This is a genomic window from Paenibacillus wenxiniae, assembly GCF_039822605.1.
GTDB classification, from domain to species: Bacteria; Bacillota; Bacilli; order Paenibacillales; family Paenibacillaceae; genus Saccharibacillus; species Saccharibacillus wenxiniae.
This window is the reverse complement of record NZ_JBCGUH010000007.1, coordinates 1-57,671: the sequence shown is the minus strand read 5'-3', so window position 1 is coordinate 57,671 and position 57,671 is coordinate 1. Positions and strand designations below refer to the sequence as shown.

42 protein-coding genes, 1 tRNA gene and 1 other annotated feature (1 of these 44 running past the window's edge) are annotated in these 57,671 nt (G+C 46.3%); of the genes, 37 read left to right on the top strand and 6 right to left on the bottom strand.

Translation table 11 applies throughout. The annotated features are described in order from the left end of the window. From AAHF22_RS14030 to ltrA, 26 genes are all read left to right on the top strand, one after another. A protein-coding gene (locus AAHF22_RS14030) for a penicillin-binding transpeptidase domain-containing protein (RefSeq protein WP_371834067.1) crosses the window boundary here: on the top strand, positions 1 to 647 show its 3' end. 1,801 nt of this gene lie to the left of the window's left edge; 647 of the gene's 2,448 nt are visible here — the last part of the coding sequence; its start codon lies beyond the left edge, outside the window; its stop codon occupies positions 645 to 647. 137 nt (positions 648 to 784) lie between these two features. Beyond that, positions 785 to 2,269 carry a UDP-N-acetylmuramoyl-L-alanyl-D-glutamate--2,6-diaminopimelate ligase gene (locus AAHF22_RS14025; RefSeq protein WP_347325649.1) on the top strand — a complete coding sequence of 495 codons (1,485 nt, stop codon included), beginning with the start codon at positions 785 to 787 and terminating at the stop codon, positions 2,267 to 2,269. Further along, positions 2,269 to 3,678, top strand: coding sequence for a UDP-N-acetylmuramoyl-tripeptide--D-alanyl-D-alanine ligase (locus AAHF22_RS14020; RefSeq protein ID WP_347325857.1), 1,410 nt, complete (start codon positions 2,269 to 2,271; stop codon positions 3,676 to 3,678). Before AAHF22_RS14025 ends, AAHF22_RS14020 begins: the two co-directional genes overlap by 1 nt. A gap of 4 nt (positions 3,679 to 3,682) precedes the next feature. Next, the gene (gene mraY / locus AAHF22_RS14015) at positions 3,683 to 4,654 is read left to right on the top strand and encodes a phospho-N-acetylmuramoyl-pentapeptide-transferase (RefSeq protein ID WP_347325648.1); all 972 of its coding nucleotides are present in this window, start codon (positions 3,683 to 3,685) and stop codon (positions 4,652 to 4,654) included. Next, complete coding sequence (murD, locus tag AAHF22_RS14010) at positions 4,654 to 6,126, top strand: UDP-N-acetylmuramoyl-L-alanine--D-glutamate ligase (RefSeq protein WP_347325647.1); 1,473 nt, start codon at positions 4,654 to 4,656, stop codon at positions 6,124 to 6,126. Before mraY ends, murD begins: the two co-directional genes overlap by 1 nt. 160 nt (positions 6,127 to 6,286) lie before the next feature. Continuing rightward, the gene (gene murG, locus AAHF22_RS14005) at positions 6,287 to 7,414 is read left to right on the top strand and encodes an undecaprenyldiphospho-muramoylpentapeptide beta-N-acetylglucosaminyltransferase (RefSeq protein ID WP_347325646.1); all 1,128 of its coding nucleotides are present in this window, start codon (positions 6,287 to 6,289) and stop codon (positions 7,412 to 7,414) included. A 100-nt stretch (positions 7,415 to 7,514) separates the two neighbouring features. Beyond that, positions 7,515 to 8,315: a cell division protein FtsQ/DivIB gene (locus AAHF22_RS14000; protein ID WP_347325645.1), complete on the top strand. Its 801-nt coding sequence runs from the start codon at positions 7,515 to 7,517 to the stop codon at positions 8,313 to 8,315. A 406-nt stretch (positions 8,316 to 8,721) separates the two neighbouring features. After that, positions 8,722 to 9,978 carry a cell division protein FtsA gene (gene ftsA, locus AAHF22_RS13995; protein WP_347325644.1) on the top strand — a complete coding sequence of 419 codons (1,257 nt, stop codon included), beginning with the start codon at positions 8,722 to 8,724 and terminating at the stop codon, positions 9,976 to 9,978. Positions 9,979 to 10,037: 59 nt separating this feature from the next. Continuing rightward, positions 10,038 to 11,177: a cell division protein FtsZ gene (gene ftsZ / locus AAHF22_RS13990; protein ID WP_347325643.1), complete on the top strand. Its 1,140-nt coding sequence runs from the start codon at positions 10,038 to 10,040 to the stop codon at positions 11,175 to 11,177. A 452-nt stretch (positions 11,178 to 11,629) separates the two neighbouring features. Further along, on the top strand, positions 11,630 to 12,487 hold the full coding sequence (pgeF, locus tag AAHF22_RS13985) for a peptidoglycan editing factor PgeF (protein ID WP_347325856.1): 858 nt from the start codon (positions 11,630 to 11,632) through the stop codon (positions 12,485 to 12,487). A 7-nt stretch (positions 12,488 to 12,494) separates the two neighbouring features. Further along, entirely contained in the window at positions 12,495 to 13,184 is a 690-nt protein-coding gene (locus AAHF22_RS13980; RefSeq protein WP_347325642.1) for a YggS family pyridoxal phosphate-dependent enzyme, read from the top strand. Between the two features lie 2 nt (positions 13,185 to 13,186). Then, positions 13,187 to 13,636: a cell division protein SepF gene (locus AAHF22_RS13975; RefSeq protein ID WP_347325641.1), complete on the top strand. Its 450-nt coding sequence runs from the start codon at positions 13,187 to 13,189 to the stop codon at positions 13,634 to 13,636. 7 nt (positions 13,637 to 13,643) lie between these two features. Next, positions 13,644 to 13,913, top strand: a complete 270-nt coding sequence (locus tag AAHF22_RS13970; protein WP_347325640.1) for a YggT family protein — start codon at positions 13,644 to 13,646, stop codon at positions 13,911 to 13,913. Between the two features lie 174 nt (positions 13,914 to 14,087). Next, positions 14,088 to 14,870, top strand: a complete 783-nt coding sequence (locus AAHF22_RS13965; protein WP_347325639.1) for a YlmH family RNA-binding protein — start codon at positions 14,088 to 14,090, stop codon at positions 14,868 to 14,870. Between the two features lie 318 nt (positions 14,871 to 15,188). Next, complete coding sequence (locus tag AAHF22_RS13960) at positions 15,189 to 15,782, top strand: DivIVA domain-containing protein (RefSeq protein WP_347325638.1); 594 nt, start codon at positions 15,189 to 15,191, stop codon at positions 15,780 to 15,782. 231 nt (positions 15,783 to 16,013) lie between these two features. Continuing rightward, positions 16,014 to 16,298 (top strand) — a binding site (T-box leader). A gap of 145 nt (positions 16,299 to 16,443) precedes the next feature. Continuing rightward, positions 16,444 to 19,539, top strand: a complete 3,096-nt coding sequence (ileS, locus tag AAHF22_RS13955; protein WP_347325637.1) for an isoleucine--tRNA ligase — start codon at positions 16,444 to 16,446, stop codon at positions 19,537 to 19,539. Between the two features lie 419 nt (positions 19,540 to 19,958). Beyond that, positions 19,959 to 20,420: a signal peptidase II gene (gene lspA / locus AAHF22_RS13950; protein WP_347325636.1), complete on the top strand. Its 462-nt coding sequence runs from the start codon at positions 19,959 to 19,961 to the stop codon at positions 20,418 to 20,420. A gap of 113 nt (positions 20,421 to 20,533) precedes the next feature. Next, positions 20,534 to 21,478 (top strand): RluA family pseudouridine synthase, encoded by a 945-nt coding sequence (locus tag AAHF22_RS13945; RefSeq protein WP_371834073.1) that lies wholly within the window; start codon positions 20,534 to 20,536, stop codon positions 21,476 to 21,478. A gap of 815 nt (positions 21,479 to 22,293) precedes the next feature. Next, entirely contained in the window at positions 22,294 to 22,857 is a 564-nt protein-coding gene (gene pyrR, locus AAHF22_RS13940) for a bifunctional pyr operon transcriptional regulator/uracil phosphoribosyltransferase PyrR (RefSeq protein WP_371834072.1), read from the top strand. Further along, complete coding sequence (locus AAHF22_RS13935) at positions 22,854 to 23,765, top strand: aspartate carbamoyltransferase catalytic subunit (RefSeq protein ID WP_347325634.1); 912 nt, start codon at positions 22,854 to 22,856, stop codon at positions 23,763 to 23,765. Before pyrR ends, AAHF22_RS13935 begins: the two co-directional genes overlap by 4 nt. A 125-nt stretch (positions 23,766 to 23,890) precedes the next feature. Continuing rightward, entirely contained in the window at positions 23,891 to 25,216 is a 1,326-nt protein-coding gene (gene pyrC, locus AAHF22_RS13930; protein ID WP_347325633.1) for a dihydroorotase, read from the top strand. A 105-nt stretch (positions 25,217 to 25,321) separates the two neighbouring features. Continuing rightward, positions 25,322 to 26,452: a glutamine-hydrolyzing carbamoyl-phosphate synthase small subunit gene (gene carA / locus AAHF22_RS13925; protein ID WP_347325632.1), complete on the top strand. Its 1,131-nt coding sequence runs from the start codon at positions 25,322 to 25,324 to the stop codon at positions 26,450 to 26,452. A gap of 2 nt (positions 26,453 to 26,454) precedes the next feature. Beyond that, positions 26,455 to 29,751, top strand: coding sequence for a carbamoyl-phosphate synthase large subunit (gene carB / locus AAHF22_RS13920; RefSeq protein WP_347325631.1), 3,297 nt, complete (start codon positions 26,455 to 26,457; stop codon positions 29,749 to 29,751). Positions 29,752 to 30,064: 313 nt separating this feature from the next. Continuing rightward, positions 30,065 to 30,814 (top strand): orotidine-5'-phosphate decarboxylase, encoded by a 750-nt coding sequence (pyrF, locus tag AAHF22_RS13915; protein ID WP_347325630.1) that lies wholly within the window; start codon positions 30,065 to 30,067, stop codon positions 30,812 to 30,814. Further along, complete coding sequence (pyrE, locus tag AAHF22_RS13910; RefSeq protein WP_347325629.1) at positions 30,801 to 31,442, top strand: orotate phosphoribosyltransferase; 642 nt, start codon at positions 30,801 to 30,803, stop codon at positions 31,440 to 31,442. Before pyrF ends, pyrE begins: the two co-directional genes overlap by 14 nt. Positions 31,443 to 32,814: 1,372 nt before the next feature. Continuing rightward, positions 32,815 to 34,860, top strand: a complete 2,046-nt coding sequence (gene ltrA / locus AAHF22_RS13905) for a group II intron reverse transcriptase/maturase (protein WP_347325628.1) — start codon at positions 32,815 to 32,817, stop codon at positions 34,858 to 34,860. 320 nt (positions 34,861 to 35,180) lie between these two features. Here the strand turns inward: ltrA and AAHF22_RS13900 are convergent, their stop codons facing one another. Next, positions 35,181 to 35,396 (bottom strand): hypothetical protein, encoded by a 216-nt coding sequence (locus AAHF22_RS13900; RefSeq protein WP_347325627.1) that lies wholly within the window; start codon positions 35,394 to 35,396, stop codon positions 35,181 to 35,183. A gap of 253 nt (positions 35,397 to 35,649) precedes the next feature. Further along, positions 35,650 to 36,408: a deoxyribose-phosphate aldolase gene (gene deoC / locus AAHF22_RS13895; RefSeq protein ID WP_347325626.1), complete on the bottom strand. Its 759-nt coding sequence runs from the start codon at positions 36,406 to 36,408 to the stop codon at positions 35,650 to 35,652. Between the two features lie 434 nt (positions 36,409 to 36,842). On the opposite strand from deoC, the gene AAHF22_RS13890 reads away from it, so the two are divergent. Together AAHF22_RS13890 and AAHF22_RS13885 are read left to right on the top strand one after the other, a co-directional pair. Continuing rightward, positions 36,843 to 38,453, top strand: coding sequence for a xylulokinase (locus tag AAHF22_RS13890; RefSeq protein ID WP_371834071.1), 1,611 nt, complete (start codon positions 36,843 to 36,845; stop codon positions 38,451 to 38,453). A gap of 2 nt (positions 38,454 to 38,455) precedes the next feature. Then, positions 38,456 to 39,220: a GolD/DthD family dehydrogenase gene (locus tag AAHF22_RS13885; RefSeq protein WP_347325625.1), complete on the top strand. Its 765-nt coding sequence runs from the start codon at positions 38,456 to 38,458 to the stop codon at positions 39,218 to 39,220. Between the two features lie 559 nt (positions 39,221 to 39,779). Here AAHF22_RS13885 and AAHF22_RS13880 read toward each other — a convergent pair. Together AAHF22_RS13880 and AAHF22_RS13875 are read right to left on the bottom strand one after the other, a co-directional pair. Next, the gene (locus AAHF22_RS13880; RefSeq protein ID WP_347325624.1) at positions 39,780 to 40,496 is read right to left on the bottom strand and encodes a GntR family transcriptional regulator; all 717 of its coding nucleotides are present in this window, start codon (positions 40,494 to 40,496) and stop codon (positions 39,780 to 39,782) included. A 908-nt stretch (positions 40,497 to 41,404) separates the two neighbouring features. Further along, on the bottom strand, positions 41,405 to 42,901 hold the full coding sequence (locus tag AAHF22_RS13875; protein ID WP_347325623.1) for a glycoside hydrolase family 30 protein: 1,497 nt from the start codon (positions 42,899 to 42,901) through the stop codon (positions 41,405 to 41,407). A 593-nt stretch (positions 42,902 to 43,494) separates the two neighbouring features. On the opposite strand from AAHF22_RS13875, the gene AAHF22_RS13870 reads away from it, so the two are divergent. The 7 genes from AAHF22_RS13870 to AAHF22_RS13840 all read left to right on the top strand — a co-directional run bounded on the left by AAHF22_RS13870 (position 43,495) and on the right by AAHF22_RS13840 (position 53,355). Beyond that, entirely contained in the window at positions 43,495 to 44,487 is a 993-nt protein-coding gene (locus tag AAHF22_RS13870; protein WP_347325622.1) for a LacI family DNA-binding transcriptional regulator, read from the top strand. A gap of 1,083 nt (positions 44,488 to 45,570) precedes the next feature. Further along, positions 45,571 to 46,875, top strand: a complete 1,305-nt coding sequence (locus AAHF22_RS13865; protein WP_347325621.1) for an ABC transporter substrate-binding protein — start codon at positions 45,571 to 45,573, stop codon at positions 46,873 to 46,875. A gap of 615 nt (positions 46,876 to 47,490) precedes the next feature. Beyond that, complete coding sequence (locus AAHF22_RS13860) at positions 47,491 to 48,375, top strand: carbohydrate ABC transporter permease (protein WP_347325620.1); 885 nt, start codon at positions 47,491 to 47,493, stop codon at positions 48,373 to 48,375. 2 nt (positions 48,376 to 48,377) lie between these two features. After that, the gene (locus AAHF22_RS13855; protein ID WP_371834070.1) at positions 48,378 to 49,211 is read left to right on the top strand and encodes a carbohydrate ABC transporter permease; all 834 of its coding nucleotides are present in this window, start codon (positions 48,378 to 48,380) and stop codon (positions 49,209 to 49,211) included. A gap of 237 nt (positions 49,212 to 49,448) precedes the next feature. Further along, positions 49,449 to 51,206 (top strand): glycoside hydrolase family 13 protein, encoded by a 1,758-nt coding sequence (locus AAHF22_RS13850; RefSeq protein WP_347325618.1) that lies wholly within the window; start codon positions 49,449 to 49,451, stop codon positions 51,204 to 51,206. Between the two features lie 61 nt (positions 51,207 to 51,267). Then, positions 51,268 to 52,710, top strand: a complete 1,443-nt coding sequence (gene gtfA / locus AAHF22_RS13845) for a sucrose phosphorylase (protein WP_347325853.1) — start codon at positions 51,268 to 51,270, stop codon at positions 52,708 to 52,710. 559 nt (positions 52,711 to 53,269) lie between these two features. Then, positions 53,270 to 53,355 (top strand) — tRNA-Leu (locus AAHF22_RS13840). Between the two features lie 107 nt (positions 53,356 to 53,462). On the opposite strand, the gene AAHF22_RS13835 is transcribed toward AAHF22_RS13840, so the two are convergent. Beyond that, positions 53,463 to 53,675 carry a KTSC domain-containing protein gene (locus tag AAHF22_RS13835; protein ID WP_347325617.1) on the bottom strand — a complete coding sequence of 71 codons (213 nt, stop codon included), beginning with the start codon at positions 53,673 to 53,675 and terminating at the stop codon, positions 53,463 to 53,465. 277 nt (positions 53,676 to 53,952) lie between these two features. Between AAHF22_RS13835 and AAHF22_RS13830 the strand changes: the two genes are divergently transcribed. Continuing rightward, a complete protein-coding gene (locus AAHF22_RS13830; RefSeq protein WP_347325616.1) occupies positions 53,953 to 56,376 on the top strand; it encodes an alpha-glucuronidase in 2,424 nt (807 codons plus the stop codon). Between the two features lie 220 nt (positions 56,377 to 56,596). Beyond that, the gene (locus AAHF22_RS13825) at positions 56,597 to 57,463 is read left to right on the top strand and encodes a Nif3-like dinuclear metal center hexameric protein (protein WP_347325615.1); all 867 of its coding nucleotides are present in this window, start codon (positions 56,597 to 56,599) and stop codon (positions 57,461 to 57,463) included. Between the two features lie 10 nt (positions 57,464 to 57,473). Here the strand turns inward: AAHF22_RS13825 and AAHF22_RS13820 are convergent. Next, positions 57,474 to 57,671, bottom strand: a 198-nt coding sequence (locus AAHF22_RS13820; protein ID WP_347325614.1) for a hypothetical protein, incomplete at its 5' end; no start/stop codon positions are given.

The window sequence follows — 57,671 nt, the reverse complement described above, 5'->3', positions numbered from 1 at the left end:
AGACGGCGGTACAGCAAACGCCTACGACGTACACAGCACCTGTGCTGACAGGCAAGCCGCTCGATCAAGCGAAGAAAAAATTGCTGGCAAGTGGAATTGCGTACAAAGTCGTTGGTTCTGGCAACAAGGTCGTGAAGCAATATCCGGCAGCCGGATCAACGATGGGTAGTGGACAGAGCATTTATCTGATGACGGAAGAGCCGACAAAAATGGCAATTCCAGATCTTAAAGGTGAATCGCTACGCGATGCGCTGGAAATCTTAAACCTGATGAAAGTCGAAGTGACGACTACAGGTGAAGGGTATGTATCTGCTCAGGTGGAATCCGAATCAGGAGGACGCCGTTCTGTCACATTGACGTTGAAGTCTGCAAAAGCTACGATTACAGGTGTAGACGATACGGATGAAAGCCAGGCGGCAGACGACAAAAAGACAGATACAACGAAGGATGCGGACACTAAGGATGCAGAAAAGAACCCTTCTGATTCCAAATCAACCGATCCGAAAACCGATGGAGATTCATCAAGCACCGGTGAGAAGCAATCTGAAGGGGATGCGGAATCCACATCAGATCGTTCATCCGGTACAGACGCTGGCTCTAATTCCAGCTTGAATATTCCAGAGCCAGAAGGCGCACCAACGAATTAATGGATAGTCAGACAGAGTCAGACGATATGTACATTTGATGGATGATAACCCGGCAGAATCAGTCATAAGGAGAATATCTCCTGCATGGCTTGAGTTTTGCCGGGTATCGTTATTAATTTTGGAAAAGAGGAATGAATATGTTGTTATCGGAGGCGTCCAAGCTATTGATAACGTCGCGGGTGCAAGGGGACCCGGCAACACCAATTTCCGGCATGGAGGTGGATTCGCGAGAGGTTCAGCAGGGCGATTTGTTTATTTGTTTGCCAGGGTTGACGGTGGATGGACATGATTTTGCAGAGCAAGCGATCAGTAAAGGGGCTTGTGCACTCGTTGTCGAACGAGAGTTGCCTGTAGAGGTGCCGCAATTGATTGTGTCCAGTTGTCGTCATGCGATGGCGGTGCTGGGCGATGCGTTTTATAATCACCCTAGTCGTCGACTACGAATGATTGGAATTACGGGAACCAACGGCAAAACCACAACTTCTTATCTGATTGAGCGTATTATGAATGATAGTGGCGTCAATACCGGACTGATCGGTACGATTGAAATGCGTTATAACGGTGAAGCTGTACCGATGCCACGTACAACGCCAGAAGCACTGCTGTTACAGCGTATGCTAGGACAGATGGCTGATTCAGGTGTAGAAGCCTGTGTGATGGAAGTATCGTCACATGCGCTGGAGCAAGGCCGTGTAAAAGGGACGGATTATCGTACCGCTATCTTTACAAATATTAGTCAGGACCATCTGGATTATCACCATACGATGGCTGATTACATTGCCGCCAAAGGGTTGTTTTTTAGCCGACTGGGCAACAACTATGCAGAACCAGAGCAGCGCAAATATGCTGTTCTCAACATAGATGATCCTGCTTCTGATTATTATCGCCGCATTACAGCTGCTGATGTGATTACATATGGAGTCGAACAGCCTGCTGACGTACGTGCAACGAATATTCGCATTACGTCGACCGGAACCAGTTTTCATTTAACGACTTTCCGTGGTGAAACGGATGTGACGCTAAAAATGGTAGGCACATTTAATGTATACAATGCACTGGCAGCGATCACAGCAGCATTGATTGAAAAAGTACCGCTGGAGCGTATTCGTCACAGTTTGGAACAGCTTCCAGGTGTGGACGGGCGGGTAGAATTGGTCGATGCCGGCCAGCCTTTTGCCGTCATTGTAGACTATGCGCACACACCGGACGGTCTGGACAATGTGTTATCAACGATTAAAGAATTTGCAGAGCAACGCATTATTACCGTATTTGGTTGTGGTGGCGATCGGGATCGTAGAAAGCGTCCATTGATGGGTAAAGTGGCAGCGAAGTACAGCGATTATACATTTGTCACGTCGGATAATCCACGCACGGAAGATCCTGATTTTATCCTCACTGAAATTGAAGCAGGCCTCCAGGAAGATCATATTAGTGCAGACCGCTATGAGCTGATTGTAGATCGCCGGACCGCAATTCAAAAAGCGGTTGAAATGGCGCAGCCAGGCGATGTACTATTGATTGCGGGCAAAGGCCATGAAACGTATCAGGTCATCGGTAAAGAAACGATTGATTTTGATGACAGGCTGGTAGCCAAAGAAGCGATAAGGGGTCTTTCCAAGTGATAAAAATGACGATTGGGCGCATTGCAGAGATGTGTGGCGGACAGCTCAGCGGAGCAGCTGAAGCGGTTTGCCACGGCGTAGTGATTGATTCGCGCCAGGTGTACGAGAACTGTTTATTTATACCAATCATTGGCGAACGCGTGGATGGTCATGATTTTGTAGCTGATGTGCTGTCTAAAGGCGCCGCAGCTGCGCTGTGGCAGCGTGATCGCGGTGACGCACCAGCAGGTAATATCATTATCGTAGACGATACGTTAGTTGCGTTACAGCAGTTAGCGAGCGCCTATTTGCAGCAATGTCATCCACAGGTCGTCGGTATTACAGGTTCCAATGGTAAAACAACGACCAAAGACATGGTAGCAGCATTACTGGGGCAAGCCTACCGGGTACACCGAACGGCTGGTAATTACAACAGCCATATCGGTTTGCCCTTAACGATATTATCTATGCCTGCTGATACGGAAATGTTAATTTTGGAAATGGGAATGAGAGCCAGAGGTGAAATCGAATTTCTGTCTCAACTTGCCGAGCCGGATACGGTCGTAATTACGAATATCGGTGAATCTCATCTGGAACAGCTGGGCAGCCGTGAGGAAATTGCGAGAGCCAAGTTGGAAATCGTAACGGGTCTGAAACGAAATGGATTGTTCATTTATCCGGGAGATGAGCCTTTACTGAAGCACATACTAGTAGAACCTGAATTTTTGAATCTGTCGGATGTGCGTTTCTGTACATTTGGTCTGGAGCAAAGCAATGATTTGCATCCAATCGGCATTATGAATCAAGGACAACATATGGTATTTACTACGCCACGTTATCCTGACATCGTATGGACACTGCCATTACTCGGACTTCATAATGTTAGTAATGCGATGGCAGCAATGCTAGTAGCAGAACATTATAACGTCACACCAGCCCAGATTCAAAATGGATTTTCAACGCTTCGTCTCACAGGTATGCGGATTGAGATGACGACCGGACGCGATGGAATTATGCTACTGAACGATGCCTATAATGCCAGTCCATCTTCCATGAAAGCAGCCATCGATGTGCTGCATCAGCTAAAAGGTTATTCACGTAAGCTGGCCGTATTGGGCGATATGCTGGAGCTTGGACAGGATGAAGATCGTTATCATCAGCAAATCGGTGAAGATGTCGCTGGTAAAGTAGACTGGTTATTCACTTATGGACAGCGTAGTCTAGCGATTGCTAGAGGGGCACGAATGAACATGCCACAGGAACAAATTCGTTCTTACCAGTCCAAACAGGAACTTATCCATGATCTGCTGGAGTTAGCAACAAGTGGAGACGTGATTTTATTCAAAGCATCCAGAGGAATGAGACTGGAAGAAGTTTTACAGGCGCTGATGCCTGATTCAATAAGCAACGCAGAAGCGCTGGAGGAATAACAAGATGGATTTTCAATTATTACTATTAGCGGCAGCCGCCTCATTTATTTTATCGATCATTGCGATGCCGATTCTGATTCCGGTGCTACGCCGCATCAAATTCGGACAGCAGGTTCGTAATGACGGGCCGCAAAGCCATTTAAAAAAAGCAGGTACGCCAACGATGGGCGGAATCGTTATTATTTTGGCGGCAACGGTCGTATTTATTAAATTTTCAGTTATTGATACGAATTTCTGGGTGTTGCTCACCGCAACGGTCGGGTTCGGATTGATTGGATTTTTGGATGATTATATCAAAATTGGACTTAAGCGCTCGCTCGGTCTGACCGCAAGACAAAAGCTAGTCGGGCAACTGCTCTTCTCGGCGATTATCTGCTTTTTGCTTATTCACAAAGGACATAGCACGGCGCTCAGCATTCCAGGCATGGATGCTTCGTTTGACTGGGGTCCGTGGTTTTACTATCCATTCATCGTTGTGATGTTGCTGGCGATCAGTAATGCGGTGAACTTTACCGATGGTGTGGATGGTCTGCTATCCGGTGTGAGTGCCATTGCATTTGCAGCGTATGCCGTGATCGCGATTCAGATGTCTTCACCAGCAGCTGCGGTATGTGCGGCTGCTATGATCGGTGCTGTACTGGGCTTCCTGGTCTTTAATGCGCATCCGGCTAAAGTATTTATGGGCGATATGGGATCACTCGGTATTGGCGGTGCGATTGGCGGGATTGCGATCGTAACGAAAAATGAGCTGTTATTTTTGATCATCGGTTTGGTATTTGTGATCGAATTACTGTCCGTTGTCATTCAGGTCGTATCGTACAAAACACGCAATGGGAAACGGGTATTCAAAATGGCACCGATTCATCATCACTTTGAACTGTCCGGCTGGTCGGAATGGCGTGTTGTCACGACATTCTGGGCAGTAAGCTTAATTTTGGCTGTGATCGGAATTTATATTAGCAAGGGGTTGTCGTAATGAATGCTCCTGAATCATATCAAGGCCTTCCGGTCGTTGTGATTGGTCTGGCACGTAGTGGGGTGGAAGCTGCCAAAGCGCTGCATCGTCTTGGCGCTATCGTAACGGTCAATGATCTCAAGCCAAGAGAACAGTCGCCAGAAGCGGCTGAGCTGGAAGAGCTGGACATTGAAGTCATTTGCGGTGAGCATCCAGAAGGGTTAATTCATCCTGATGTGGCATTAGTTGTGAAAAATCCAGGTATTCCGTATACAGCGCCTCCGATCAAGCAGGCATTGGAACTTGGGCTTGAAATCATTACCGAGGTCGAGCTTGCGTATCAATTGACCGATATACCGATGATCGGAATTACCGGTTCCAATGGTAAAACAACAACGACGACATGGGTGGGCAACATGCTGGAAGCCTGTCAGTTGCATCCGATTGTAGGCGGTAATATCGGTATTCCACTCTGCCAGGCTGTTGCTGAAGCGGATCCGGCAGTAAAGCCAACGATTGTTGCCGAACTGAGCAGCTTTCAACTTAAAGGCACGAAAGACTTCAGACCGCGCATTGCCTGTCTGCTCAATATCGCAGAAACCCATCTGGATTATCATGGTTCGATGGATGATTATGTTAGCTCCAAACGCCAAATTTTTGCAAATCAAGGGGCAGGCGATACAGCGGTATTGAACTGGGACGACAGCTATTGCCGCAGTATTATTCCGTATATGGAGGCGGAACATACGATACTGTTCTCCATTTATGAAGAGCTAGGCGCAACGTTGACAGCAGCAGCACAGCACGGAAAAGCTCCTGCGGCTGCGTTATATGTGTCCCCTTCCTTTATTGAAGGTAGCGAGGACGAGCTGGAACGCATGATTATGTATACAAATGGTGGGACAGAAATTGCTATCATTCCCGTACATGAGCTAGGTATTCCCGGACGCTACAATGTAGCGAACGCGCTGGCAGCCTGTGCGATGGCGATCGCCGCAGGCTGTAAGCCGGAACAGCTAGCTGAGCCACTGCGTACATTCCGCGGTGTGGAGCATCGACTGGAGTATGTGCGTCAGCATGATGGAGTCGATTATTACAACAATTCCAAAGCGACCAATGCGAGAGCGACGATTATGGCGCTGTCGGCATTTCAGGATCAAGATATCGTACTTATTGCCGGTGGATTGGATCGCGGTTCTGACTATATGGAGTTAATGCCTGCTTTACAGAGCAGTGTCAAAGCGGTCGTACTGCTTGGACAAACACGTCACAAGCTGGCACAGGTTGCCGAGCTTGCAGGCATTACGCATATTGCAGTGATCGACGAAGCTGAAAATACAATAGCTGCCATCGAAGCAGCAGTCGTGGCGGCAAGCAAGATGGCAAGTAAGGGTGAGATTGTGTTATTATCTCCAGCATGTGCAAGCTGGGATATGTTTACGTCGTATGAAGTACGCGGCGACCAGTTTAAAGCAGCTGTACACAAGCTGTAATCGTTTTTGCAGACACGGATGGATCAAGCAGTTCGCTTTGTGTTATACCAGTACAGGACAGCATCAAAGGCGATCTGCTTGTGCCAGCTTACTCTTATATACAATAGCTTTACACGTATCATTGAAATGGTTAGATTCCATGTAGAAAGGGGGTTCGATTATGCGAATTATTTTGACCGGAGGCGGTACAGGCGGACATATTTATCCTGCACTGGCCATCGCTGAGCAATGTAGAGAACAGGGAATCAAGGCTGAATTTTTGTATATTGGCGGTAAACGAGGCCTGGAAACGAAAATTGTACCCGAAGCCAAAATACGGTTTGAATCGATTGATATTACCGGATTCCGAAGGAGCCTGTTTTCGCTAGAAAATATTCGGACGATTAATCGCTTCATTCAGGGTGTGAAAATTTCGAAAAAGCTCATCCGTGAATTTCGTCCCGATATTGTTATTGGCACCGGCGGTTATGTATGCGGCCCTGTCGTTTATGCGGCAGCTAAGCTAGGCATTCCAACGCTTGTCCATGAGCAAAATGCGATCCCTGGCTTAACGAATTTATTTTTAAGCGGATATGCGAGCACGGTAGCGGTCAGCTTTGAAGATGCATTATCTCGCTTCAAGCGTGCCAAGCGTGTGTTGTTTACCGGTAATCCGCGTGCAACGATGGTTCAGCATGCAGACCGTGAACGCGGGCTTGCCTCGCTGGGACTACCTGCTGATTCACAGATCGTACTGATGGTCGGCGGAAGCCGTGGCGCCAGAGCACTCGTAGAGGCGATGGTACAGGCTGCACCGCTGCTGCAACAAAAGCCAGATGTGCACTATGTGTTTGTCACCGGTGAAATTTATTATGATGAGATCTATGAACGTATTGGAGAAGCGGTCGATACGATTCCAACGAATCTGCATATACTACCGTATATTCCGAATATGCCTGAAGTGCTGGCAGCAACATCGTTGTTGATCGGTCGTGCAGGTGCGTCTTCGCTGGCGGAGATCACATCGCTCGGCACACCATCGGTTTTGATTCCATCGCCCAATGTGACGAACAACCATCAAGAAGCGAATGCATTAGCGTTGAAAAAAGCCGGTGCAGCCGAAATGCTGTTGGAGCGTGACCTGAGCGGAGCATCGCTCGTTGCGATTGTGGATCGCATTATGAATGATGAGCAGGAGCGAAAGCGAATGTCGGAAGCATCTTCGATGCTCGGAACGCCGCAAGCCGCATTCCTGCTGCTAGAGGAAATGCAGCGTCTGATCGCTGAGCAAAAAGCAGACAGGCACTAAGCAAAGCTTCTACGGAGTATGAGTGTGCTTGCTGATGAACGGCAGCAAGGGGCTGCACATCTGTCGATTGAACCGAAATACGAATTACTGGAGAACTGCCATGCCTAAGCAAAAATTGATTGTATTACCGAAAAATGAACCTTCTGCCCAGAGCGGATCGTCCTCCAAGCGCAGACGAGGCTTTAGCCCACGCACCAGGTGGATTGTCATCCTGAGCATTTTGTTTGTTGCTGTGCTGGGTATCGTATTCTGGTTTTCGCCAATCGGCAAAATATCGCAGATTACGTTTACCGGCAATGCGTTTACCTCCAAGGAAGATTTATTATCAGCGACACGACTGGCCAAAGGAGACGCCTTTTACGGTACTTCTGTGGGAACGATCAAATCCAGATTGAAGACGATTCCGGCTGTTGAGGATGCGACGATCACAAAGCAATTTCCAGGCAAAATCGATATTCATATTACCGAATATCCGGTAGTTGCGTATGAACTGGCTACTTCAGGCGAGCTGACGGCTATTTTACAAAATGGCACATCTGTACGTGCGGATGATCGCGGCGTAGCTGTAGAGAAGCCTGTGCTCACCCAGTGGGCGGATTACCAGCAGGAGAAGGTTGCGTTATGCAAGGTGCTGGGGACGATCCCGAATGAGCTGACTTCGGATATTTCAGAAATTATACCATCGCCCACTCCATCGTTTCCTGATCGCATCATGATCTATACTCGTTCTCAATTTGAAGTGATCACAAGCATTTCGCTGTTGGCAGATAAAGTGGAGTATTTGAATCAAGTGATCGAGACACAGCCACCAGGAATCATTACGATGCTGGAGGCGGATTCCTATACACCGTTTGTACCGCAGGAGGAAGAAGGCGAGCAAGATGGTACCGGAACACAGTAAAAGCACGCTGCAATTTCGCTCAATTGATCGTTGTACGCATCATTTTGTCCGAAATAGTGCCAGATATGATCTCAGTACTTTCTGTGTAGCCGGAAAAATGCTAGAATAAGTTTGGAAGATATTAAAATTTTGTAAACTTTGAATTCCATAGCGTTCAGCCGTGAACGTAGATCGGTACAATCGTTCTTTTTTCTTTAAACTTTTATAGCTTCATAAGGAATTTAAAGATCATAACAGATATTAAAAAGTTTGCAGAAAAAAGAGGGAAAGTATAGGTCATGTGGAATACTACTGTAGAGAGCAATTGTAAAAAATGTTTTTCGGAAATTGAATTTCCATTTCGATTAAATCTATCGAAAATTAGGGGATTCGCTATTTTATGGAATTTGCAGGAGGTGCCAGGGGCTTGAGCAACAATGACATCATTGTTAGTTTGGACATCGGTACATCCAAAGTTCGTGCTATTATCGGGGAAATTAACAATGGAACCTTTAATATTATTGGAGTTGGATCTGCCGACTCGGAAGGGATTCGCAAAGGCGCAATCGTTGATATTGACCAGACTGTGCAATCCATCCGAAATGCAGTTGATCATGCTGAGCGTATGGTCGGCATTCAAATATCTGAAGTAATCGTAGGTATTTCTGGAAATCATATTGGACTTCAAACGAGCCATGGAGTTGTAGCCGTATCCAACGAAGATCGCGAAATTGGCGAAGAGGATATCGAGCGGGTGCTGAAGGCGGCGGAAGTCATTGCCCTTCCTCCTGAACGTGAAATTATCGATGTGGTCGCCAAGCAATACGTCGTGGATGGACTGGAAGGTATTCAGGACCCACGCGGTATGATCGGCGTACGACTGGAAGTAGAAGCTACCATTATTACCGGGGCTAAAACCTCTATTCATAATTTACTTCGCTGTGTGGAAAAAGCGGATCTGCATATTAAGGATCTGGTGTTAATCTCGCTTGGTGCAGGCCAGCTGGCTTTGTCCAAAGACGAAAAAACAATGGGTGCTGTGCTGGTAGATATCGGCGCTGGCTCATCCACCATCGCTATCTTTGAGGAAGGAGCACTCAAAGCAACTTCTACATTGCCGATTGGCGGTGAGTTCGTTACGAATGATATTGCCTATGGTCTGCGTACTTTGACTGAAAATGCCGAAAAGGTAAAGCTGAAATACGGCTGCGCCCTTGTGGAAGAAGCGGCAGCAGATGTCGTGTTCAAAGTTCAGCGTATCGGTAGCAATGTTGATAAGGAGTTCACACAGCAGGATCTGGCTGCGATTATTGAACCACGTATACAAGAAATTTTTGAACTGATTCGTCAGGAAGTTGTACGGCTCGGTTACCATGAGCTTCCTGGTGGTTATATACTCACAGGAGGGACAGTTTCTATGCCGGGCGTGCTTGAGATCGCTCGCGAGGAGCTGGCAGCTTCTGTACGGGTGGCGGTTCCTGATTATATCGGTGTACGCGATCCTGCCTATACAAGCGGAGTAGGCATTTTGTATAATGTAATCCGTAATATTCGCGGTGGCGGCAGTACGTCAGGTGCAGGCAAAAAAGCACCTGTACGCAACAAAGCCGCATCGACCCCGGAGAGCAGCGCAAAACCGGGCTTGATTGAACGGCTCAAAAACATGTTCAGTGAATTTATCTAATGAAGTTCATTCTAGCGGGAAAAGAGCCATTCATGGACATTGAGGGGGAGATGGGATAGATGTTGGAATTCGATTTTGAAATGGAAAGCCTGGCCCAAATTAAGGTCATTGGTGTAGGTGGCGGCGGAAGCAATGCCGTAAACCGAATGATCGAAAATGGTGTGCAAGGCGTAGAATTTATAACGGTAAATACAGATGCACAGGCACTGCATCTGGCCAAATCCGAACATAAGCTGCAAATTGGTGATAAACTGACTCGCGGACTTGGCGCTGGTGCTAATCCAGAAGTAGGTAAAAAAGCAGCTGAAGAATCTCGCGATCTGATCAGCAATACATTAAAAGGTGCAGATATGGTATTTGTTACTGCTGGTATGGGCGGCGGTACAGGTACTGGTGCTGCTCCGGTGATTGCTGAGATTGCTAGAGAATGCGGCGCACTGACAGTAGGCGTAGTCACACGTCCATTCACTTTTGAAGGACGTAAACGCTTCTCTCATGCTGAACAAGGGATCGAAGCATTGAAGGAAAAAGTAGACACACTGATCGTTATTCCAAACGATCGTTTGCTCGAAATCGTCGACAAAAAGACGCCAATGCTGGAAGCATTCCGCGAAGCGGATAATGTACTGCGTCAAGCGGTGCAAGGTATTTCCGATCTGATCGCTGTACCGGGATTGATCAACCTTGACTTTGCCGATGTAAAAACAATCATGACCGAGCGTGGTTCGGCATTGATGGGTATCGGTGAAGCAACAGGGGAGAACCGTGCAGCGGAAGCAGCACGCAAAGCGATCATGAGTCCACTGCTGGAAACTTCAATCGAAGGTGCACGCGGTGTAATTATGAACATCACAGGTGGCGCTAATCTGTCCCTGTATGAAGTGAACGAAGCGGCTGAGATCGTAACAAGCGCTTCCGATCCGGAAGTGAATATGATCTTCGGTGCGATTATTGACGAGAATTTGAAGGAAGAGATCAAGGTAACCGTCATCGCAACTGGATTCGAGCATAAGCCCGCACAACCGTTGCAGCCTGTACGCCGTCCAGCAGCAACTCAGCAACCACAAAGCTCTAGCGAGCCTGTTGAAGAAAAAGCGCCGAACCCGCGCCAATTCAACAACCAGCAGCAACAGCCAAGTGGCGACCAATTGGACATTCCGACCTTCCTGCGTAATCGTTCCCGTCATAAAAACGACTAGAACCTTGCCTGCGCAGGCATTACAGGTTACGATAAAAGGACTTGTTTTCTGCGGAAAACAAGTCCTTTTTGTTTTTCAATATATCTGCACAGTGGCGGAATGTGCTACATTAATAGATACAGATACCGATACCGAATGATAGAGACAGTGTCATAAACATGGTGTTACTCCGCAGTCGAATGATTACTGAGGCATGTACGCAAACTGTTTTTACTGGAGCAGAAACGACTTTGGTATGGAATAAGGGATGGACTCTAATATCGCGCAGCAATCTATGCAGTAAGAGTATAGTGTAAATTCCTGTGCTCAAAGGTCGTCTTTCCCCTTATTTCCTTCGTTCGCTGCTGGCTACTTCATACGTATATGAGTTTGCTTGCACACTCTGAGGAACAAAGCGTGAACATTTATGTTAAGTACAATAACAATAGATCGTCAGGATCGCGAGGTGTATGATGGAACCGTTTCAAAGTAATTGGAAAGCTGGGACAACGGAGCAGCATCCAGAGTTGTTTTTGCTAAGTGGTGAAGGCTGGGGCGATGGAATACGTGCAGGCTTTACCGGAAGGCGCGGAGGGCTGAGTCAGGCGCCATACGATTCATTTAATCTTGCTTATCATGTGGACGATCAACCGGAAGATGTGCTGGCGAATCGTCGTTTGCTCTGTCAGCAGCTTCGCTTTGACCCTAGCGGCTGGGTATGCGGTGAACAGGTACATAGCAACCGTATCGCCTGTGTAACAGCAGCTGATGCGGGCAAAGGATGGGCTGATCGGGAGAGTGCTTTTCAGGATACGGATGGATTAATTACCGATGTACCCGGTATCCTATTGACTTCCTTTTACGCAGATTGTGTGCCATTATACTTTATAGACCCTGTCAAACGTGTAGTCGGTCTTGCTCATGCAGGCTGGAAAGGCACTGTTGCCAACATTGCGGGGGAGATGGTTCGCGCGATGGAGCGTCAGTATGGAAGTCAGGCTGCTGATCTGCGTGCGGCGATTGGACCATCGATCGGAATGGGGCAGTATGAAGTGGATCAACGGGTAATGGAGCATGTGGATGTTTGGACAGGCAAGCTTGAGGGTAATGGACAAGTGCCTATATACGCCAAATCGGGCGCTCCGGGCAAAACTTGGCTTGATTTAAAACAACTAAACCGTGAATTGATGATTTTTGCAGGAATACAGCCTCAGTATATCGAAGTTAGTGGGTGGTGTACGCACGAACGCCATGATTTATTTTTTTCCTATCGTGCAGATGGCGGCCGTACAGGTCGTATGGCAAGCTGGGCTGGTATAGAAACGGAGTGACTACAGATTGGGATTGCAAGAACGAATCGCTCAGGTCGAGCAGCGCATTCAAGCCGCTTGTGAGCGCAGTGGACGCCAGGCTAGTGACGTACAGATGGTAGCTGTAACCAAATATGTATCGACTGAAAAAACCGGTCAGGTGCTGGATGCAGGACTCCTTCATCTGGGCGAAAATCGCTGGCAAAATGCGAAAGATAAATGGGAAACGTTGCATGAACGTGGGATATGGCATTTTATCGGTCATTTGCAAAGTAATAAGGTCAAAGATGTTATGGGCAAGTTTGAATATATTCATTCGCTTGATCGACTATCGCTAGCTACAGAGCTGGAAAAAAAGGCAGCCGAGCTAGAGCTGATGGTAAAGGTGTTTGTCCAGTTTAATGTATCTGGTGAACAATCAAAGTATGGCCTTGCGCCGGAAGCGGCAGAGGACTTTTTTAAAGCGATACAGCAGATGCCTCATCTGAAAGTGGTCGGTCTGATGACGATGGCTCCAGAAGTCGATGAGCCAGAGCAGACGCGCCCGGTATTTCGAGGATTACGCGAACTAAGAGATCGGTTGAATACACTTGGATTAACGGCAGAGCCAATCGAACATCTGTCGATGGGCATGTCGGGCGATTTTGAGATTGCTGTTGAAGAAGGGGCGACATTTGTACGTCTCGGCTCGATCCTGGTTGGCAAAGAGGAGGATTAACGATGAGTGTAATGAATCGGTTTATGAATTTTCTCGGGCTTCAGGAGGAACAGGAAGTTGTGGAACGTGAGCAGATTATCGAAGAAGAAGTCGATTCTCGTGAAACTTCTCCTGCGGATGCACGTAGAAACAGTAGAGCCAATAATGTCGTCAGTATTCATTCACAAAAAAATGTCAAAGTCATTTTGAACGAGCCACGCAGTTATGATGAAGCTCAGGATATTGCAGATCATTTGCGTTCGCACCGCTCCGTTATTGTTAATTTGCAGCGTGTGCGTACCGATCAGGCGCTGCGTATTATCGATTTTATGAGCGGTACAGTCTATGCACTGGGTGGCAGTATTTCCAAAATCGGCGGTAACATTTTCCTGTGTACACCGGATACAGTCGAAATCGAAGGCACAATCGCTGAAATTATGGGCGACGATTTTGATTATAATAAGATGAGGTGATCGGAAGTTGAGCGTACTTTTTGAAGTGCTTGGTATCGCATACCGAATTTATATGTACATGATTATTATTTATATCCTGCTGTCCTGGTTGCCTAGTGCTCGTGAGAGTTCTTTTGGTCAATTGCTTGGACGTCTGGTTGAACCTTATCTTGCGCCGTTCCGCCGCTTTATTCCGCCAATCGGTGGCGTGCTGGATATTTCGCCGATCGTAGCTCTGTTTGTATTGCAGCTGGCGTTTAGCGGACTGATCTATCTGTTGCAAACGATTTTGTACTGATCTAGTACACATCGTTTGAACATCACGTGAGTAATGGAAGCTAAAACATGGAGCAGACAATAGCAGCACTGTTGATCTGCTCCATGTTTTGGCTTTTTGTTTTGAACAAAAAATATGATTTTAAATAAAGAGTACATTTTTGAAAATAAGTGTGGAGAAAGGTAGTACGGGAGCATGAACAAAAATATTGTTAGTCATTTTCATCCAGATGAACGCGAGTTTGTAGAACGGGCAACCGAATGGATTGAAAATGCAGCGCGTTACCATGAACACAAATTGACCGATTTTCTTGATCCGCGTCAGGCGTATATTTTATCTACACTCGCCGCTCGCGAACCGGATGTGCATATTCGGCTGGATGGGGGTTCAGAGCATGCAGAGCGTAAACGCGCGCTCATTGCGCCGGATTATGCAGATTTGTCGCAGGCGGATATGCAGCTGAACGTGCTGGAAATTACACCGGAAGGACAGCGATTTACCGAGCTGGAACATGGCGATTATATGGGTTCATTGCTCGGACTTGGCATGAAGCGAGATAAGATCGGTGATATTCATGTACTGGACGATGGCTGCCATACCGTTGTTGCAACCGAGATTGCCTCGTATCTTAATCTAAATATGAATCAAGTGCATCGGTTGCATGTGATGACTAGCCTTTTACCGATTGAACAATTGCGTGCTGCCAAGCAGGAGCTGCAAACGATGGAATTATCCGTAGCATCGATGCGACTCGACGGAATCGCCAGCGATGTGTACCGACTGAGTCGCAGCAAAATACTTGTTCCGATCAAAGCTGGCCGTTGTAAGGTAAACTGGAAGCCAGAGGAAGACCCTTCTCATATGCTCAAAGAAGGGGATGTCGTATCGGTGCAAGGAATGGGACGCTTCAAAGTGCTGGAGCTGGAAGGTATAACAAAAAAAGGCCGTTACCGTGTGAAAATCGGTAAATTCGTATAAAGTGTCAGCAGGAATTTAACTGTGCTGTGCTGAATATATATTTAAGAGCCTATGTTGTTTCAATGGAACGACTTCTCGGTGTATATACAAAAGGATCACGGCATGCGTTCGGTTGATTTCGGATCATCGTTATCGTGTCTTTCAGATACGTTAGAGAGCCTCTACAATCGTGCGAACTCAACAATGAACGACGTGTTGCCGATATCTTATCATGTTGTTCGTTTCGGTAGTAAGATGGTGTTCAACGATACTGAAATACAGTATGATAACAATACAAAAGGCAATTCAACGGCCTAATATTATAGGAGGTGTCTATCCATGCCATTAACCCCGCTGGATATACATAATAAAGAATTTTCGCGTCGACTGCGTGGTTATGACGAAGATGAAGTGAATGAGTTTCTGGATCAAGTTATTAAGGATTATGAAGGACTCATCCGCGAAAACAAAGATTTGCAAAACCAGTTGCTTGCTGTGCAGGAGCGTCTGGATCATTTTGCTAATCTGGAGGAGACGCTGAGCAAAACGATCATCGTTGCCCAGGAAGCAGCAGATGAGGTGAAAAACAACGCCAAGAAAGAAGCTCAACTTATTATTAAAGAATCCGAGAAAAATGCGGATCGTATTATTAATGAGTCGCTGTCGAAGGCGCGCAAAGTGTCGATGGAAGTGGAGGAACTTAAGAAACAGGCTTCCATCTACCGTACTCGTTTCCGTACACTGGTTGAAGCACAGCTTGAGCTGCTTGGTCAGGATGGATGGGATGCCTTGGAAAATCAAACACGTGAGCTGGAGCGTACAAGCAGTGAGCGGCAGGAGCGCAATGAGCGCGACCGTGAGCAGTGGAACCGCGAGCGGCAGGATGAACGCGAACCAGAAGATAATCGTTCGGCAAGTGGCGACCTGTACTAAGCTGAACGGTTTTTCGTGAGCAGCCTTGTGCAAAGGTTCCATACACAGTTTGGTTATCGTTAAGATCAGCAGTGAATGACAGTGGACCGATGGATACAGGTCGCTTGCAAATGGTTGACATTTTGCGGTCAAAGCGATATAAATATTTTATGACTATGACGTTTTCTTAGAAGGCGTCACTTATGAACGACTCGGTGACAGGAGCATGCTTTTGTCCCGAAGTATAGTTGCATACATTCTATGATGGGGCCAGTACAGGCTATGATCGTTTTTAGAGAGTTGGCGGCTGGTGCAAGCCAATAAACGATGAGCTATGGAAGATCTCCCCGGAGAAGCGCGGCTGAACCCCTTTAGTAAGCCAAGCCGGATTGCCTGCCGTTATCAGGGCGCCGCATACATTGTGCGGGCATAAGTGTCATTTTGATATCAGGATGCGTCTGTTTGATGTAACAGAGCTTCATTCCTTACGGATCAAGATGAAACAAGGGTGGTAACGCGAGCAACCTCGTCCCTTTCCAGGGACGGGGTTTTTTTGATGTTTTGGCGAGTAATACGGCGTTTGACACATTGGGGTAATCGGATGGCGAACAGTCATCATGCTGCACGGACAGATTCATCATGGTCCAAAATAAAGATCCGAAATCAAGAAAGGATGGGAAACATGCAAAGAGTAGATGTCAAAGAGAAAGCACGTGCACGCGATTTGCGCATGCTGAACAAATGGAAAGAGGAGCGTACATTTCAGCGCTCGATCGAGAACCGCGAAGGGAAGCCGAACTTCGTTTTTTATGAAGGGCCGCCAACGGCGAACGGTAAGCCGCATATCGGTCATGTACTCGGTCGCGTAATCAAAGACTTTATCGGTCGTTATAACACGATGAAGGGCTATCGTGTCGTGCGTAAAGCAGGCTGGGATACACACGGTCTGCCGGTCGAACTGGGCGTACAGAAAAAGCTCGGTATCTCACACAAATGGGAGATCGAAGATTACGGCGTTGAGAAATTCATCAACGAATGTAAAGCGAGCGTGTTTGAATATGAGCAACAATGGCGCGATCTGACGGAAGCCATCGGCTACTGGACCGATATGGATCATCCGTATATCACGCTGAATAACGGGTATATCGAAAGTGTATGGAATATCCTCGCCACAATCCATGATAAAGGACTGATGTATCGTGGACACCGTGTAAGTCCATACTGTCCTTCCTGTCAGACGACACTCAGCTCGCATGAAGTCGCACAGGGCTACAAAGATGTAAAAGACCTGAGTGCGACAGCAAAGTTCAAGCTGCACAGCAGCGGTGAATTTGTACTGGCATGGACGACCACACCGTGGACATTACCATCCCACGTTGCACTGGCAGTGAATCCAGACATGGAATATGCACGTGTTCGTCAAAATGACGAAGTGTACATCGTTGCCAAAAATCTCGTCGAAAAAGTAATGGAGCCAATCAAAGCCGAATACGAAGTATTGAGCACATTGCCAGGTTCTGAACTGGTCGGTCAAACCTATGATGCACCATTTAACTATATTCAGGCGGAAAAAACGAATATCGTGCTGGGCGCAAGCTTTGTTACCGATGCAAGTGGTACAGGTATCGTGCATATGGCACCTGCACATGGTGAAGATGACTATCGTGTATGCCGTGAAAATGGGATCAGCTTCGTTAATTTAGTCGATCTGGAAGGTAAATTCGTACCACAGGTAACTGACTTTGCCGGACGTTTTGTAAAAGATTGCGATGTCGACATCATCAAATATTTGTCTGAGCATGGCACACTGTTCAGCAAAGAGCGTTATGAGCACAGTTATCCGTTTTGCTGGCGTTGTGATACACCACTGCTCTATTATGCAATGGACAGCTGGTTTATCCAGACAACAGCAATCAAAGAACAACTGATCGCCAACAACAATGATGTAACCTGGTATCCAGGACATGTGCGTGAAGGGCGTTTTGGTAAGTTCCTTGAGGATCTGGTGGACTGGAATATCAGCCGTGATCGTTACTGGGGTACACCGCTGAACGTGTGGGTATGCGAAGAGACAGGCGAGCAATTCGCACCGCATAGCATCGCTGAACTGCGTGAACGTGCTATCGGTGACGTGCCGGAAGATCTGGAGCTGCACAAGCCTTATGTAGATGAAGTGAAAGTACGCAGTTCTTGCGGACAATATGAAATGAAGCGTACACCGGAAGTGATCGATGTCTGGTTCGATAGTGGCTCGATGCCGTTCGCTCAGCAACATTATCCATTTGAAAACCAGGATGTGTTCGAGCAACAATACCCTGCCGACATGATCTGTGAAGGGATTGACCAGACGCGTGGCTGGTTCTACAGTTTGCTGGCTGTATCGACACTGCTGACAGGTCAAGCCCCATACAAAGCCGTTATGGCGACTGGGCACGTGCTGGATGAGAGCGGACAGAAAATGTCCAAATCGAAAGGTAATGTTATCGATCCGTGGGAAGTGATCGAAGAATATGGCACCGATGCATTCCGCTGGGCGCTGCTGTCGGATAGTGCACCGTGGAACAGCAAACGTTTCTCCAAAGGCATCGTCGGTGAAGCGAAGTCCAAGCTCGTCGATACACTAGTGAACACCCATGCGTTCCTGACGCTGTATGCAACGATCGATGGGTTTGATCCGGCGGAGCATCCATTCCAGCCGTCTGCACACAAGCTGGATCGCTGGATCGTATCCCGTTTGAACAGCTTGATCATCGTAGTGGACAAAGCGCTCGCTGTAAATGATTATCTGAACTCGTCCAAAGCGATTGAAGCTTTTGTCGATGAGTTGAGTAACTGGTACATCCGTCGTTCCCGTGACCGCTTCTGGGGCGCTGGACTGACGGAAGACAAGCTGGATGCGTATCGCACACTGACTGAAGTGTTGTTGACGACAGCGAAGCTGCTGGCACCGTTCACACCGATGCTGGCGGAAGAAATCTATCTGAATCTGAGCAATGGCGAGAGCGTGCATATGGATGAATATCCGGTAGCCAACGAAGCGTTAATCGATGCTGAACTGGAGCGCGATATGGAAACCGCTCGCCGCATCGTTGAACTGGCACGTAATGTGCGTAACGAAACAGGCATCAAAAACCGCCAGCCGCTGTCTGAGCTGATCGTATCGCTCGACAAAGACTTCGATCTGGCAAGCTATGAAGAGATTATCAAAGACGAGATCAACGTGAAAGGCATCCGTACTGAGCATGATGACGCTGGTTTTGTTGATTTTAGCTTCAAGTTGAATTTGAAAGTAGCGGGTAAGAAATATGGTAAAAATGTCGGCTTCCTGCAAAACTTTTTCAAAGAGATGACGGCGGAAGAAACACGCCATGTTGTACAAGCAGGCGTGCTGAATATTACGTCGCCAGAAGGTGAAGAACTGCACATCACGAGTGAAGAACTGCTAGTAGAGAAAAAAGCGAAGTCTGGCTTTGCATCCGCATCCGGTTACGGTCTGACGGTTGCACTCAATACCGATATCACACCAGAGCTGGAGCAAGAAGGCTGGGTACGTGAGGTGGTACGTACGGTACAGGATTACCGTAAAAAGCTGGATCTGCCAATCGAGAAATACGTGCATCTGACGCTGAATGTAAGCGACGAGCTGCGCGCAGCGATCGAAGCATTTGATAGCGTACTGCGTGAAAATGTACTGGTGACCGATGTGACCTTCGGTGAAGTGGAAGGTATGGAGCAGGTAGAGCTGGTCGGACAAAAAGCAGCGATTCACGTTTCTTGATGAAATGACGGCAATAAAAAAGGATGTAAGTGATGAAGTGAAAGAAGTAATCATTTATTTCAAATGATCCAGTGAAATAAACGATCATCCTAGGTCATCTGTTTGAATTGATCATATTCTGTTTGAATCGATCGTATTGTAATAGCCCACTGTTTGATGCATAGCCTGTCGTTATCCGCCATCCATCGAAGTTGATGAATGGCGGATGGTGGCAGGTTTTTATTTTATGCGCTAGAAATGTTGTTAATTTGCAAATGTATGTACAGGATAAGTTGGCTTTTAACACGGTTCGTTCAATAGACGCACTCTGCCCCCTATGCTACAATAAGAAAAGCTGTGTTTACGATGCAATCGGACAAAATGTAGGGTGCTCCGCTGCCGCCGGCACAGGGATTGAACAAACAGGGTGGAGGATGAACGTGATCTATTATGTAATTGCGCTCGTGGCTATTATTATCGACCAGATCAGTAAATATTTCGTGGCAACACGAATGGAGCTGAGAGAGCAAATTCCGGTGATTGGCGACTTTTTTCTGATTACATCGCACCGGAATCAGGGAGCAGCCTTTGGGATTTTGCAAAATCAGCGCTGGTTTTTCATTGTTATTACTATCGCAGTCGTTATTGCACTTGTATGGTACATTCAAAAGGTCAAATCTCGGCCGGATAAGCTGCTGCCTGTTGCATTATCGCTTGTGCTCGGCGGAGCGATCGGCAACTTTATAGATCGTCTACGCATGGGAGAGGTCGTCGATTTCTTCCAGTTTAATTTTGGCAGCTACACGTTCCCGATTTTCAACGTTGCGGATTCATGTATCGTGGTCGGGGTGGCGTTAATCATTTTGGACGCAATTATCGATATGCGCCGCGAGAAGAAGTAGTGTGCCCGCAGGAAAGAGGAGAAGAAGAAGTGAGTAATCATGAAAAAGAACAACACGCATCACATGTAGAAGAGCAGGAAAGCCAGTTGCTGGATTCCGCGTTGGTAGATGAACTGTCGGATGAGGAAGAAACAGAGCTAGCGACGCTCGATTGGACGGTTGATGCAGCGGATGCAAAGGCACGTATCGATAAATATATTACGGATCGCATGCCTGAAGGCATTTCCCGTTCACAGATTCAAGGCTGGATCGTCGATCAGCATGTCACTGTGAATGGACAGCCGGTGAAGGCGAATCGTAAGCTAGCTGAAGGTGAGACAGTAAGCGTCAATGTGCCTGGTCCTTCCGCAACAGAGCTGCAACCGGAAAACATCCCACTCGATATCGTCTACGAGGATGCCGATCTGATCGTAATCAACAAGCCGAGCGGTATGGTGGTACATCCAGCTGCCGGTCATTATTCCGGTACGATGGTCAATGCATTGATGTATCATTGTACCGATCTGTCAGGCATTAACGGCGAACTGCGCCCAGGTATCGTGCATCGTATTGATAAAGATACGAGCGGTCTGCTGATGGCAGCCAAAAACGATAAAGCGCATGCGTCGTTATCTGCTCAGCTTAAGGATCACTCGGTCACACGTAAATATATCGCGCTCGTGCACGGTAATGTTGAGCATGATCATGGTACGATTGATGCGCCGATCGGACGGGCATCGCAAAACCGTAAAATGTTTACCGTAACGGAGAAAAACGGCAAGCACGCGGTGACGCATTTTGCTGTAAACGAACGCTTTGGTGATTTTACAGTAGTCGAATTGAGACTGGAAACAGGACGTACTCACCAGATTCGCGTGCATATGAAGTTTATCGATCATCCGCTTGTAGGCGATCCGATGTATGGACGTGTACGGGCGAAAGCTTCATTTGTCAAAGGACAGGCGTTACATGCGGCAGTGCTTGGATTCGTCCATCCGACGACAGGTGAGTATTTGGAATTCCATGCTCCGCTTCCGGAAGATATGGAGCAGGAACTGTTTGCACTGCGTAATCGTTGATTGGTTATGACAGTTGCTTGAATGGTAGCAAAGCTAAAGGCTAGAACGTCAATATCGGCGCATGCGCTTCGTTGTTATTGTGGATATGATTAGGGTATAGCGCATAGCTTGTTATAGCTTATCGCTACTATTGCATCAATTTAATATGACCAGCAATAATGGAAAGACCGACTATCTCAACTTAGAGAAAGCGGTCTTTTTTTTGTTTATATAGTATACATGTGTGAGCAACTAGAGCGTATAAGCAAACCCGTATACATGTAAGATACGCGTAATAAAGGGAAGAAATAAGGGAAGAACGACTTTTGAACATAGGAATCTACATTCCCTTATTCGTAGATCCCTGGGTGAGATGGGAATCCGTCCTTATATTTTTCTGGAGTGATGGATGTTTTAAAAGTGAGGTATGCTTGAAAATCGAAGCTGGCGTACTCGTCCTCATATACAGGCAATCTCAGATTCTCTTTATTTATAAGGTTGACAACCCCACTCGCTTCTGTCATAATTCAGTTCAGATGAATAAGCACCTTTAATTCAGTCCCGTGAGACTGGCAAGGTAACGTGAATGATGTTCACTGCAAGTACGCCCTCCGCTGGAGTGGTGATGTTGCAGTGCGTCGAAGTATGACAGTCATAACCGCTGATAGATGACTGCACACTCCTTGCCGTTCGGGGCAGGGAGTTTTTTTATGCCCTGTTTTCGAATGGCACCGTATAGTACAGGAGCATGCAGCATCATATACGATGGTATGCCTGTTAACCATGGGACCTTAGGTGTAAGCAACATAAACCTGAGGAGGCTATAAATCATGACGATGGATATGCATGTGAACATTATCATGGATGAGACGGCAATTCGCCGGGCACTGACCCGTATTGCACATGAGATTTTGGAAAAGAATAAAGGGATCGAAGATTGCATTATCGTTGGCATTCGTACACGCGGTGTATATTTGGCACGACGCATCGCCGCACGAATTCAGGAAATTGAAGGCACTACCGTTCCTTATGGCGAGCTGGACATTACCGGCTATCGTGATGATCGCAGTGACGAGCCGAAAGCAGCACTGGGCGAACAGGTTCGACTCACACCGGCTAATCTGAGCATCCGCGATAAGAAGATTATTCTGTGCGATGATGTACTCTACACAGGCCGCACAATCCGTGCTGCGATGGATGCCCTAATGGACTGCGGACGCCCGAATCAGATTCAACTGGCGGTGCTGGCAGATCGTGGACATCGTGAGCTGCCTATCCGACCGGATTATATCGGTAAAAATGTCCCCACCTCCAAGCTGGAAGAAATCGAAGTTCGGTTGAGCGAAGTAGATGGCAATGATCAGGTTAATATCCTGCAACGTCGGGAGGTCACAGTATGATCATGACAACAACTAATTTGAAACAACGCAGCTTACTTGGACTGAAGGGCATGGCCGCGACAGAATTGACTTCGATTCTGGATCGCGCCGCTTACTGGGATGCACATACGGAGAAGCAAGTTTCCGTACTGCAAGGTAAATTTGTAGCAAATATGTTTTTCGAAAATAGCACGCGCACTCGTTTCTCATTCGAAATGGCTGAAAAGCGCCTCGGTGCAGAGGTACTGAACTTTACCGCAGCTGCATCGAGCGTAGAGAAGGGCGAGTCGATCTATGATACGGTACGTACACTGGAAAGCATGGGGATTGATGCGGGAATTATTCGCCTCAAACCTGCGGGTATACTACAAGAGCTGGCACAGAAAGTAAATGTACCGCTCATCAACGCCGGAGACGGTAACAACGAGCATCCGACACAGGCGCTGCTTGATCTGTACACGATGCGCCGCCACTTTGGCGATGTACGTGGATTACATGTAACGATTGTTGGCGACATTATGCATAGCCGTGTGGCACGTTCGAACTTCTGGGCGCTGCAAGCGATGGGTGCAAATGTAAGCTTCTGCGCACCGGAAAATATGCGAGCAAGCGACATTCCGGAAATGCGTTATGTCTCGATGGAAGAAGCGCTACAAGCGGATGTAGTGATGATGCTACGTGTGCAGCTTGAGCGTCATGCCAGCGGCATGATCCAATCCGCAGAGGACTATCGATTGCACTACGGATTGACTGAAGAACGTGCTGCTCGGATGAAAGAACATGCAATCATTATGCATCCAGCACCGGTAAATCGTAACGTCGAAATTGACGATGCACTGGTCGAAAGTTCAAAATCAAAAATTTTTACACAAATGCAAAATGGCGTACCGATCCGCATGTCGGTCATCGAACGCGCACTGCGTAATTAAGCATATCGATACGAAATGATGAATAACCATTCAGGTATCCGTGTCCATATGCAGCAATATGCAGGTAGCGGATACCGAAAATTCATAACTGCGAACAGAGCAGTTAACACTTTCGGAGGTTAATGATGACACTTTTCATAAAGAACGCGAACGTACTGAACGGACAAGGCGAGCTGCAAAAGAGCCATGTATGGGTTGAGAATGGCATCATCACAGGAATCTATGCAGTAGACACAACAACAGATGAAATGATGCGTCAACATGGAAAGGGTCAGGATGTGACCGAGATTGACGGCGAAGGTAAATTGCTGGCGCCAGGCTTGATCGATATGCATGTGCATTTGCGCGAGCCGGGCTTTGAACATAAAGAAACGATCGTAACAGGCACCGCAGCAGCAGCAAAGGGCGGTTACACAACGATCGCCTGCATGCCGAACACGAAGCCTGTGACGGATAAAGCAGACGTCGTGAAGCTCATTCTGGACAAAGCAGCAGAGGCTAATGGTGTTAAAGTACTGCCTTATGCAGCAATTACTTACAATGAGCTAGGCCGCGAACTGACGGACTTTGCAGCATTAAAAGAAGCAGGTGCAATCGGGTTTACCGACGATGGCGTAGGTGTGCAGAACGCACAGATGATGAAGGACGCGATGAAGCTTGCCGCTTCGCTGGATATGCCGGTGATCGCCCACTGTGAAGACGATTCACTCGTTGTAGGCGCTGCGGTAACCGATGGCGAGTTCGCTCGCAAGCACGGTTTAAAAGGCATTCCGAACGAGTCGGAAGCGATCCATGTCGGACGTGATATTTTACTCGCCGAAGCGACAGGTGTGCATTATCATGTATGCCATGTGAGCACAGAACAGTCGATTCGCCTGATTCGGATGGCTAAATCGATCGGTATTAACGTGACCGCTGAGGTATGTCCGCATCATCTGATCCTGTCGGATGAAGATATCCCGGGCATGGATGCGAACTGGAAAATGAACCCGCCACTGCGCTCGCCGCGCGATGTAGAAGCATGTATCGCTGCACTGGAAGACGGCACATTGGATATGATCGTAACGGACCATGCACCGCATAGCGCTGAAGAGAAAGCAAAGGGTATGGAGCTGGCACCATTTGGTATTACAGGCTTTGAAACAGCATTCCCACTACTATATACGAAGTTCGTTAAGACCGGACGCTGGTCGCTCGAACTGCTCGTACAGCGTATGACCGCTGATCCGGCAAGAGTATTTCGTCTGAATACAGGCAAATTGGAACAGGGTGCTGTTGCTGATCTCACACTGATCGATCTGAATGAAGAACGTATAGTAGATCCGGATACATTTTTATCCAAAGGTAAAAATACACCATTTACAGGATGGAAGCTACAAGGGTGGCCTGTACTGACAATTGTCGACGGTCAAATCGTGTGGTCGGAAAAATCTATAACTACTAGTGCATAAATATACCAACTTGTGCTATAATTATTCAGACCTTAATTACGAAGGACGCAGGAGTACCTTCGTCCATAATTATAACTTTCAGGAAAGACAGAGGAGTGAAACGGAATGCAGGCAAAATTGTTATTGGAAGACGGAACATTATTCACAGGTCGCAGCTTCGGCGCGGAAGGTGAAACTACGGGAGAGGTTGTATTCAACACGGGAATTACCGGTTACCAGGAGGTACTGTCTGATCCATCGTATTGCGGACAGATCGTAACGATGACCTATCCGCTGATCGGCAACTACGGTATCAACCGTGATGACTTTGAATCGGTTCGTCCGTATATCAATGGATTCGTCGTTCGACGACATGAGCCAGCTCCAAGTAACTGGCGCGCACAATATTCCATCGATGAACTGCTGCGCGAACATGGCATCATCGGCATTAGCGATATCGATACTCGGATGCTGACACGCCGCATCCGCCACCAGGGTACAATGCGCGGTATTTTGACAACAGCAGCACTGGCGCCGGAGGAATTGATGGAGCGTCTGCAAGCAACAACACCTACGGTCGATCAAGTGAGCCGTACATCGACACAGCATATGTACAGCAGCCCGGGTGAGAAAGAACGTATCGTGCTGATCGATTACGGTGCAAAGAGTGGTATTGTGCGCGAACTGACACAGCGTGGCTGTGATGTGGTCGTCGTACCACAGGATACAACGGCTGATGAGATTCGCCGTCTGCATCCAGATGGCATTCAGCTGTCCAACGGCCCTGGGGACCCGAAAGATGTACCAGCCGCAACAAAAGTTATTGAGGAGCTGCTCGGCGAATATCCAATCTTCGGCATTTGTCTCGGACACCAGCTGTTCGCACTGGCATGTGGAGCAGACACCGAGAAGCTGAAGTTCGGTCATCGCGGTGGTAACCATCCGGTTAAAGACCTGAGCACAGGCCGCTGCTATATCACTTCCCAGAACCACGGCTACACAGTAAAAGAACAATCCATCCAGGGCACAGAACTGGAAGTTACGCATATTAATAACAACGATAAAACGATCGAAGGCTTGAAGCACAGCAAATATCCGGCGTTTTCGGTACAGTATCACCCGGAAGCAGCACCAGGACCATTTGACAACAGCTATCTGTTCGATCAATTCCTCGCGATGATTCGTGAGCACAAGCAAAATCAGCCTCAAACAACACGTCAGGCCGAAATGTTCGCCGCTTTGAAAGGAGCACGTTAATTATGCCTATCAATAAAGATCTCAAAAAAATCCTCGTTATCGGCTCAGGCCCGATCGTTATCGGTCAAGCGGCTGAGTTTGACTACGCTGGCACCCAGGCGTGTCAGGCGCTGAAAGAAGAAGGCGTTGAGGTCGTGCTGATCAACAGCAACCCGGCAACGATTATGACGGATACGAACATGGCAGATAAAGTATACATCGAGCCAATCACACTGGAATTCGTCACTCAAATTATCCGTCAGGAACGTCCGGATGGACTGTTGCCAACACTCGGCGGACAAACAGGTTTGAATATGGCGGTTGAGCTGGCGCGTGCTGGCGTACTGGAAGCCGAAAATGTAAAGCTGCTCGGTACACAGCTGCATTCGATCGAAAAAGCGGAAGATCGTGACCTGTTCCGTGACCTGATGAGAGAACTGGAGCAACCGGTACCGGATAGCGTTATCGTAACGACACTGGAAGAATCGCTGGAATTTGCAAACGAAATCGGATATCCGATCATCGTCCGTCCGGCTTACACACTCGGCGGTACAGGCGGCGGTATTTGCGCCAACGAAGAAGAACTGCGCGAGACAGTAGCAGCCGGTTTGCGTTACAGCCCGATCGGACAATGTCTAGTTGAGAAAAGTATCGCAGGTATGAAAGAAGTCGAGTATGAAGTTATGCGTGATGCGAACGACAACTGTATCGTTGTATGTAATATGGAAAACTTCGATCCGGTTGGCGTACACACAGGCGACAGTATCGTTGTCGCTCCGAGCCAGACGCTGTCTGACCGTGAGTATCAGATGCTGCGCTCAGCATCTTTGAAAATCATTCGTGCCCTGAACATCGAAGGGGGCTGTAACGTACAGTTCGCCCTTGATCCACAGAGCTATCAATACTATGTAATCGAAGTGAATCCGCGGGTAAGCCGCTCCTCGGCACTCGCTTCCAAAGCAACCGGTTATCCGATTGCCAAAATGGCAGCGAAGATCGCACTGGGCTATACGCTGGACGAGATCGTCAATCCGGTTACTGGACAGACGTATGCTTGCTTTGAGCCAACACTGGACTATATCGTAGCGAAAATTCCACGCTGGCCGTTTGATAAATTCACAAGCGCTAACCGTAAGCTCGGTACGCAGATGAAAGCAACCGGCGAGGTTATGGCCATCGGACGTACATTTGAAGAAGCGATTCACAAAGCGGTTCGCTCGCTGGAAATCGGTGTACACCGTCTGTACTTGAAAGAAGCGGTCGAACTGACCGATGAGAAGCTGACCGAGCGTCTGATCAAGGCAGATGATGAGCGTCTGTTCCTCGTCGCTGAAGCTTTCCGCCGCGGTTATACGCTGGAGCATATCCATGAGTTGAGTAATATCGACTGGTGGTTCCTGGATAAAATCGAGCGTATCGTCGCATACGAATCGGTGATCGCGTTTGAAGAGAAATTGTCCGACGAAACGCTATACACAGCGAAGCGTCTTGGCTTCACGGATCGTGCTATCGCCGAACTGCGTCAGCCAAACGATCCAGACGGCACATTCAGCAATGAGCATTCCATCCGCACGTACCGTAAAGAACTTGGACTCGTACCGGTATATAAAATGGTAGATACATGTGCAGCAGAGTTTGAGGCGACAACGCCTTACTACTACTCCACCTATGAAACCGAAAACGAAGTAACGAAAGCAGACAAACAAAAAATCGTCGTGCTTGGCTCCGGTCCAATCCGTATCGGTCAGGGGATCGAGTTTGACTACTCCACCGTACACGCGGTATGGGCGATTCAAGAAGCAGGCTACGAAGCGGTCATTATTAATAACAACCCGGAGACGGTATCGACTGACTTTAACACATCAGATCGACTGTACTTTGAGCCACTGTTCTTCGAAGATGTGATGAACGTGATCGAGCAGGAGCAACCGATCGGTGTTATCGTACAGTTCGGCGGACAAACAGCGATCAACCTCGCGGCTCCACTGGAAAAAGCAGGCGTGAACATTATCGGTACAAGCCTCGAAAGCATTGACGAAGCGGAAAACCGTAAGAAATTCGAAGCGCTGCTGTCCCGTCTGAACATTGCTCAGCCACAGGGCAGCACGGTTCAATCGGTAGACGAAGCGGTAGAAACGGCACAAAAGCTCGGTTATCCGGTGCTTGTACGTCCATCCTACGTACTCGGCGGACGTGCAATGGAGATCGTATACTCGGACGAGGAACTGCTGCGCTATATGGCTGAAGCGGTAAAAATCAATCCAGAGCATCCGGTTCTGATCGACCGTTACATGCTTGGTAAAGAAGTGGAAGTCGATGCGATCTGTGACGGCGACACCGTTGTCGTACCGGGCATTATGGAGCATATCGAGCGTGCAGGCGTTCACTCCGGTGACTCGATCGCGGTCTATCCGCCACAACATCTGTCGCCAGAGCTGAAAGAAAAGATCGTGAACATCACGATCAAAATTGCGAAGGAACTGAAAACGATCGGTCTGGTCAACATCCAGTTCGTTATTTTCCAAAACGAAGTGTACGTGATCGAAGTGAACCCGCGTTCGTCCCGTACCGTACCGTTCCTAAGCAAAGTCACGAATATCCCGATGGCGAACATCGCGACACAGGCAATTCTCGGACGCAAGCTGGCTGATCTCGGCTACACCGAAGGTCTGTGGCCGGAAAGCGATTATGTATCGGTTAAAGTTCCAGTGTTCTCCTTTGCCAAGTTGCGCCGCGTTGAACCGACACTCGGCCCAGAAATGAAATCGACCGGTGAAGTGATGGGTCGCGACCTACTGTATGCAAAGGCACTGTTCAAAGGTCTGATCGGTGCAGGTATGAAAATTCCATCCACCGGTGCACTGATTGCAACCGTAGCGGATAAAGACAAAGAAGAAGCAGTACGTCTGCTCAAAGGCTTCTACCGTCTCGGTTACAAAATTATCGCAACCGGCGGTACGGCTGAAGCGCTGAAAGCAGCAAACATTCCGGTAACGGTTGTGAACAAGCTGTCTGAAGGCACACCGAATATCCTTGATCTGATCCGTAGCGGACAGGCAAACTTCGTCGTCAACACACTGACAAAGGGCAAAACACCAGAGCGTGACGGTTTCCGTATCCGTCGTGAAGCGGTAGAGAACGGTGTCGTATGTATGACATCGCTCGATACGGTGGAAGCACTGCTGACTATGCTGGATACGATCAACTTCTCTTCCTATGCGATGCCTGCGCTGAGCAAAGAAAAGCAAGCAGAGCAAGAGAGCAACGTCATTCAAGCAGCTGTAGGTCAACTGCAAGATCAAGAAACGATCCTCAGCTAAATTCGATACCAATCACATATGCGGCGGACCATTGACGTGTCCGCCGTCATTTGTGTGCGCATTTACGATTGGGTTCCGAAGCTATGCAAACAAGACGAACGATAACGGTATACCGATCATCTTATTCCCGCCGTGATTCTAACGTATGCTTTAGGACAAATAGAGATCGTTGATAACTGTAACAGTTCTTATCGCTAGAGATGCATTATGTGGAGATGTGGCATTATGCTGTACTGTATCTATGTATAATGAACACGGTGCATAGTAGTCTGAGGTGACCAAAATTTAGAAAGAGACAAGGAGATGGCAGACGATGACCGAATATGTACATACTGCGGCTGCACAGCGACTGATCGTAGCACTGGATTATCCGAATGTAGAGCAGGCACGTCATTTGATCGATACGCTACAGGGGATTCCTTGTTATATCAAAGTCGGTATGCAGCTGTTTTATGCGGCTGGACCGGAATTTGTACGGGAACTGAAGGAAAAAGGCTACTCCGTCTTTCTTGATCTTAAAATGCACGATATTCCGAATACCGTCAAAGGTGGCGCCCATAGCATTACACGTTTGGGGGTGGATATGTTTAATGTCCATGCCGCAGGCGGTCGTGAGATGATGAAAGCAGCGGTAGCCGGTATGGAGCAAGCGTTAAGTGAAGATAAGGCGCTCACACGCCCATTGCTAATCGCGGTTACGCAACTGACAAGCACATCCCAGCAGACGATGAATGAAGATATCGGCATTCCAGGTAGTGTGGAAGATACGGTTGTACGTTATGCCCGTCTGGCGTATGAATGCGGATTGGATGGCGTCGTATCATCGCCACTGGAAGGGCCAGCGATTAAGGCTGCATGTGGAAGTTCCTTTGTGACCGTAACGCCAGGCGTCCGTCCGGCGGGTGCAGAGGTAGCCGACCAGACACGCATTATGACACCGGGGCGTGCGATTGCAGCCGGAAACGATTATCTCGTTGTCGGACGGCCAATTACAGCCGCTATCGATCCAAGAAAAGCAGCCGAGCAGATTATAGAGGAGATGAACCAATATGTTAACGATTGAAGAGATTCCAGCACATATCGCAGCAGCCCTGTTAAAAATTGAAGCCGTTGCACTTCGTCCACAGGAGCCATTCACATGGACGTCCGGTATTAAATCACCGATTTATTGCGATAACCGTCTCACCATGTCGTATCCATTTATCCGCGACCAGATCGCTGACGGATTCGCCACGATTATTCGCAATCAATATCCAGACGCTGATGTGATTGCAGGTACAGCAACCGCAGGTATTCCACATGCGGCATGGGTAGCGGAGAAGCTCGATCTGCCGATGGCTTACGTACGCGACAAAGCGAAAGGACATGGCAAGCAAAATCAGATCGAAGGACTGATCAAGCCCGGTCAACGTGTCGTTGTGATCGAAGATCTGATTTCTACAGGCGGAAGCTCGATCAAAGCCGCAGAAGCGATTCGCGAAGTGGGCGCTGAGCCACTCGTTGTGCTGGCGATTTTTAGTTACCAGCTCGATAAAGCGGTACAAGCATTTGAAGATGCCAACCTACCGCTGCAAACCCTATCCAACTATACTGCACTGATCGAAAAGGCGGTTGAACTAGGTACAGTAAAAGAAGAAGATCTGGAGTTGCTGCATTCCTGGCGCGAAAACCCAGAGGCATTTGGCAAATAAGTGGTTGGAGCACGGAAAGTAGTTTCTCGCTGTGAACAGTATCAACGATGTCGATACCGTCATGTGTAAATGACATGGTAAGTTAGTTGCTTACACAGGCGGATCGATATTCAGTCAGTAAGCGAGACCGGATGGACAAAAGGTAAAATAATCAAAGCTGTATGTTGCCTAATTGCGGCATACAGCTTTTAATTTATAACTATGGTGGATAACATTTGTTAGGTGTTAGGTGTTAGGTGTTAGGTGTTAGGTGTTAGGTGTTAGGTGTTAGGTGTTAGGTGTTAGGTGTTAGGTGTTAGGTGTTAGGTGTTAGGTGTTAGGTAGCATATGTTATTTATTATTTTATACTATATCTATATGTCCTTTATATAAATCACCGAAGGTTATTAAAGCAAAAAAATCTACATCGACGACTGATATAGCGTAATATAGAGCATTTGCCATTGCCATATACGATAACCCCCATATACAAGCAATCCACTGTAAAAATGATTGACAAATACCAGGAAATTGCGGTATATTAATTGAGTCGCTGTTTACTTGATACACTAAAAGAAAACGTTCTTTTAGTCATGCGGGCCTATAGCTCAGTTGGTTAGAGCTACCGGCTCATAGTGCGTCACGTTCTACGCCCAATCTCCTGTGGAAACACGGAATAAAAGCGTAGGGCTGCAAGGATAACAAACCTTGACAGCTAACTCTTGTGTCCTCTTATAGAGGATGAACTCTAAAGGATATGAATATATCCCACCTTACTCAATAACAAGGTGCAAATACCCTGAGACTCCGACTTGCGTAGAAGCGATGTACCGCCAAGCGTAAGAAGCTCGGTAAAGATTTGTCGAAAGGAAAACTCCTAATAGGGAAGAAGTACGAGTAGGCTGGGGGCTATAAACTGCATAAGGTGAGAAGGTATTAACCAGACGAACCATCGATTGAAAGCGAACGGATGACTTGACGGCAACATCAAGGAATGATGGATTGCGGTCACTACATTATGGGAGTAGGCGAACTGCGGATAACGAATAGACGTTATCACAGGGGAACACATTATTGATACCCTTAAATCCACTTTCGCATAGATGGCACCTAAGTGCAGATATGTACAGCTAGAGACAAGGGAACGTGAGAAGTCCTTCCGTATCATTCAACCCGTACGTGGGGATACGAATGCGCAGGATAATGGCGTATGAAGAAGGATGGCGGATACCCCGTAGTAGTGCAGAAGCAGGGTAATGCCTGTGGAGCGAAGGGGGTAAGTCGAGCTAACAAACAGTGTGCAACACCGATTTGAAGTTCAAAACGCTAAGATAACGGCATGTAAGCCACAAATATCCAAACCTAATCATATAAAATGGGGGTGACGATCTCCATGCTATATGAAAAGGAACTTAGCGAGGCAGAATTGAAAGAGGTTAAAGACCAACTGTATGAACGATCTGTAAACGGAGAAAGAAATTTTCACAATCTAATGGAACTAATTCTAATGCGCGAGAATCTAATTCACGCCATCCGCAAAGTGAAAAGCAACAGTGGATTCAAATCCGCTGGCGTGGACAACATGAAAGGACAAGAATTTCTTCAATTGGAAGCAGAAATCACTTTCGACCGATTAAGAGAAGCCATACAAGACTACTCCCCTGAGAAGGTTAAAAGGGTATATATTCCGAAAAGCAATGGAAAATTACGCCCACTAGGAATACCGACGATTACCGACAGAATAATTCAAACTGCCGTTGCAAACATCATCGAGCCGATTGTAGAGGGTATTATGTATAAACACTCCTACGGGTTCAGACCGATGCGAGGGATCAGTGAAGCCGTTGCTTATCTATCTACACTGACCATTAACAACAACAGGCATTTTGTCCTTGAGGGAGACATCAAAGGATACTTTGATCATATCAACCACAACATACTGATTAACAAGTTGTATAAGTATGGAATCAGGGACAAAAGAGTATTGGAAGTTATCAAACTAATGCTCAAAAGCGGTATAGAAGGCGAAAAAGAAGTAAATGATATTGGAACACCACAAGGTGGAACAATAAGTACATTACTTTCCAACGTATACCTGACAGACTTCGACCATTGGGTAAGCAAACAATGGCTTGAGTTTGAAACCAAGAACAAGTACCAACGTCAACAACATAAAGTCAGAGCGCAGAAAAGTACCCGCATGAAAATGGGATATCTGATCAGATACGCAGATGACTGGATTGTTATGACAGACTCAGAGGAAGCAGCGGTCAAATGGAAACACGCCTGTACCAAATTCTTACGAGAAAAATTGAAGATCGAGTTAAGCGAAGAAAAGACATTGATTACTGATCTTAGAAAAGACAAAATGAATTTTCTGGGCATAACCTTTTTCAAACGGAAAGGAAAGAACGGAAACTACACTCTAAGGAGTGAAGCGAACCGGGACAGACTTCGAGAAAAAGAAAAAGTAATCTATGAAGCTCTGAGGAAAATCAGGAGAACTTCAAATGATGTTGAACTCTTTAAAGCGATCTACGAATACAATAGTATCGTAAGAGGAATAAATAACTTCTACAGAATAACAACACTCTACAATCCCGTTCTAAGTCATTTAGAATGGAAAATGCGCGCAGCGTTGAACAGGACAAAGCGAAAACGCAATGGTTTCTTTACCAAAGCAGCGAATTGTCCCAACATCGCACCAGAATATAAGGAATCTGAACTCAATTTAAGGGTACTTGCCTTTAAAATTGAAGGACAGAACATAGGGCTGACAAGACCTGGACACGGAAAATACGTGAAACCAAAAATCAAAGCTCAATGGATTAACCCTTATAGCGCAAAAGGTAGAGCCAAATATGAAGAAGTTACAGGGAAACCGTGGACTACAGTAAACAGAAACCCTTTCATATCGTTGGGCAACATATCGCATTTGATAGCTAGGAATGCGGACGTTGGAGGCATATACAACCTCGAATATCAGATTAATCGACCGATGGCTTTTAACAGAGACAAAGGAAAATGCAGAACCTGCGAAATTAAACTCACAGGGTATGGAGATACAGAAATACACCATATCGATACATCGCTTGATCTCACAACAATCAACAAGCTAACGAATCTCGTAACGCTATGTAAATCGTGTCATGTTGAAGAACATAGAGAGCGGTGGCGAGCAAAGCAGCAAGAAAAGGAAAAAGCGAAAGCAAGGAAGTCCAAAACAGCGACAAGTAACAAAAGGACAACCAACGCACAGCCCAAACCTAGAGCCAGCAGCAAACCACCGAGAGAAGAACTGTACAGGGACATTACAACGATGTCATATGTACAGATCGGCTTGAAATATGGAGTGAGTGGAAACGCAGTAAAGAAATGGGCAATCTCATACGACCTGCACGATCTTAGACTCTACAAAATTAAGAAGAAAGCCCGGTAAGATGAAAAGATATGACCCAATTATACTCTGAACGATCAAAACACTGATTTGTTAGTCGATGGGTCGCTGTATGCGGTGAAAGTCGCACGTACAGTGATAACTGGGGGAAAACGCGAAGACTGCCTGCTGTGTAAACAGTAAGAGTCGGAAGTTACCTATCAGTACACCGGTTGGTCGGGGGTTCGAGTCCCTCTGGGCCCATACGTAAAAGACGATTCATTCGCGAAAGGTGCGGATGAATCGTCTTTTTTTGTGTTTGAAAATGATAGGGTAGCAGCAAGCTAGTCTATCATTCGTTTATTAATTTATTTATTAGTTTATTATTTCGTACCTTTATCCTTATCATTCGTAAAATCATCTTCAATCTTTTCCACAGACTCATCTACAGCTTCTTCCAGCAGATCGGCAGCGCGATGCTTGGCATTAGGATCAGGATCTGGAATCGGATCTACACCAGCGCCAGTACCTTGTTCAAAAGCTTCGTCATCACCTTTATGTTTGTTATCGTGAGTAGGGTCATTATGAGGTGTGCTCATCTGTATTCATCCTTTCCGAATGCGATGTATTGTAGTTGATACGGTGTTATCGATATGCCATAGACTCATAGCACCTATGCTATCGAATAAACCATAACGATATCGACTGAATCATCATCCAGATGAACGCTGTTTATACTTATATAAATGGCGTGTTTTTATCCATATTTGTATAGGTGTGAAATTTGCACAGGTATGAAAAAAGAAAAACAGTATCTATCATCATTAATCCCTCATAACACAAACAACGATCTTAATAACGATCATGTACCGAATCCTGTGCGGATACGGTATTCACCTCTGGAACTGTCAACCCTGCACGTAGATACGCATCTTCCAGAATCGTTAATGCCGAACGCACACCAATCCCAAAACGATCACAACCTGCTGCCCGCATATCCAGTAATGTCTGCAAATCACGAATACCGCCTGCCGCTTTGATCTGGGCAGCATTGCCAATCGTGGAGCGGATCAACTGGATCGTCTCGACCGTTGTCGGTCGGGGTCCCCAGCCGGTTCCGGTTTTGACAAATGCAGCACCTGCGGTGACGACCAGCTCACTGCCCTGACGAATCTCATCATCTGTCAAATAGGCAATTTCCAAAATCGCTTTAACCGGAATATCCTCAGCAGCAGCAACGACCGACTGTATATCATGTAATACACGCTGGGTGTCACCCGATTTAAGTGCCCCAACATTGATTACCATATCTAGCTCCCGGCAACCAAGCTGTAGCATTTCGCGTGCCGTGTGTACTTTCATCGATACCGTATCTGCACCAGAAGGAAACCCAACTACACCAGTCACAACGGTATCCGGGGTATGCTCCAATTGACGAATAACATACTCCGTCATATAAGGCATCGGACTGGCGCAAATACAATGATACGCTTTCACAATCGCAAGCAGCAGATCCACTTCATCATGCGTCACATCCGTCCGTACCGCACTCACATCTACCCAGCGTCCAATTTCGGCTATATTCAAATCGCTATGTTCGATATGTTTCATATTGTATCTCCTTTTTATAAAGATAATTATCTTTTATGTGATCAATATAGCGGATCGAATGAAAGAATACAAGGTATACAACATAAAAAGATTGTAGTTTGTATTAAGGCGTTGACGCAATTTCATATCGATGTAAGCAGGGTTTCGCTGCGAGGAAGCAATAAAGGATGAAGATGACCTTTGAGTACAGAAATTTAAACTGTACTGCAATGCTACTCCATAGATTTCTATGCGATAACGGAGTCTGTCCTTTTGTTCCTTGCAGCAGTGGTTTCTATCCCAGACAAAATAGTTTGCTTACACCTCTTGAATTGGATCGTGTATACATTTGTAATCGTGCATACATTTGTATACATACTCTAACTCCGATCTATAAATATAATTCCAGGCATATTTAAAATGAAAGCGCTTGACAAAAGATAGTTATCTTTAATATATTCAAAGCAATCTTAAACGCCAATTACAGAAAGAAGGGGAACGCGATATCGTATCTCATTTCTTACGATCTGGGCACGGGTGGAGTAAAAGCTTCGTTGTATGATCGTCATTTACAGACGATCGCACGTTCGTTTACCGAATATGCAACGTATTATCCGCAACCTCATTATCATGAACAGCGACCCGAAGATTGGTGGCAGGGTGTGGCGCAATCGACACATCAATTGTTATCGATCTCAGGTATTGATGCTACCGATATCACCTGTGTTAGTCTGTCTGGACACAGTCTGGTTAGTGTGCCGATTCATCGTACAGAAGGGGCATTGCTGGAGCAGGTGCCGATCTGGTCGGATAAACGTGCAGAGGCGGAAGCGGCGACATTTTTTAACGAGGTAAATGAGCAGCAATGGTACTTACGCACAGGCAATGGATTTCCGGCTGCCTGTTATCCATTGTTCAAGCTAATGTGGATGCAAAAGCACCAACCGGACATTTTTGCCCGTGCAGATGTTATGCTCGGTTCCAAAGATTATATTAACTACCGGTTAACCGGGGCGATTTATACCGATCCGTCATACGCATCCGGGTTAGGTGCCTATGATCTTAAACAGGGGGGCGTAGCAGATGAACTGCTTGAAGCAGCAGGTATTCCAGCGCATCTGTTTCCTGCCATTGTACCGTCACATGAACAGATTGGACAGGTGACGGCAGAGGCAGCAGCCTACACTGGATTAGCGGAAGGTACACCGGTGGCATGTGGTGGTGTGGACAATGCATGTATGGCACTGGGAGCGGTGGGCAGTGAACAAGGACGCAGCTATGTATCGCTTGGCTCATCGAGCTGGATTCCAGTAAATTCAGCAGAGCCGGTACTGGATGTGGATACAAGACCGTATGTATTTGCACATATTGCGGAAGGGATGTATACGAGTGCCTATTCCATTTTTGCGGGCGGAAGTTCATTGCGCTGGGTTCGAGATCAATTGTGTGCAGAGCTGGCTGGACGCGAGGATGCTTATGACCGTATGAACGAAATGGCAGCTTCCGCGCCGCCAGGGTCTAACGGTGTACTGTTTGATCCCAGTCTGGCTGGCGGTACTTCGCAGGATAACAGTATCTATATTCAGGGCAGTTATATTGGCTTACAGCTGGCAACGACTCGTAATGATCTCATTCGTGCGGCAATGGAAGGGATTGCGCTAAATTTGAAGCTTGCGCTAGATTTGTTAAATGAGCACACACCGATTCACAGCCAATTGCTATTTTGTGGGGGAGGCAGTCGCAGCGCATTATGGCGACAGATATTTGCAGATATATTCGATATGGATATCGTGAAAACGAATATAGATCAGGATGCGGCTTCACTTGGAGCGGCAGCGATTGCAGCTCGTGCAGTAGGCTGGTGGCAGGATTATCGTGGGATTGCGGATGTACATCAAGTAGAACATATTAGCCATCCTGAACCCATTAGCCGTGATCTGTATCAGCGCTTGCTGCCTGTATTCCAGCATGTACATGAACAGACAGCAGCGCTTGGTGAATATATGCATCGTCACACATTGGAACAGAAGGAATATTCATCTACCTATAGCCAAATGGAGGAATAACGATGAAACCGAATCAATTCGATACAAGCTTCTCGCTAGAAGGCAAAACAGCGATCATTACCGGTGCTGCATCCGGTATCGGACGAGCCGTCGCCCATTTATTTGTGGAAAAAGGAGCATCTGTTGCGCTACTTGATCTGAATTTAGAACAGGCACAGCAGGTCGCGAGCGGTCTGGAACGTGTAGCGGCATTTGCAGTAGATGTAGGCGATCGGGCTTCGGTGGAACAAGCGGTGACTGCGGCCAAAACACATTTTGGAGGACTGGATATTCTTGTGAATAGCGCGGGAATCGGGCCAGTGGAGTGGGCGGAGCATTATCCAGAGGAAGACTGGCATCGGACGATGCGTGTTAATCTAAACGGTACTTTTTTCATGTCACAACAGGTTGGACGTGAGTTCATTGCGGCTGAACGTGGTGGGAAAATCATTAGTCTGGCTTCACAAGCAGGTATAGTCGCGATTGATCGTCATGTTGCGTATAGTGCCAGTAAAGCAGCCGTTATTTCCATTACCAAATCACTCGCCTATGAATGGGGCAAATACGGGATTCAAGTCAATGCAATTTCTCCGACAGCGACGTATACGCCATTGATCGAAGGCTACTGGGAAGGGGATATTAAGGAGGAAGCGATCCGCAATACGCCTGCCGGACGCTTTGCCGAGCCAGGTGAAATTGCAGCAGCAGCATTATTTTTAGCAAGCCAGGCGTCGAATATGGTCACAGGCGCGAATCTGGTCGTTGATGGTGGTTATACGATTCATTGAGTGTATGAAGTTTATAGTGTACAGTTTATTGGGATGTGAGTTGATTCTATTCTCCATTACTAGATTACTAGCGTATCAGCTCAGGAGTGGATTAAATCGTTTGAGTATTAAAAGGCCAAATCATAAGTTCATGTTATACGTGTAAGTAGCACTTCACTACGACAAAGAAATAAGGGAAAAGAACGATCTCTAGTGTTAGCGCTCTTCTAACACGAGGTACAACGAAAAGGGATTTTTGCGAAGGCAAAATAGGTTACTGCTTCTAGTGTTAGCGCTCTTCTAACACGAGGTACAATGAAAAGGGATTTTTGCGAAGGCAAAATAGGTTACTGCTTCTAGTGTTAGTGCTCTTCTAACACGAGGTACAACGAAAAGGGATTTTCACAAAGCCCAATACCTTCCAACCGTTGAGCACAGGAATCTACAATGTATTCTTACTTCATAGATGCCTTTTCCAGACCAGAGCGGGTTCCTTCATTTCTTGCCTGGGTAGTATCTGCACTAGCAACAATAGTTTACGTCTATGTCCTAACAGAAGATAAACAATAAAATACAAACATCAGCGTCTGCCTTCAAGGTAGACGCTGTATTCATATTTATCTGCAACCAGCTTCGTAACACTGTATTCGAACGGTCCTTGTTCAGTAGAAGTGAGTCGTTTGCTACATAACAGCGGAGCGCCAAGTGGGACCTGTAAAATTTGCGATTCGGTAAAATCAGCGGCAACTGCCGATAGTCGTTCCCATGCATGGAGTAGAATCAGATGATACGTTTGCTCTAAAAACGAGTATAGGCTAGTAAATGTATTACTATACTGCTCCAGTCCCGGCACTTTACTAGCGCGCAAATAATTGTTCATGAGCGCAATCGGCTGTCCATCTGCATATTGTACCCGTTGCACAAGATACACCTGTTGCCCGGCAGGCAATTGCAGTTCAAGCGCAATCGGTTCTGGTGGTGTAATTAATTGAATCGACATGCCGCGAGTTTGTACATCGTAACCTTTGGCGATGAGTGTTTCGGTAATGGAGCTGAGATGGTTAAGGCGCTGCGTGGTGGAAGTATCCAGCACTTCCGTGCCTTTTCCTTGCGTTTTGCGGACAACGCCTTCGCTGTGCAATTGTTCAATCGCTTTACGAATCGTGGTACGGCTAACATGGAAGCGTTGCTCCAGCTCGGATTCGGTGGGCAACAAGGTGCCGGCAGGATAGACACCTTCCTTAACGTCCTGTTTAAGTAAACGGTATACTTTGCGATAGGCGGGAATATTGTTCATGAATTGGACTCCTTTGACAATCGATCAGCAGATCAGGCGTGCGGATAAAGCAATGTGAAAGTAAATTAACGAAGAGCCAGTAAACATTTCGATTCCAAATAGCATATCAACTCGGATTCATCTAATGCGGTTCAACTTTCAGCAAAAATCGGTCTGAAAAGTAAATGGAAAAGAAATTACACCGGTTTAATTGGATCGCAGATGCTCTTTAAGTAGATCGAAGACGCTCTTATAGAATTAGATTACTTTCTATACATCCATGACATCTATGCACACAGCTATACATCATGACATCTTTTTGCTTTTACGCATGTGCCTCTATAAGCTGATCTTGCCATAAAAAGTCCTTTTGTTCAAGAAAGATCATGATCTTTGAATGGATCGACGTTACATACTCCAATATGACAGGTGATGCAACCCTTTCTGTTATTATGAATTTTAAAATAATCGTCAAAGTAAGCCTTAAAATAAGCTGTAAAGCGATAGCAAAGTCGTAGTCGTAGTCATAGTCATAGTCATAGTCATAGTCATAACAATTGGCGGTAAATGAATAACAAACTAAACAGAAATGAAGCAGAAAACCAAAAACTAAGCAGAAAATTTAAAATCAAACCAAAACCACACTCCAGCTATATACGAGCAATAGAGCAACTAAGTTAAAACGCTTTAACTTTTATAAGAAAATAGTTTTTACATCGTTTACGATTACATACGAATGCACAATACGAATACATGATAGAACGTCCATAGCTTGCCTGTTCGGTGCAACGCTCCGGCTACCATGATTCTGTAAAATTCAATCGCTGGCGAGATTGCTGCATCACTTGTTTAAAAGAAGCCATTTATATCCATTATGTCTTGCCGCAGTAGTGTCTGCTCCAGCACAAACAGTTTGCGTAGACACTCGATCACCATTTCAATGTCACAACCGATTTAGCAGGAACAGTGTAATTCACCGACTGATTATTCCAATTCACTTTAACAGTACGCGCATTGTTTTGTGAGTTATACAGCACAACCGCTTTGGAACCATCCGTGTTTTTGAACGCTACACTTTGCAGATCGCCAAATGTAGTAGAGTCGATGCGGTAAGCGCCCGGACTAACAAATTTGCTAAAATGACCAAGCAGATAATATTGCTTTGTATAGGTGACATTGTCCTCTGGATTGCTGGAGCTGTTATCTGAATTTTGGATGGTGACCATGCCTTTATTTGTATTATTATCACCGATCACACTTGGACCATCCTTTTGATCCAATGCAGCGTTCCACAAAATAATCGATTTGGACCAGTTACGCGTCATACCGATAAATTCATTGATCATATTGTCAAAGCCCTGTGTCGTCCCGTTCACCGGATCGTTCCAATCGCCAAAGCCACCTTCAGTAAACCAGATATCTTTATCTGGATGTGCATTATGCATAGTTGTCATCGCTGTAAAATCACCACCATAATGATGGAAGGCACTGCCAGCGATGTACTGAGATTTGCCGTTGTCTTTTAACCCTTGCACAACGGTGCGTGGGAACGTCCAATTGTCATAGTTATGATCATACGCAATCACTTTCGTATTCAAGCCTGCGGCGCGGAGTGCAGGCCCAAGATAATCGCCGATCATACCGATTTGATCCTGCTCATTCATCAGCATACCCGGATAACGACCTGGCTCGAACAGCGGTTCATTTTGCGGAGTTACGGCATAGATTGGAATGCCCTGCGCCTGATATGCTTGAATAAATTTAACAAAGTAATTAGCATATACCGGATAGTTCTCCGCCTTGAGTTTGCCGGTTCCATTTTTGTCGTTCGTTGTGTATTTCATCCATGCTGGCGCGCTCCACGGGGAAGCGATAATTTTGATAGCAGCATTTTTCGCCAGTGCAGCTTTGACGATCGGGATGATGTACGGTTGGTCACGGGAGACGCTAAACTGATTCAGCGCGGTATCTCCATTCACATCATCATAAGTATACGTACTCCAGGCAAAATCGCTCGCGCCCATCGGCTGGCGCAGCATACTCATTGAGATGCCGGAGCCACTAAACAGATTGCTCATCACTTCGTTACGCTTCGTACTGCTGAGCTTGTACTGGAGCAGCCAGGCGGAAGCATCGGTGAGTGAGACACCGAATCCGTCCATTTGCTGGTATGTCGCGCCTTCATTAACGTTAACAGTATAATCCGCATTACCGGTCGTGCTGCTAAAGGTCAGATCGTTTTGCCGGGTTAAACGTCGATCCGTGCGAAGTCCTACTTTCGGCTCGGTATTCGGATCAGCGGTTGTCAGCCACACCTGTGCTTTTTCATTGGCAGCATACGCAGATGAGGGTGCGACAGAGATCAGCGGTGTGATCACCAGACTACTTAACAAAACAACATGAAGACTCTTTTTGAATATCGACATCACATACACCTCGGTTTACAGTTGTAAGCGTTTCACCGAACATCGACCATGTTATCAGGAGAGAATAGGATTTACAACCTAATTTTTACATAATTATCCTGTATTAGATCGTGTATGTTATAGGAGGGAGCGATATAAACGTTATGAATACAATCGAGGGTAGTAAAATAGATTAGATTTATGTGCATATTGCTCGAATGGGGATACAAACTTATACACGTGCAAGCTCATATACGTGCAAGGAACGTGCAAGGAACGTGCAAGGAACACAGATTAGAGTCCGTCTTCATCTTCCTTCCTGCGATGGTATCTGCTCTAACAAAAAAGTTTGTATACACATTAGTTGATCTGGAATAGTTCGTTATTTTTATATAGGTGAAATCAAGTATAGCATCAGCGTATCATCTATCGATGTAAAGCCACCATTTTACGATATGATCTGAATTGTAGTCGTATGTTATAACGGAAGCTAGATTAGACGGAATAAACTTCACATGTCTGATCGCGCTTTCCCATTTTTAAATTATGCGCTAAAATGATTGAAACTGGTTTCAATCACAACAGCGTTTACTAACAACATTGGAGTGTGACGTATGGTTAATATTATTGATGTAGCCCGTCAAGCAGGGGTGTCCAAAACGACCGTATCACGTGTCATTAATAATTATCCCCATATTTCACCGGATAAACGGCGTCAGGTGATGGAGGCGATGGAGCAGCTTGGATTCGTTCCCAATCCTTCGGCACGCAAGCTGCGTGGGCAAGTCACGACGACGATTGCGGTTATTGTGCCGAAAATTGTCAATCCCTTTTTTGCTTATCTCGTGGATGCGATTGAGCAAGAAGGGTATCGTCAAGGTTATCAAACATTGATTTGTCAGACGAATGAGCATAAGTCTAAAGAAATCGCCTATTTGGATTTACTAAAAAACAAGCAGGCAGACGGTATCATTATGGCAGCGATTGAAAATGATTGGGCGGATATTGAGCCGTATACTGCGTTTGGTCCGATTGTGTTATGCAATGAATATGTGAATCAAAATGATGTGCCTACCATTCGTGTAGATCAGCATGAAGGTACGTATACGGCCATTCGTCATCTGATTGAGCGGGGCCATCGTAAAATCATGTATTGCACAGGTGGATTATTTACCGACTTTGGTAAAGACAAAGATCGTAACCAGGCATACCAGCGTGCATTGGAAGAAGCAGGAATCGCGATCAACCCGAACTGGATTCTGGTTGACCGTCATACGATTGAGGATGGCAAAAAGGTGACGGAGCTTATTCTGGACATGAGTGATCGCCCAACAGCTGTATTCACAGGCAGTGATGAAATTGCCAGCGGGCTTATGATGGCAGCACGTAAGGCAGGATTACACATTCCGAATGATCTGGCCATCATTGGTTTTGATGATCAACCGATTGCAGAAGTGCTCAGTCCATCCTTAACGACGATTCGTCAACCGATTGCACGGATGGGAAAACAGGCGGTGGATATGCTTGTTCAGCTGATGGATCAACAACCGTTATCAACTTCACTATCCAAGCTTCCTGTAGAACTGGTCATACGCGAGTCTACCTGAGTGTCTACGGGAGGGCTTTGTTCGTTTATTTTTGGTAACGTTCCCAAGAAGGTGGAAAATAAAAAATAGTGTAGCCACGTTTATTTTACACGTTGTATAAGAGGTATATGTATGTTGTTAAGCGAATAATATTCTTTTATCTAAATCCAAACTAAATCCGAAATTAAAAAAATATAAAAATATTATTGAAACCGTTCCCAATCGATGATATATTGAATTCACCAAGCTAATCCATCTGCTATACAGAAAAGTATTCGCAGTTGTTAAATTGGAGCATTTCTTCAAACGGGTGATCCATATTTCAGATCAATTAGAGGTAAGTTCTACGGTAAGGGTGAACAGTAAAGGAAACTAATCTGTGTTGAAAGCGTTTTACATTGTGGAGTATTGTTGTGTTTTTTATTGGTATCGTTCCCAATGAATGATCAACGTTTGGAAGGGTATCATTTTGGGGCAAGGTTAGAGTCATATACTAGCTAGGTGTACGCAAACTTGTATAGGTGTAAGCAGGACGAAAATCTACAATAACCTCCTAAGTCGTAGATCATGTGCGATACCGGATTCGTTCCCGTATTCCTTCCTGGAGTGGTTGATGTCTCAGTAAAATCGTTTGCATGCACATCCTAGTTCTGTGACTCTATTAAATTTGAACTCTGCTTGTGGGCTGGCATGGTGATCTTTCAGGACTTGAAGCAAATGTAAAGTTAACATTAATCTCAGCCAAGTTATTCGTTGATTTTGATATTTAAATCTTCAAACAACGTATTGTAGAACTTTTTATTTTGATGAAAATTAACTTTTAAGTAAGTAGGCACTATGTCTATCTATCGCTTACCCTTACTACTAGCTACTAGCTAAGCTCCATCCATACTCAATTAGCGTTTTATATGCATGTCGGGGGTTTTAACTTCCTACTAAATTAAGTTCCCTTTATCCTTCATATTGTGATTGGACTTTACTTGATTCAGTTTCATTTCATTCTACTTCACTCAGCTTTAAGTCGTTTCACTTATCTATGCGCATCCATCGCAACATCGATATAGATGCTAACAAAGTGCACATCTTTATAATGGAGGGGTTTCTGTGAAAAAGACCTGGAAAAAAACGCTGCTATGGACAATGACGGGCGTGCTTGGATTTACGCTGGCTGGTTGTGGTAATGCTAGTTCTCAAACGAATGATGCCGCAACAACGGCGGATGGCAAAGTGAATATTGTAATTACAAATGGTAAAGGTGAGATTGCGACACAATGGGCGCAGGCAGCCAAAGACTTTATGGCCGAAAATCCTAATATTCAAGTAGAAGCGCTCTCCGGTGCAGTAGGCGATACGGTCAACCTGCTCGACAAGCTAACCGCTTCTGGCAAAACGGTGACGATGGCGATGATGTCACCGGATTCAATCACGAATAAATATAAAGATTTTGGCATCGATCTGTCGCAAGAAAAATGGAACAGCGAAACACAATACGGTGTGAAAGATGCAAACGGCAAAATTGCCGGCTTCCCCTTCTCGATCGAAGGCTTCGGACTGGTATATAACAAAAATGTAGTCGAGAAAGCGGTAGGCGGCTCATTTGATCCATTTTCAATCAATACACGCGACAAGCTGAAAGAACTGCTCGACAAAATTAAAGCTTCCGGCGTCACGTATCCAGTTGCTTACCAAACGGAAAACTGGTCGGTTGCCAATCACTATAGTACACAATTTCTCAATCAAGCGGCTGACCCGAATACGATTCTCGATCAGCTCAAAGCAGGCACATTCAATCTGGCGAGTAATCCGGTTTGGAACGGATACTACGATACACTCGATCTGCTAACTTCGCCAGAATATAACAAATACGGTGAGCGTCCACTTGGCAAATATTATGATGATGCACATGTGAGCGTAGGTAAAGGTGAGTCGGCGATTCTGTTCAATGGTAACTGGGCGTATGATTCGCTGAAAGCGGTATCCGGTGAATCGTTTGGCTTTATGCCTGTGCCTGTCGACAATGCCCCATCCAACCCGCTGAACAACAAAATTGCTGTTGGCCCAACGAATATTCTCGTCATTAACAAAAATGCAACACCAGAACAGCAAGCAGCAGCGAAGAAATTCCTCGACTGGATCGTGTATAACAAAAAAGGTCAGGACTTCCTGGTGAACCAGGCGCAGGTCATCTCTGCCTTCAAAAACAATCCGTACAAAGTGAGCAATCCACTTGGTGCAGCAATTACCGATGCGATCCAAGCCAACAAAACGATGCCATTTAGTTCCAACTATGTGAAGGTGGAAGATTGGGGCAATATTCTGGCACCGGATATCCAGAAATATATTGCGAAAAAGGAAACCCGTGCTGAACTTGCACAGGCGATTGAGACCTACTACAAAAACCAGAAGTAAGTGTCGTTATCCAATCCGGATGTGTAACGATAAATAAATGTGTATGTGATGGTATTTCAGTTATCGATGATACGAGCAAGCTACTATCGTCGTTATATACGATGATGGTAGCACTTCTTTTACGAGACGATCGGGTTCTGTTGCATGACGATCGAGTTCTCTTGCATGACAATAGTGTGTCGCCTATCGATTAAGCGCTGCTATATCCTGCTCGTTAAACAATGGATGAAGTAGAGATATAGATCAATGTAGCAGTAGAAGTCCCATTATTAAGCTAAACACACCAAAGGGTCAGGGCACAGCACGCTAAGCGGATCTTCTGCTACATCATCACCATCGCTTCGCTTTTCCAAACATCATTCCATGAAGCGTAGAAGCTAATATAGGATCATAACAGGCAAACAAGCTGATCGATGTGCCCTGACTTTATAATGCCGCCATCCCAATGATCGCTTCTCCCTGGCGTGCGCCAGCATGAATCAAATACACAACGAACGACAACAATGGTGCTTTAGGATCAAGTCAGCAAGATGATGGTGCTAGTAAAGAAGCGCAGGCTATTTACCCTGCATGTACATCCTATTCCAAACCGTTTACAGACAGGTGGTATGTAGAATGATGTTTGATAAAAATCCAGTCCGGCGCTGGTTGTTGCAACTGTTTTTCACCGGCCCGACGATTTTCTTTTTTGCACTGGCGGTGCTTGTCCCGTTTGCTTATGGGCTGTATATGACGTTTAATACGGTATCGTCTCCGATTGATCCGTTGCAATTTACCGGATTGAGCAATTACCGCGAAGCATTTCAAGATCAGCGTTTCTGGGATGCGTTATGGCTGACGGTTAAGTTTGTGCTGGCGACGGTCATTTTGATTAATATACTTGGATTTTTGCTCGCTTTCCTCGTTACGTCCGGTGTACGGTTGCAAAACTTTTTCCGCACAGCATTGTTTACGCCGAATTTGATCGGTGGACTCGTGCTCGGTTATATCTGGCAATTTATTTTCGTCCAGACGTTACCGGCGTTAGGGGAGAAGTTTGGCATCGAATCATTGCGGCTTGGCTGGCTGGGCGATGAGACGCTGGCGTTCTGGGCAATTGTGATCGTGTCGATCTGGCAGTCTGCCGGATATATGATGATCATTTTCGTAGCAGGGTTGATCAATGTACCAAAGGATGTACTGGAGGCGGCAACGATTGATGGTGCGAACGGCTGGCAGCGTCTGCGTGCAGTCACACTTCCATTGATGGTGCCTTCATTTGTCGTGACAGTATTCCTGACCCTTAAAAATGCGTTTATGGTCTACGATCTGAACTACTCCCTCACCGCCGGCGGCCCGTATGGCAGTACAACGATGGTATCGATGCAGGTCGTGCAAAAAGCATTTAACGAAAACAATTACGGCGTGGGGCAGGCTGAAGCGTTTGTATTGTTTGTTATCGTAGCGGTCATTACTGGATTGCAGGTGTATTTTAGCAAAAGACTTGAGGTGTCGGCATAATGATGATAAACAAAAAAATAACGTTGCCACTCATTTATGCGTTGCTAATTATTTTCTTCATTCTGTTTGTATTTCCATTCGTGCTGATCATTATCAATTCGTTCAAAAGTAACGGCGAAATTTTGGAAAGTCCATTTGCATTGCCAACAAGTCTCAGTCTGGCACATTTTGCCGAAGTGATTGAGAAAATGAATTTCTTCTCGTCGTTTAGCAATACGGTCATGGTAACGGTATTTTCGGTGATCTTTATCGGGCTGCTGGCAGCAATGACGGCGTATTATATGGTACGGCGCGGTGGACGGTTTAACAATGGACTGTTTGCGCTTATGGTCGCTTCGATGATCATTCCATTTCAATCGATTATGATTCCACTCATTTATATTTATGGGGCGAAACTGCACTGGATCGATATTTCACCGCTTGGATTTTTGATCGTGCTGTATATCGGATTTGGTAGTGCGCTGTCGGTATTTATGTATCACGGCTTTGTAAAATCGATTCCGTATGAGCTGGAAGAAGCTTCGTTGCTGGATGGCTGTACACGCCCGCAAACTTTTTTCAAAATTGTACTGCCGATGTTGTCGCCGATCTCGGTAACGATTGCGATTCTTAACGTGCTCTGGATCTGGAATGACTATTTGCTGCCATCTCTAGTATTGACAGATGAGCGTTATTTTACGATGCCGATCAAAATGAAGGCGTTCAACGGAACGTATATGAACAACTGGGAGCTACTCATTCCGGCATTGCTGCTAACGATCCTGCCGATTCTGATCGCGTACCTGTTCGGTCAACGGTATATTATTCGCGGTGTGAGTCAGGGCGCGATTAAGTGATGTAGAGTGCGGAGATACACACACACGTGCGATTAAATAATGTAGAGCGCAATAAACAACCAAAATAGCTGGGAACACTGTAATGGGATGAGATTGCTATCGTATGACATCATCTGCAATTTCAGCCTAATCAGCGAAAGTCGTAATAACGACCTGATTGATACGATCGTGTTGAATATCGTCTGTACGGTTGCATTATGTAGAGAAACCTTATATACAGATAGGAGCCAAAAAATTATGAATAAACAGGTACAGCCGAATACCCTGTCACAACAAGCAACAACAGTACAATCTGCTATTCAAACTGGAACCGATTCCCACGCTTCTCGTTTCAATACCCGTCCAGGCTGGTGGAAAGAAAGCGTCGTCTACCAGATTTATCCGCGTAGTTTCCAGGATACGAACGGAGACGGAATCGGTGATCTACGCGGCATTATTCAGCGTCTCGATTACATTCATGCGCTCGGCGCCGATGTGATCTGGATCTGTCCGGTGTATGATTCGCCCAATGATGATAACGGCTACGATATCCGCGACTATTACCGCATTCATGAAGAATTTGGCACGATGGACGATATGCGCGAGCTAATCGATCGTGCGGCAGCGTATGGGATTCGGATCATTATGGATCTGGTGGCGAACCATACATCAGATGAGCATGCCTGGTTTGTGGAATCGCGTAGCTCGCTTCATAATGACAAACGGGACTGGTACATCTGGCGACCAGGCGAAAATGGGCAGCCACCGAACAACTGGACTTCTTTTTTTGGCGGTTCGGCATGGCAGTATGATGAGACGACCGGTGAATACTATCTGCACTGTTTCTCACGTAAGCAACCGGATTTGAACTGGGAAAATCGAGATGTGCGTCATGCACTGTATGAGATGATGAAATGGTGGCTGGATCTGGGCATTGCCGGATTCCGTGTTGATGCGATCACCGTTATTAAAAAAGATCAGTCATTGTTGTCTGCATCATATGATGCCAATCAGGGAGCGGTTCCAGTCGCTTCCGTCTGTCTAAATCGTCCGGGCATTACCGATTTCCTGCAAGAGATGAAACGAGAAGCGTTGTTGCCTCATAATGCACTGACTGTCGCAGAAGCGCCAGGTGTGCCGGTTGCCGATATGGAGCATTATGTGGATGAGGAACATGGCGCATTTAATATGATTTTCCAGTTTGATCATGTCGATCTGGATTGGTCGATGTATGAGCGTGCAACGTACAAGCCGTGGAAACTAAGTCGTTTCAAGCAGGCACTATCCAGCTGGCAACATGCTACCGCCGAACGTAGCTGGATGGCACTGTATATGGAAAATCACGATCATGTACGCTCGGTGTCCAAATTTGCCAATGATAGGACTTATCGCGAGCGTTCCGCTAAAATGCTAGCGGCGTATTATTTCTTGATGCGCGGTACGCCGTTCATTTATCAGGGACAGGAATTGGGCATGACGAATCATTATTTTACATCCATCACAGATTATCGCGATCTGGATAGTATTAATCTGTATAATGAGCAAATCGAACTCGGGCGCTCCCAGCAGGAATTGCTGGATTACCTGTACAAACGTAGCCGTGATCAGGGACGCATGCCGATGCAGTGGGATACTACTGCCCATGCAGGCTTTACGAGCGGACAGCCGTGGCTACAGACCAATCCAAATTATACGGAGATCAATGTGGCAGCCCAGTTAGAGGACGAACAGTCGGTGCTGCACTTCTATCGCCAGTTGGCGAGTTTGCGTAAACAGCATCCGGCGCTCATTTATGGAGATTATACGGCAATTCATACTGATTCTGAACAAATTGGTGCTTATACGCGCATATACAAGCAGGAATTTTGGACCGTCTGGTGTAATTTTACAGAGAGCACCATTTCGTTGCCGGAGATGATCGGCTGCGAACGGATGCTTGGCAATATGGATGATCATGAAAGCGGTACACTTCGTCCATTTGAAGCTGTAATCTATCGTACATTTCAAGCCAATTGACCGTACTTTGCAATGAGTGTGTAGTACCAAGACGATGAAAAAGGGGAATCCGTACATGTCGATGTCTATTCAAAACAAGGCAATGCTCATTACGTATGCCGATAGCCTGGGCAGTCATATGGGCGAACTGGCAGATATTCTGGATCAGCATCTGGAAGGTGTGATCAGCGGTGTGCATTTGCTGCCGTTCTATCCGTCTTCCGGCGATCGTGGCTTTGCACCGATGGATTATACGAAGGTCGACCCAGAGCTGGGAAGCTGGGAAGACGTTCGTCGGATTAGCCATAAATTTTACATGATGTACGATTTCATGATTAATCATATTTCACAGCAATCAGCGTATTTTCAGGACTTTTTGGAAAAGAAAGACGAATCTCAATACGCAGACCTGTTTATTCGTTACAAAGACTTCTGGCCAGATGGCGAGCCAACCGATGCCGACGTGGATCTGATCTACAAACGTAAGCCACGCGCTCCATATGTCGAGGTGACATTCAAAGACGGCACACAGGAAAAAGTATGGTGTACGTTCGACGAGCAGCAGATCGATCTGGATGTAACGACCGAGACGACACGCCGCTTCATTCGGGATAATCTGAATTTTCTTGCCGAGCAGGGCGCATCGGTCATTCGTCTGGATGCATTCGCCTATGCGAACAAAAAAATCGGTACGAACTGCTTTTTCGTCGAACCGGATATTTGGGACATGCTCCAATACGCTGCCGATCTGACCGAAGCGCATGGCGTTGAAGTGCTGCCGGAAATTCACGAGCATTACAGCATCCAGCTCAAAATCGCTGAACAGGGCTATTATGTGTATGATTTTGCCCTGCCGATGCTCGTCCTGCATGCACTGTACAGTGGACAGACGAATCGTCTCGCCCACTGGCTCAATATTTGCCCACGTAAGCAGTTTACTACGCTGGATACGCATGACGGTATCGGTGTCGTCGATGTGAAAGACTTAATGACCGACGAAGAAGCAGAGATGACCCGTGAAAGTCTGTACAGCAAAGGCGCCAATGTGAAAAAAATCTACAGCAGCGAAGCGTACAACAACCTGGACATTTACCAGATCAATTGCACGTATTATTCCGCACTCGGTAACAATGATCAGGCTTACTTACTCGCACGTGCGATTCAATGTTTTGCACCGGGCATTCCGCAAATTTACTATGTCGGTCTGCTGGCGGGTGAGAACGATATCGACCTGCTGGAGAGTACGAAGGAAGGACGGAACATTAACCGTCACTACTACAGCAAGGAAGAAGTCGCACAGGAAGTACAGCGTCCGGTTGTACAGAAGTTGTTTGATCTGCTGCGTTTCCGTAATACGAGCACAGCGTTTGACGGAGAGATTGCCGTAGAGGAAGCTGGCGATAACAGGCTGCATATTACGTGGACGAATGGTAATACAGTCGCTCGTCTGGAAGCGGATTTGAAGACGCATGCGTTTACGATTAGTGAGAATCAGGATGGTGCAGGGTGGAATGAGGTTTTTTAAAGGAGTATGAGTGATAAGTAGTAAAAGTAAGCTTATTGGCGAGATCAGCTTCTGAAATACAATAGTAGTGGAATACGACCGTGTTGGTGAAATACAACAGTAGTAAAATGAAAACAGTGTAAGCGCTGGATATTGCACACAACAGGAAAGGAGCGCGGAATTGCGCTCCTTTTTTTGTAGACAGAGTAGAATTAGCGTACAATCAGTTGGGTATGGGTATGGGTATGGGTATGGGTATGGGTATGGGTATGGGTATGGGTATGGGTATGGGTATGGGTATGGGTATGGGTATGGGTATGGGTATGGGTATGCTGGGAACGTCCATTTATAGGTGAGATCGTACCTGATTTAGATGATAAATCCCTTGTTGTTACAGGCATTGTAAAGGCTTAGCTTATAATGGGTAAATATAAATAAGAAAATTACTTTACAAGTCACCAAATTCGTTATATGATATATTGGTGTTCGGCAATCACAGTAGCTATCATCGAATGCAAGCATACATAGTATAGCATGGTAACTAAGGCAACATCTGTGACAGCATCACATTTTAGATCATGCCGGGGTGGCGGAATTGGCAGACGCACAGGACTTAAAATCCTGCGGTAGGTGACTACCGTACGGGTTCGACCCCCGTCCTCGGCATATAGGTTAACATGGAAAAACCCTTGTATTCACAAGGGTTTTTTTGTTTTTACTAAACATTTTAGTAGTGTATTCAGTCTATAATAAAAGAACTTTTAAAAAACCAGTTATATTTTGCGATAACTAAAACCAGCTTTTTTTACATTGGTATCAAAATAACTACCATGCGAAGCAGCAGCCATCAACCCATTGTAGATTGACTCAGGTACATTACTATAAGCATAAGCGCCACTATTATGGAATCGTACATACAATGTAGATGTAGTTGCGTCATAGCCTACTTCACTAAGGTTTGATGAAGATACAGACTTCCAATTCATATATTCCCTCCTTTCTTTGTTAAATTAATTATTTCGTTACCACAAAAAGAAAAACCTTCTATGTTACATATTTAATAGAAAATTATTCAGAATATATAACACCGTTAGATATTCACAAAAGTTTCTAGTGAGTTTATTAAAGTGATTAATAGGATTACATAAAAATTAGTTTAGCTTTACCTAAAAAATAAGGGGTAACAACCTATAATCTATAAATTGTAAGCGCCTCCAATAATGGTACGATAAAGACACCAGACTATACCACAGGAGGACGATCATGCAAAAGCAAACCAACTCTCCCTCAGATACCGTGTCTAATCCATCTCCATCTCAAACCGTTCACACTCAACGTGACCTACAACGCTACGAGACGGGCTATGATGCCTGGCTTTCCTACATACCGCTACAAACCTTCCCAGCTACGATAGACGCAGAAGCATGGGCAACTTGTTGTCGTCATCTCCATCTAGCCGCCGAGCAGCAACATCCAATTATACAGACCGCTGCACAGGAACTTGCACGCGGGATCAGTTCTATGCTCGGTCAAAGTGTCCAATATACCAACAGCGAGACAGACGACGCACATTCCCCATCCTATGCACAGGATACAGGCATCTGGCTTATTCCCTTACATACAATCGTTACACCAGCCGCCACGCCCAACACCTATGATCTTCCAGAGTGGCTCATTACGATGTATCCACAGGCATATGACGATGTACAGCAATGTATGGCACAGGGTGAAGAAGGCTATATACTGCGTGCATTACCAGCTGGCAATGGCGATACTACCAACAGTTATATTGCCAGTAATAGTGCTACTCCTGCTACATCCACATCGCATAGTAGCAGTACCAGCAATATAAACAGTAATAGCAACAGTAATCGTAACAGCAACGCTAGTGAATCGAGTTCTATCAGTAGTCCCATTGAACCAAACTCTACCAGCAACACAACCAGTCATGTAGCACGACTAATCATTCTCGCGCCTTCTCCAGCTGGCCTACTTTACGGCGCATTCCATCTACTGCGTCATCTCGGCACTGGACAGCCGCTCGATCAACTCACAGCGATCAGCCGTCCAGCCAATCGTCTGCGCATGATCGATCACTGGGATAATGCGGATGGAAGCATTGAGCGCGGCTATGCTGGACAATCTTTTTTATATGAAAATAATGCGTTTACCCGTGACTGGGATAGACTGCATGACTATGCCCGTCTGCTCGCTTCGGCTGGCTTTAATGCATTATCGATCAACAACGTCAATGTACATGCTACCGAGACGCTATTCATTACCGACGCTTTTTTGCCCGATGTGGCTGAGGTAGCGAATATATTACGCAAATATGCGATTCGTTTGTATGTAAGTGTCAATTTTGCTGCTCCGATCGAGGCAGGTGGACTGTCGACAGCCGATCCGCTGGATGAAGCGGTGCGGCGCTGGTGGCAGGAGGCAGTGGCGGATGTGTATCGTTATGTGCCTGATTTTGGCGGCTTCGTGGTAAAAGCGGATTCGGAAAATCGTCCGGGACCGTTTACGTACGGACGCGATCATGCGGATGGGGCGAATATGCTGGCAGTTGCATTGGAGCCGTATGGCGGAGGGGTGATCTGGCGCTGTTTTGTGTATAACTGCAAGCAGGATTGGCGCGATCGGACGACGGATCGAGCGCGTGCGGCGTATGATCATTTTCAGCCATTGGATGGCAAGTTTGCCCACAATGTGATGCTACAAATTAAAAATGGGCCGCTTGATTTTCAGGTGCGTGAGCCGGTTTCGCCATTATTTGGGGCGATGAAGCAGACACATCAATTACTGGAGTTTCAGATCACGCAGGAATATACCGGACAACAGCGTCATCTATGCTATTTGGTGCCACAATGGAAAGAAATTCTCGATTTTGATACGGCGGTTGGTGATCGCTTTGCTCCGGTAAAACAGATTGCTAACGGTTCGATCTGGCAACGTGAATGGAATGGCATCGCGGCGGTAGGCAATACCGGTATAGATGGAAACTGGACGGGGCATCTACTGGCACAGGCGAACTGGTACGGGTTAGGACGACTCGCCTGGGAACCGGATCTGAGTGCAGAAGAAATTGCGCGTGAGTGGGCGACACTCGTGTTTGGACAGGACGCACAGGTGGTGGACATGATTATCTCCATGCTAATGGATTCTTTGCCCATTTATGAAAACTATACCTCGCCACTTGGCGTCGGCTGGATGGTCAATCCGAATCACCATTACGGCCCTAATGTCGATGGTTACGAATATTCGCCGTGGGGCACATACCATTATGCGGATCATGCCGGAATTGGTGTGGATCGCACGATCGCGACAGGAACAGGGTATACCGCTCAATATGAGCCGGTCAATCGAGATCGTTATGACTCGCTGGAAAGCTGCCCGGATGAGTTGCTGCTCTTTTTCCATCATGTGCCGTATACGCATGTGCTGCATTCAGGGAAGACGGTCATTCAGCATATTTATGATACGCATTTTCAAGGAGCAGAGCAGGCGGCTCGTTTATGCCAGCGCTGGCAGACGCTTGAAGGACGAATGGCACCAGGTTTGCACACACAGGTGGCAGCGCGCTTAGCCGAACAAGCCGAGCATGCAAAGGAATGGCGCGATGTGATCAATAGTTATTTTCAGCGTAAAAGTGGAATTGCGGATGTGCATGGTCGTGTTATCTATTAATAATTCATAATGAAGGATAACCATTCATGAAAATGATTAAAGAGTAAGCACTAATTAGGACAGGAATCGTAAATTTGTACGTATCCGCTCCTATAATTTAGATGCTTACAATAAAGCACACCATAATGATGGGTATGAAAGCACATCTTCATGACTGAAATGCGCGTCATCATGTTTGAAAATAAAGCCACATAACAGCGATAGAAAGGAGAGCACTTCGATGCAAATCGATAAGTCGCGTTCCAAACCTATTTTACAAACAACCTATACTGTACAGCACATGATGGATACCCTTTTTCATACAGATCAAAAGGCGATGAACGAGCATAAGCAACAAGGTAGTGTAGTCGGTGGTGTTGATGGTTTGGAAACAGGCTCACCGCATACGATCGTCACAGGCATCGTTACGGCCTTTTCTGCCAGTCAGCGTGTTATTGAGCAAGCGGCGGCAATGGGCGCCAATTTGCTGGTCGTGCATGAAGGTTTATTTTACAGTCATCATGATCAGCGGGCGTTGTTGCACGATGATGCGGTGTATAAGCAAAAGCTTGCGCTAATCGAGCAAACGGGTATGCATATTATTCGTCTGCATGATGCTATTCATCATGAGCAACCGGATGGCATTATGGAAGGTTTGGTACGGCAATTAGGATGGCGTCAGCAGGTTGTAGAGGAGACCGCAATCTGGTCGATTGTAGAGCTGGAGCAGCCGCTACAACTGGACGATCTAGCACAAAATCTCAAGCAGAGTCTGGGCGTTTCGTATGTACGTTTGTCTGGTCGAGCGCAGCAAAACTGTCAGCGTATCGCTATACTGGTCGGCTATCGTGGTGGTGCAACTCATGGTCTGCCGTTGTTAGGTCGTGACGATGTGGATGTGCTGATCGCTGGCGAAGGCCCGGAATGGGAACTACCGGAATATATACGTGATTCGCTTCAACAGGGACGTGATAAAGGTCTGATTATGCTGGGCCATGCTGAAAGTGAACAGCCAGGAATGGAATGGCTGGCTAGTCGACTTGCTGCACAGTATGTAGGGTTATCGGTGTCTTATGTGGCAAATGAGCCTGTATTTCGCATCCTATGAGAGCGTAGCATCATGTGCGGTTACTGAAAACCACTACTTTTCCCGGGAAATAACGGATGAGTGGATTACAATTATAGCAAATATTGAAGCTAGTAGAGGTTTTAAAAGCTTTCAAAGCTCTAAAAGCTTTCAAAGCTCTAAAAGCTCTAAAAGCTCTAAAAGCTCTAAAAGCTCTAAAAGCTCTAAAAGCTCTAAAAGCTCTAAAAGC

Coding starts and splice junctions, on each gene's coding strand:
- AAHF22_RS13900 (WP_347325627.1), bottom strand. CDS start 35,396: ATGAGCACACCTCATAATGACCCTACTCACGATAACAAACATAAAGGT.
- ltrA (WP_347325628.1), top strand. CDS start 32,815: ATGCTATATGAAAAGGAACTTAGCGAGGCAGAATTGAAAGAGGTTAAA.
- gtfA (WP_347325853.1), top strand. CDS start 51,268: ATGTCTATTCAAAACAAGGCAATGCTCATTACGTATGCCGATAGCCTG.
- AAHF22_RS13885 (WP_347325625.1), top strand. CDS start 38,456: ATGAAACCGAATCAATTCGATACAAGCTTCTCGCTAGAAGGCAAAACA.
- pyrR (WP_371834072.1), top strand. CDS start 22,294: ATGGATATGCATGTGAACATTATCATGGATGAGACGGCAATTCGCCGG.
- carB (WP_347325631.1), top strand. CDS start 26,455: ATGCCTATCAATAAAGATCTCAAAAAAATCCTCGTTATCGGCTCAGGC.
- AAHF22_RS13855 (WP_371834070.1), top strand. CDS start 48,378: ATGATAAACAAAAAAATAACGTTGCCACTCATTTATGCGTTGCTAATT.
- AAHF22_RS13875 (WP_347325623.1), bottom strand. CDS start 42,901: ATGTCGATATTCAAAAAGAGTCTTCATGTTGTTTTGTTAAGTAGTCTG.
- murD (WP_347325647.1), top strand. CDS start 4,654: ATGAATGCTCCTGAATCATATCAAGGCCTTCCGGTCGTTGTGATTGGT.
- pgeF (WP_347325856.1), top strand. CDS start 11,630: ATGGAACCGTTTCAAAGTAATTGGAAAGCTGGGACAACGGAGCAGCAT.
- AAHF22_RS13965 (WP_347325639.1), top strand. CDS start 14,088: ATGAACAAAAATATTGTTAGTCATTTTCATCCAGATGAACGCGAGTTT.
- AAHF22_RS13830 (WP_347325616.1), top strand. CDS start 53,953: ATGCAAAAGCAAACCAACTCTCCCTCAGATACCGTGTCTAATCCATCT.
- AAHF22_RS14025 (WP_347325649.1), top strand. CDS start 785: ATGTTGTTATCGGAGGCGTCCAAGCTATTGATAACGTCGCGGGTGCAA.
- murG (WP_347325646.1), top strand. CDS start 6,287: ATGCGAATTATTTTGACCGGAGGCGGTACAGGCGGACATATTTATCCT.
- pyrF (WP_347325630.1), top strand. CDS start 30,065: ATGACCGAATATGTACATACTGCGGCTGCACAGCGACTGATCGTAGCA.
- AAHF22_RS13870 (WP_347325622.1), top strand. CDS start 43,495: ATGGTTAATATTATTGATGTAGCCCGTCAAGCAGGGGTGTCCAAAACG.
- AAHF22_RS13860 (WP_347325620.1), top strand. CDS start 47,491: ATGATGTTTGATAAAAATCCAGTCCGGCGCTGGTTGTTGCAACTGTTT.
- pyrC (WP_347325633.1), top strand. CDS start 23,891: ATGACACTTTTCATAAAGAACGCGAACGTACTGAACGGACAAGGCGAG.
- AAHF22_RS13850 (WP_347325618.1), top strand. CDS start 49,449: ATGAATAAACAGGTACAGCCGAATACCCTGTCACAACAAGCAACAACA.
- AAHF22_RS13960 (WP_347325638.1), top strand. CDS start 15,189: ATGCCATTAACCCCGCTGGATATACATAATAAAGAATTTTCGCGTCGA.
- ileS (WP_347325637.1), top strand. CDS start 16,444: ATGCAAAGAGTAGATGTCAAAGAGAAAGCACGTGCACGCGATTTGCGC.
- ftsZ (WP_347325643.1), top strand. CDS start 10,038: ATGTTGGAATTCGATTTTGAAATGGAAAGCCTGGCCCAAATTAAGGTC.
- AAHF22_RS13880 (WP_347325624.1), bottom strand. CDS start 40,496: ATGAACAATATTCCCGCCTATCGCAAAGTATACCGTTTACTTAAACAG.
- AAHF22_RS13835 (WP_347325617.1), bottom strand. CDS start 53,675: ATGAATTGGAAGTCTGTATCTTCATCAAACCTTAGTGAAGTAGGCTAT.
- mraY (WP_347325648.1), top strand. CDS start 3,683: ATGGATTTTCAATTATTACTATTAGCGGCAGCCGCCTCATTTATTTTA.
- pyrE (WP_347325629.1), top strand. CDS start 30,801: ATGTTAACGATTGAAGAGATTCCAGCACATATCGCAGCAGCCCTGTTA.
- AAHF22_RS13975 (WP_347325641.1), top strand. CDS start 13,187: ATGAGTGTAATGAATCGGTTTATGAATTTTCTCGGGCTTCAGGAGGAA.
- AAHF22_RS13935 (WP_347325634.1), top strand. CDS start 22,854: ATGATCATGACAACAACTAATTTGAAACAACGCAGCTTACTTGGACTG.
- AAHF22_RS14000 (WP_347325645.1), top strand. CDS start 7,515: ATGCCTAAGCAAAAATTGATTGTATTACCGAAAAATGAACCTTCTGCC.
- AAHF22_RS13825 (WP_347325615.1), top strand. CDS start 56,597: ATGCAAATCGATAAGTCGCGTTCCAAACCTATTTTACAAACAACCTAT.
- deoC (WP_347325626.1), bottom strand. CDS start 36,408: ATGAAACATATCGAACATAGCGATTTGAATATAGCCGAAATTGGACGC.
- carA (WP_347325632.1), top strand. CDS start 25,322: ATGCAGGCAAAATTGTTATTGGAAGACGGAACATTATTCACAGGTCGC.